Annotated in this window: 52 protein-coding genes, 1 tRNA gene, 2 pseudogenes and 1 riboswitch (1 of these 56 cut by a window edge); of the genes and pseudogenes, 22 read left to right on the top strand and 33 right to left on the bottom strand. The window is 55.6% G+C overall.

The genetic code is table 11. From position 1 onward, the window contains the following. The coding region (locus O2N63_RS06170; RefSeq protein ID WP_408629787.1) for a calcium-binding protein at positions 1–640 on the top strand (640 nt) is incomplete at its 5' end. Positions 641–841: 201 nt separating this feature from the next. Here O2N63_RS06170 and O2N63_RS06165 read toward each other — a convergent pair. From O2N63_RS06165 to O2N63_RS06140, 6 genes and pseudogenes are all read right to left on the bottom strand, one after another. Continuing rightward, a pseudogene (locus O2N63_RS06165) lies at positions 842–1531 on the bottom strand (IS6 family transposase); the annotation flags it as partial. Positions 1532–1616: 85 nt separating this feature from the next. Continuing rightward, positions 1617–2690 carry a response regulator gene (locus O2N63_RS06160; protein WP_271053350.1) on the bottom strand — a complete coding sequence of 358 codons (1074 nt, stop codon included), beginning with the start codon at positions 2688–2690 and terminating at the stop codon, positions 1617–1619. A 513-nt stretch (positions 2691–3203) separates the two neighbouring features. Continuing rightward, positions 3204–3878, bottom strand: coding sequence for a hypothetical protein (locus O2N63_RS06155; RefSeq protein WP_271053349.1), 675 nt, complete (start codon positions 3876–3878; stop codon positions 3204–3206). Between the two features lie 32 nt (positions 3879–3910). Beyond that, on the bottom strand, positions 3911–4381 hold the full coding sequence (locus O2N63_RS06150; protein WP_271053348.1) for a hypothetical protein: 471 nt from the start codon (positions 4379–4381) through the stop codon (positions 3911–3913). Between the two features lie 613 nt (positions 4382–4994). Further along, positions 4995–5117: pseudogene (locus O2N63_RS06145) on the bottom strand (IS6 family transposase); the annotation flags it as partial. 118 nt (positions 5118–5235) lie between these two features. Next, the gene (locus O2N63_RS06140) at positions 5236–6639 is read right to left on the bottom strand and encodes a calcium-binding protein (protein ID WP_271053347.1); all 1404 of its coding nucleotides are present in this window, start codon (positions 6637–6639) and stop codon (positions 5236–5238) included. An 808-nt stretch (positions 6640–7447) separates the two neighbouring features. On the opposite strand from O2N63_RS06140, the gene O2N63_RS06130 reads away from it, so the two are divergent. Further along, on the top strand, positions 7448–8200 hold the full coding sequence (locus O2N63_RS06130; RefSeq protein WP_271053346.1) for a helix-turn-helix domain-containing protein: 753 nt from the start codon (positions 7448–7450) through the stop codon (positions 8198–8200). A 2-nt stretch (positions 8201–8202) separates the two neighbouring features. On the opposite strand, the gene O2N63_RS06125 is transcribed toward O2N63_RS06130, so the two are convergent. The 8 genes from O2N63_RS06125 to O2N63_RS06090 all read right to left on the bottom strand — a co-directional run bounded on the left by O2N63_RS06125 (position 8203) and on the right by O2N63_RS06090 (position 16129). Next, complete coding sequence (locus O2N63_RS06125; RefSeq protein ID WP_271053345.1) at positions 8203–9300, bottom strand: polyamine ABC transporter substrate-binding protein; 1098 nt, start codon at positions 9298–9300, stop codon at positions 8203–8205. Between the two features lie 298 nt (positions 9301–9598). Beyond that, positions 9599–9673 (bottom strand) — tRNA-Gln (locus tag O2N63_RS06120). A 222-nt stretch (positions 9674–9895) separates the two neighbouring features. Next, positions 9896–10729, bottom strand: coding sequence for a 3-deoxy-8-phosphooctulonate synthase (gene kdsA / locus O2N63_RS06115; RefSeq protein WP_271053344.1), 834 nt, complete (start codon positions 10727–10729; stop codon positions 9896–9898). A 1-nt stretch (position 10730) separates the two neighbouring features. Next, the gene (locus O2N63_RS06110) at positions 10731–12407 is read right to left on the bottom strand and encodes a capsule biosynthesis protein (protein WP_271053343.1); all 1677 of its coding nucleotides are present in this window, start codon (positions 12405–12407) and stop codon (positions 10731–10733) included. Beyond that, positions 12385–13044: an ABC transporter ATP-binding protein gene (locus O2N63_RS06105; protein ID WP_271053342.1), complete on the bottom strand. Its 660-nt coding sequence runs from the start codon at positions 13042–13044 to the stop codon at positions 12385–12387. The genes O2N63_RS06110 and O2N63_RS06105 overlap by 23 nt, the downstream gene beginning before the upstream one ends. A 229-nt stretch (positions 13045–13273) precedes the next feature. Further along, complete coding sequence (locus tag O2N63_RS06100; protein WP_271053341.1) at positions 13274–14593, bottom strand: Na+/H+ antiporter NhaA; 1320 nt, start codon at positions 14591–14593, stop codon at positions 13274–13276. 148 nt (positions 14594–14741) lie between these two features. Then, positions 14742–15788 (bottom strand): permease, encoded by a 1047-nt coding sequence (locus tag O2N63_RS06095; protein WP_271053340.1) that lies wholly within the window; start codon positions 15786–15788, stop codon positions 14742–14744. A gap of 2 nt (positions 15789–15790) precedes the next feature. Continuing rightward, positions 15791–16129, bottom strand: coding sequence for an ArsR/SmtB family transcription factor (locus O2N63_RS06090; RefSeq protein ID WP_408629786.1), 339 nt, complete (start codon positions 16127–16129; stop codon positions 15791–15793). 118 nt (positions 16130–16247) lie between these two features. Here O2N63_RS06090 and O2N63_RS06085 point away from each other — a divergent pair, with 118 nt between their 5' ends. Together O2N63_RS06085 and O2N63_RS06080 are read left to right on the top strand one after the other, a co-directional pair. Beyond that, complete coding sequence (locus tag O2N63_RS06085) at positions 16248–16835, top strand: uracil-DNA glycosylase family protein (RefSeq protein ID WP_271053338.1); 588 nt, start codon at positions 16248–16250, stop codon at positions 16833–16835. A 16-nt stretch (positions 16836–16851) separates the two neighbouring features. Beyond that, positions 16852–17661, top strand: a complete 810-nt coding sequence (locus O2N63_RS06080) for an SseB family protein (protein WP_271053337.1) — start codon at positions 16852–16854, stop codon at positions 17659–17661. A gap of 256 nt (positions 17662–17917) precedes the next feature. On the opposite strand, the gene O2N63_RS06075 is transcribed toward O2N63_RS06080, so the two are convergent. Then, positions 17918–18157, bottom strand: a complete 240-nt coding sequence (locus tag O2N63_RS06075) for an accessory factor UbiK family protein (protein WP_271053336.1) — start codon at positions 18155–18157, stop codon at positions 17918–17920. A gap of 161 nt (positions 18158–18318) precedes the next feature. Between O2N63_RS06075 and lgt the strand changes: the two genes are divergently transcribed. The 4 genes from lgt to O2N63_RS06055 all read left to right on the top strand — a co-directional run bounded on the left by lgt (position 18319) and on the right by O2N63_RS06055 (position 21520). After that, positions 18319–19224, top strand: a complete 906-nt coding sequence (gene lgt, locus O2N63_RS06070; RefSeq protein WP_271053370.1) for a prolipoprotein diacylglyceryl transferase — start codon at positions 18319–18321, stop codon at positions 19222–19224. After that, entirely contained in the window at positions 19221–20318 is a 1098-nt protein-coding gene (locus O2N63_RS06065; RefSeq protein ID WP_271053335.1) for a class I SAM-dependent methyltransferase, read from the top strand. Before lgt ends, O2N63_RS06065 begins: the two co-directional genes overlap by 4 nt. 45 nt (positions 20319–20363) lie before the next feature. Continuing rightward, positions 20364–21122, top strand: a complete 759-nt coding sequence (pgeF, locus tag O2N63_RS06060; protein WP_271053334.1) for a peptidoglycan editing factor PgeF — start codon at positions 20364–20366, stop codon at positions 21120–21122. A gap of 254 nt (positions 21123–21376) precedes the next feature. Next, positions 21377–21520: a hypothetical protein gene (locus O2N63_RS06055; RefSeq protein ID WP_271053333.1), complete on the top strand. Its 144-nt coding sequence runs from the start codon at positions 21377–21379 to the stop codon at positions 21518–21520. A 95-nt stretch (positions 21521–21615) separates the two neighbouring features. Here the strand turns inward: O2N63_RS06055 and O2N63_RS06050 are convergent, their stop codons facing one another. Next, positions 21616–22116, bottom strand: a complete 501-nt coding sequence (locus tag O2N63_RS06050; protein ID WP_271053332.1) for an Lrp/AsnC family transcriptional regulator — start codon at positions 22114–22116, stop codon at positions 21616–21618. A 220-nt stretch (positions 22117–22336) separates the two neighbouring features. Between O2N63_RS06050 and trxB the strand changes: the two genes are divergently transcribed. From trxB to O2N63_RS06035, 3 genes are all read left to right on the top strand, one after another. Beyond that, positions 22337–23278: a thioredoxin-disulfide reductase gene (gene trxB, locus O2N63_RS06045; RefSeq protein ID WP_271053331.1), complete on the top strand. Its 942-nt coding sequence runs from the start codon at positions 22337–22339 to the stop codon at positions 23276–23278. Next, entirely contained in the window at positions 23275–23775 is a 501-nt protein-coding gene (locus O2N63_RS06040) for an RES family NAD+ phosphorylase (protein WP_271053330.1), read from the top strand. Before trxB ends, O2N63_RS06040 begins: the two co-directional genes overlap by 4 nt. 242 nt (positions 23776–24017) lie before the next feature. Further along, entirely contained in the window at positions 24018–26090 is a 2073-nt protein-coding gene (locus O2N63_RS06035; protein WP_271053329.1) for a bifunctional sulfate adenylyltransferase/adenylylsulfate kinase, read from the top strand. Positions 26091–26189: 99 nt separating this feature from the next. Here the strand turns inward: O2N63_RS06035 and O2N63_RS06030 are convergent, their stop codons facing one another. Both O2N63_RS06030 and O2N63_RS06025 read right to left on the bottom strand, forming a co-directional pair. Then, positions 26190–26417 (bottom strand): DUF1150 family protein, encoded by a 228-nt coding sequence (locus tag O2N63_RS06030; RefSeq protein WP_271053328.1) that lies wholly within the window; start codon positions 26415–26417, stop codon positions 26190–26192. Between the two features lie 87 nt (positions 26418–26504). Then, positions 26505–26915: an Hsp20 family protein gene (locus tag O2N63_RS06025; RefSeq protein ID WP_271053327.1), complete on the bottom strand. Its 411-nt coding sequence runs from the start codon at positions 26913–26915 to the stop codon at positions 26505–26507. A gap of 174 nt (positions 26916–27089) precedes the next feature. Between O2N63_RS06025 and O2N63_RS06020 the strand changes: the two genes are divergently transcribed. The 3 genes from O2N63_RS06020 to O2N63_RS06010 all read left to right on the top strand — a co-directional run bounded on the left by O2N63_RS06020 (position 27090) and on the right by O2N63_RS06010 (position 28971). After that, on the top strand, positions 27090–27308 hold the full coding sequence (locus O2N63_RS06020) for a YdcH family protein (protein ID WP_271053326.1): 219 nt from the start codon (positions 27090–27092) through the stop codon (positions 27306–27308). Between the two features lie 105 nt (positions 27309–27413). After that, complete coding sequence (gene purE / locus O2N63_RS06015; protein ID WP_271053325.1) at positions 27414–27902, top strand: 5-(carboxyamino)imidazole ribonucleotide mutase; 489 nt, start codon at positions 27414–27416, stop codon at positions 27900–27902. Then, positions 27895–28971: a 5-(carboxyamino)imidazole ribonucleotide synthase gene (locus O2N63_RS06010; protein WP_271053324.1), complete on the top strand. Its 1077-nt coding sequence runs from the start codon at positions 27895–27897 to the stop codon at positions 28969–28971. The genes purE and O2N63_RS06010 overlap by 8 nt, the downstream gene beginning before the upstream one ends. Before the next feature lie 192 nt (positions 28972–29163). Here O2N63_RS06010 and O2N63_RS06005 read toward each other — a convergent pair whose 3' ends face one another. Both O2N63_RS06005 and proS read right to left on the bottom strand, forming a co-directional pair. Beyond that, entirely contained in the window at positions 29164–29649 is a 486-nt protein-coding gene (locus tag O2N63_RS06005) for a DUF2937 family protein (RefSeq protein ID WP_271053323.1), read from the bottom strand. A gap of 141 nt (positions 29650–29790) precedes the next feature. After that, positions 29791–31143: a proline--tRNA ligase gene (gene proS / locus O2N63_RS06000; RefSeq protein ID WP_271053322.1), complete on the bottom strand. Its 1353-nt coding sequence runs from the start codon at positions 31141–31143 to the stop codon at positions 29791–29793. A 192-nt stretch (positions 31144–31335) separates the two neighbouring features. On the opposite strand from proS, the gene O2N63_RS05995 reads away from it, so the two are divergent. Then, positions 31336–32700 (top strand): FAD-dependent oxidoreductase, encoded by a 1365-nt coding sequence (locus O2N63_RS05995; protein ID WP_271053321.1) that lies wholly within the window; start codon positions 31336–31338, stop codon positions 32698–32700. Between the two features lie 31 nt (positions 32701–32731). Here the strand turns inward: O2N63_RS05995 and O2N63_RS05990 are convergent, their stop codons facing one another. Next, positions 32732–32923: a hypothetical protein gene (locus O2N63_RS05990; protein WP_271053320.1), complete on the bottom strand. Its 192-nt coding sequence runs from the start codon at positions 32921–32923 to the stop codon at positions 32732–32734. Positions 32924–33142: 219 nt separating this feature from the next. On the opposite strand from O2N63_RS05990, the gene O2N63_RS05985 reads away from it, so the two are divergent. The 5 genes from O2N63_RS05985 to O2N63_RS05965 all read left to right on the top strand — a co-directional run bounded on the left by O2N63_RS05985 (position 33143) and on the right by O2N63_RS05965 (position 40159). Further along, positions 33143–34237, top strand: coding sequence for an AI-2E family transporter (locus O2N63_RS05985; protein ID WP_271053319.1), 1095 nt, complete (start codon positions 33143–33145; stop codon positions 34235–34237). After that, positions 34237–34905 carry an HdaA/DnaA family protein gene (locus tag O2N63_RS05980; protein ID WP_271053318.1) on the top strand — a complete coding sequence of 223 codons (669 nt, stop codon included), beginning with the start codon at positions 34237–34239 and terminating at the stop codon, positions 34903–34905. The genes O2N63_RS05985 and O2N63_RS05980 overlap by 1 nt, the downstream gene beginning before the upstream one ends. Before the next feature lie 165 nt (positions 34906–35070). After that, a complete protein-coding gene (locus O2N63_RS05975; RefSeq protein WP_271053317.1) occupies positions 35071–37287 on the top strand; it encodes an RNA degradosome polyphosphate kinase in 2217 nt (738 codons plus the stop codon). Between the two features lie 497 nt (positions 37288–37784). Further along, positions 37785–39323 (top strand): Ppx/GppA family phosphatase, encoded by a 1539-nt coding sequence (locus O2N63_RS05970; protein ID WP_271053316.1) that lies wholly within the window; start codon positions 37785–37787, stop codon positions 39321–39323. A gap of 105 nt (positions 39324–39428) precedes the next feature. After that, positions 39429–39625: riboswitch (cobalamin riboswitch) on the top strand. A 102-nt stretch (positions 39626–39727) separates the two neighbouring features. Then, the gene (locus O2N63_RS05965) at positions 39728–40159 is read left to right on the top strand and encodes a DUF1636 family protein (RefSeq protein ID WP_271053315.1); all 432 of its coding nucleotides are present in this window, start codon (positions 39728–39730) and stop codon (positions 40157–40159) included. Positions 40160–40178: 19 nt separating this feature from the next. On the opposite strand, the gene O2N63_RS05960 is transcribed toward O2N63_RS05965, so the two are convergent. The 3 genes from O2N63_RS05960 to O2N63_RS05950 are packed head-to-tail and all read right to left on the bottom strand — an operon-like array spanning position 40179 to position 42277. Next, a complete protein-coding gene (locus tag O2N63_RS05960; protein WP_271053314.1) occupies positions 40179–40505 on the bottom strand; it encodes a hypothetical protein in 327 nt (108 codons plus the stop codon). A gap of 46 nt (positions 40506–40551) precedes the next feature. Beyond that, positions 40552–41571 carry an endonuclease/exonuclease/phosphatase family protein gene (locus tag O2N63_RS05955; RefSeq protein WP_271053313.1) on the bottom strand — a complete coding sequence of 340 codons (1020 nt, stop codon included), beginning with the start codon at positions 41569–41571 and terminating at the stop codon, positions 40552–40554. Between the two features lie 4 nt (positions 41572–41575). After that, positions 41576–42277, bottom strand: coding sequence for a molecular chaperone DjiA (locus tag O2N63_RS05950; RefSeq protein WP_271053312.1), 702 nt, complete (start codon positions 42275–42277; stop codon positions 41576–41578). A 179-nt stretch (positions 42278–42456) separates the two neighbouring features. On the opposite strand from O2N63_RS05950, the gene nhaA reads away from it, so the two are divergent. Beyond that, positions 42457–43632: a Na+/H+ antiporter NhaA gene (gene nhaA / locus O2N63_RS05945; RefSeq protein ID WP_271053311.1), complete on the top strand. Its 1176-nt coding sequence runs from the start codon at positions 42457–42459 to the stop codon at positions 43630–43632. 31 nt (positions 43633–43663) lie between these two features. Here nhaA and O2N63_RS05940 read toward each other — a convergent pair whose 3' ends face one another. From O2N63_RS05940 to O2N63_RS05900, 9 genes are all read right to left on the bottom strand, one after another. Continuing rightward, positions 43664–44137: a GNAT family N-acetyltransferase gene (locus O2N63_RS05940; RefSeq protein WP_271053310.1), complete on the bottom strand. Its 474-nt coding sequence runs from the start codon at positions 44135–44137 to the stop codon at positions 43664–43666. Continuing rightward, positions 44134–44748 carry a VOC family protein gene (locus tag O2N63_RS05935; protein WP_271053309.1) on the bottom strand — a complete coding sequence of 205 codons (615 nt, stop codon included), beginning with the start codon at positions 44746–44748 and terminating at the stop codon, positions 44134–44136. Before O2N63_RS05935 ends, O2N63_RS05940 begins: the two co-directional genes overlap by 4 nt. Before the next feature lie 182 nt (positions 44749–44930). Beyond that, a complete protein-coding gene (scpA, locus tag O2N63_RS05930) occupies positions 44931–47057 on the bottom strand; it encodes a methylmalonyl-CoA mutase (protein ID WP_271053308.1) in 2127 nt (708 codons plus the stop codon). A 61-nt stretch (positions 47058–47118) separates the two neighbouring features. Further along, complete coding sequence (locus O2N63_RS05925) at positions 47119–47649, bottom strand: hypothetical protein (RefSeq protein WP_271053307.1); 531 nt, start codon at positions 47647–47649, stop codon at positions 47119–47121. 3 nt (positions 47650–47652) lie between these two features. Next, positions 47653–49698: an acetyl-CoA carboxylase biotin carboxylase subunit gene (locus tag O2N63_RS05920; RefSeq protein WP_271053306.1), complete on the bottom strand. Its 2046-nt coding sequence runs from the start codon at positions 49696–49698 to the stop codon at positions 47653–47655. After that, positions 49688–50365: a hypothetical protein gene (locus tag O2N63_RS05915; RefSeq protein ID WP_271053305.1), complete on the bottom strand. Its 678-nt coding sequence runs from the start codon at positions 50363–50365 to the stop codon at positions 49688–49690. The genes O2N63_RS05920 and O2N63_RS05915 overlap by 11 nt, the downstream gene beginning before the upstream one ends. 2 nt (positions 50366–50367) lie before the next feature. Then, complete coding sequence (locus O2N63_RS05910; RefSeq protein WP_271053369.1) at positions 50368–50718, bottom strand: hypothetical protein; 351 nt, start codon at positions 50716–50718, stop codon at positions 50368–50370. 14 nt (positions 50719–50732) lie between these two features. Continuing rightward, positions 50733–51206, bottom strand: coding sequence for a DUF6497 family protein (locus O2N63_RS05905; protein ID WP_271053304.1), 474 nt, complete (start codon positions 51204–51206; stop codon positions 50733–50735). A gap of 26 nt (positions 51207–51232) precedes the next feature. Beyond that, positions 51233–52765 carry an acyl-CoA carboxylase subunit beta gene (locus O2N63_RS05900; protein WP_271053303.1) on the bottom strand — a complete coding sequence of 511 codons (1533 nt, stop codon included), beginning with the start codon at positions 52763–52765 and terminating at the stop codon, positions 51233–51235. Between the two features lie 198 nt (positions 52766–52963). On the opposite strand from O2N63_RS05900, the gene O2N63_RS05895 reads away from it, so the two are divergent. Then, positions 52964–53103: the 5' end (the start) of a multidrug effflux MFS transporter gene (locus O2N63_RS05895; protein WP_271053302.1), read on the top strand. 1093 nt of this gene lie beyond the right edge of the window; the window shows 140 of its 1233 coding nt (coding positions 1–140); its start codon is at positions 52964–52966; its stop codon lies beyond the right edge, outside the window.

Raw genomic sequence — 53103 nt, 5'->3', positions numbered from 1 at the left:
CGCAGACTACGTGACGGGCGGAGATGGCTTTGACCAAGTAAGCTACCGTCAGGAAGCTTCTTACGGAGGAACTGCCGGATTAGTCATGCAATATGACTTCAACGGAGGTGAGCGCATCATCACCGATGGATGGGGCAACACCGACACATTGCTAGACATTGAATGGATCGTTGGCACTGGGGTTGGCGATACCCTACGTGGCAATCCCGATGATGAAAGACTTGAAGGTCGAGGTGGAAACGACTTACTCGCTGGATATAGCGGTAATGACACGCTTATCGGAGGCACAGGAGATGATACGCTCTACGGAGATAGCGGAGATGATGTGATCTTCGGAGACGAAGGGAACGACACTATAGTCGATAATTGGGGTAATGACACGATGTCTGGCGGGCTCGATGCAGACGAGTTCGTCTTCCAAGGAACCCCAGGCAATGATGTGGTTGTAGACTTCTCACTAGGTGAGGACGCCGTCAGGCTAGACCCAGGGCTGTCAGCTACATCTGCAACGCAAATCGACCATGACGGCGATGGGCTGGACGACACCGCAGTTGTTTTGACATCAGCAACATCTTCGCAAACCGTGGTCTTCCTCGACACAGACTCCGATGCCATTTCAGCTTATTTTGACCTACTGTAACGTCAACTCACCTCGCTTACTCGCGGAAATGTCTCGCCTTTTTGAGAGACGGGACATTTCTCCACCACCAACCAGGTACCCCGACTGGGGCATCGGCTCCCAAAGATCGCCCTAGCGGTTCTTAGTATCATGCATTCATGAAAGTGGCTGTGCTGTCAGACTAATTCGAACGAGTCTCTGCTAGGCCAGCACGACTGTCCTTTATGCAGCGCAAAGACCGCGCCACTCGGTGAGAGCGACGGTTCGGTTGAGCTTGAAATGTTCTCGCTTTGAAAGACTGCGATCCTGATTGAAGTGGTTGAAGACTGAGGCGTGGACGGCGACGAATTTCTGCAAACTTCGGATCCTTCGAAACCGTGACATGGCACGTTCTCGTCGTCGAAAAGGAAGATGCGAGTTCTCAATTCGATTGTTCAAATAGCGGCCAGTTGTCTGCTTTTCCGCATTGCCGATCTCTCGCATTGCGGCCCCATAAGACCTGAGACGATCTGTAACGATAAGCTCAGGCTGACCATGTCGCTTCATCGTTTTCCTCAAGAATTCAAGGGCTGCGCGCTTGTTCCGTCGCTTGGTGACATAGCTTTCCAGAACTTCACCTTCATGATCAATCGCGCGCCAAAGGTAATGTCGTTCACCGTTGATCTTCACGAAGACCTCGTCCAGGTGCCACTGCCAGTTTGAATATGAGCGCAGCCGACTGACCCTGTTTCTCCGGATCTCAGCGGCAAACAATGGGCCGAACCTGTTCCACCAAAATCGAACCGATTCATGGTTGATTTCTATCCCGCGTTCGTGCAAAAGATCTTCAACATTCCGAAGCGACAGTGGAAACCGCACATACATCATCACCGCGAGGCGAATGATCTCGGGGCTGGTTTTAAAATAGCGAAAGGAGGAATGGTTGAACTGGCGGGACGCGAGTTCAGCACCCTGCCCGTCTCTAGCTGTCTTCTTCTGACAGTACCTCTCAAATCATTTAGTTATACCGCTTCGAGAAGGGTGCTCCGTCCATTTCCGAAAGAGCTTCGTTTAGCAACACTTCATATCCACGCTGCTCCAGTCGTTTCTCCTCTTGGCTAACTCGCCTGACGTTCGGCAAACGATGACCACGGGTAAAGAAGTTCGGAAGTAAAACCGCCTTTTTCTCGACATTTTCGACAGCCTCCGAAAGAGACGCGATGGCGTCGAAGTCAGACACCGATTTTAAGGGCACCTGCTTGCCAACTAGGATCATGATCCGCGCTCCCCGTTCCTTAGGGGCCAGTTCAACAAAATTCCGGTTGATGGCATTTTCTATACCCGCTTGTGTAGCCAGGAACCGTTTTGGCCCGACACACAGGAATGTGCCTTTTCCACGATATGACAGCACTCCACCGCTCTTACACAGAACATTGTGAATTGATTGCGCGACCTGCCCGACCACCAAGCAGAACTCTTCGGACGATAGCTCATCGTAGACACCCTCGACGCCTTCGATAGTCATTGCTGATACAATCGCCCCGGCCAGATGACGGTTTGAAAGTTGCAGCACGTAGTTTTCGAATTCGCGGCAGTCCACCGCTGACGGCACACCTTGAATTTTGAATGCATAATCTAAACGCAACTTCTTGGGTTTTACCCCAAGTCTCTTCAACTCACCTTCGGCATAAGTCCCTGTCTGAGAGCGTTTTTTTTCAAACGCGACCCGTTGCGCTTCCTGAATATGCGACTTGAGTGCAGCGAGATTGAAAGGCTTGGTCACAAAGTCCGTTGCCCCAGCTTTAAACGCAGCATCCAGATAACTCTTCTGATGCATGGCAGTAATGATAACGATGGGCTGGAGTTCATATCCTGGGGTTTGACGAATGAGTTGGGTCAGCGTGATACCGTTAATGCTCGGCATCTGGATATCTATCAGACAGCAATCAAAAGGAATTTCGGTCTCTGCTATCCGGGCCAAAGCCTCTTTGGCAGACAGTGCTGTAATAACCTCGTGCAATCCTGACGCAGTCAGAGCTTGCACCAAGATATCAAGAATGTCTTGTTCATCGTCTACTGCAAGAATTTTCATATTGCAGGTCTCCCTTCAGTCTAATTCACGAACTAAAGCTCTTAAAATGGAACCTCCAACTGCAGGTATAACTCCCGAATGTGGCATCTTTCCGGTACAATGCTGCCACTTGTAAGGTCGGAGTATGCGGAAGACAGACGTTTGCGAACACTCTGCATTGAGCTGTTAGACCAATCCCAACCCGCCTCAACTAGGCCAGGATGACTGCCCTTTATCCAGCGCAGAGGCCGCGCCACTCGGTAGGAGCAGCAGTACTTCTGAGTTTGGAGACTAGGTTCTCAGATGGAGCCCTTTAGAATGAAACGACACCCGCTCGCCGTTCAACTGTAGCCCATCAGCACCCATGGAACAGATTGCATTGATTGCGTAGCGGAGGATATCAGGCTGATTTTGAGGAGAGCGTTTAGACATGACAGGACGCTAGTTCAGCACCTTACCTGCCTCAAGTCGGTTTCTTCTGGCAGGGCCCCTCTGACACTGCCGCAGGCGGTTTTGCGGTCACCTTAGGCGATGTCACTGTCCGGGAAAGTAATTCTTGAACCAGTAGTCCATATTGGCGAATTGACCGCGCATCATGACAACCTGACGAGTCGCGCGCACGCCGTTGACCCCAATCCAATTGAGCCGCCCCAACATAAGAGTCGATTCCTTGGAATGAGAAAGTACCGCCAGCCCATATGAAAACTTGACCGATGCAGTTTCCCCGCCAGCGAAGATCGTCGTCGGGCCCGGCGGATAGCACGCGAGGCGATAGTCTTCACCGGTGGTCACAGATTGGTACCCGTCGTGTGCCGGGTCATCCGCGTGGAGAAGCCCCTTTGCGGCCCGCAACCTGTTCTCTTCGACAGCAAGATCCCTAAAGAAATCCTTAACGTTCTGGGTGAGGTAGATGTCGTTTTCATAGCGGATGGTGAGCGGTGCGTCTTGATACCCATCACCCAGAAAAAGCTGTCCGCCTGATCCCTGAATGATCCGGACGTCCATAATTTCGGTGGTCAGCGGCAACCGGATCGCACCCTTGTTAGCACCCGCGAAGAACGCCCAAGAATTGAGGGCTGCCGAACTGTGAGACTCCTCGATGGACATATCGCCAAGGGCAAGCTTGTATTCGCCAAGGAAACTCGCGGCATCGACTTCTATCGGGCAGAGATCCTCTGCGGAAACAACTTTAGCCAACAGGGTCGACATCAACAGAATGGCAACAGTTTTATGCCACCTCATCAAACGGGCCCGATCGTGGCCTCGAAGGAGCCTTCGAGTGTGTGGCTGTTCGACGGGTCGCGTGTCCTGCCAAAGTCTTTGGAGTGATCAGCAATGAACCGAAGTCGGCCCTTCACGGTCAAAAACTCTCCGGACTTGCTGGCTCCGTCGATTTCGAGGAGGAAATCTTCATCTTCGCGTGGGAAATACATCGATCTGTCATCGGCAACTATGCGAATATCCGGTACCGCGGCGCTGCCGTCTCGCCACTCGAAGCCGATAAATAGCATTTTCAGGCCCGCTGCTCCGTCGGCTGAAAACACCATGGATACACTGCCGAAATTCTCATCGCCACGGTGGTCGGATTGCGAGGCAATCAGGTCAAGAACGGTGTTTTCGTTGTCCAGCGACCCCGTCAGTGTCCCAGTCTCTTCTGCATAGACTGGTGTCACTAAGACCAGAACCAATATTAGCGAAAGCCACTTTAGCATATCTTTCCTCTCTGATGTTTACCAATCAGGTTGTCCGCGTAATCGAATAAACTCCTTAGTGAATACTCTAACACGGGCGCCGCGCTGGCAACAACTTGGCAGAGATTTCTTCTCGTCCCCACCTTGCAAGCTTCGAGAAGTTTTCGGCTTTCGCAGTATCTTGTTGAGCTATTCCAAGAGGTTGGTTATTAGCCAGTGTGAACGACTGAACCGCAACCTGTTCTCAGATGCCAGCTTCGTCCACGCACGCCGGACGCCGGTCCGATCCGCTGTGAAGGACCGGATTCCACCCTTAGTGACCTCCCATTTCCCTGTTTCTGCCCGGTGAGCAGCTTGAACCTAACGGTTGTCGCCTCATGCTTCGGCTTGTCATGCCAGTCTAGGAACCGAGAGAGAAGTGCCATCAGACCATTTCCAACCAGTCATAGCTAGAACAGCATGACCTTCATGATCAGCACACCAACGCCACTTTGAGGCCCCATCTGGGGCAACGACGTCCAGAGATCACCTTAGCAATCTTTAGTTTCAAGTCTTCATGAAAGTGGCTGGGGTGGTAGGATTCGAACTCGTTTCAACCCATCCAGCATCACCTCCCACATTCTGCACGGCGAACTTGTTCACTTAGCAGCTCCTCCACATTCCGAAGCGACAGTGGAAACCGCACATACATCATCACTGCCAGCTTGATGATCTCTGGGCTGGTTTTGAAATACTTGAATGGGGAGCGTTTGGACATGACGGAACGCTATGTCAGCGCCATGCCCGTCTCAAGCCGGTTTCTTCTGACACTGCCTGGCAGCACGTTTGTTTAGCCCCCTGCCCGCCTCAAGATGATTTTCTCCGACAATCCCCTGCTAAAGCACAAAGACGTCGTCGATGTAGAATTCACCCCCAGCATTCGCTTCGATCGAAAACTGCCCGACGTCCGCCTCATTCAGTAAGTAGGTCCCGTTTGCATCTAGATCTGCCTCGGTCACCATCAATTGCGCATAGATGGCACCGCTGGTATCCGCGAGCGAGATAGTCGCCGTTTCACCGACATCCAATTCCGAGAAATCCACACTGACAAAATCGAATACGTCCAGATCCCGGTGATGGATGTTCATCTCGTGGGTTGTACCATTTGGATCAGTCCAGACCTTGAACTCATCGTCGCCATCTCCGTCATAATCATAATCGGTGGTGCTGGTATCGCGCTCTTCAAAGTACTGTGTCGCGGAGTTAAGTTGCGACACGGTGTAGCTTCCATCTGGCCCATCAGCATATTGATAAATGCCCAACACGAGTGCGTGGTATGGATCAATAAGCTCCATGTTTTCGAAGGATATTGTGCCTGATGGTGCGGGATAGGTCACTTGAATAGTCACATCACCATAGTCTGCGCCACCTGCTCCGTCGGAGGCTTCATACCAGAAATGAACGACAGGAGGGCTATCCCCCTGAGCCGGCTGAGTGTCGTATTGACCATTCGGGTCCCATGTCAACGTGCCATCAGGGTTAAGCGTTAATATCGAACCGTCATTGAGGATGCCGCCATCCGCATCATTGAAGTAGTTCAAGTCGGCACCATCCGGAATCAGGTCAACATCGTTAATCCCATCACCATCCAGGTCAATTTGAACATCGGTGATTGCAGTAATTGAGAGGCCGGTTCCAGGCGTAGACCCTTCGATATAATCATTGGCCAATACGTCAATTGAAACAGACTGGTCGAACTGGGTAAAATCCGCGTCCCCTTGGGTGATGACCGTGCCGGGCGCTGGCGTTTCCACAAAGAGAATTGTCTCGACATTTGTTAGCGTGTCAATATCACCAGAACCGTCAAGAGATGTAACGGTATATCCAATAACAGTGGAGCGTCCGTTAGGTTTGGTTTCGGTAATCTCTTCAACGGAATAGTCAACACCTTCGATCCCATAATAGATCACGGTGTCGAATTTGCCTCCACCTCCGTCGATCACATCACTGCCGGGGCCACCCCAGATCAGATCGCCGCCAGCGCCGCCATTGATGATATCGTCACCTTCCCCACCGTAGAGCGTGTCATTTCCGTCTCCACCCTCGATGGTGTCATTCCCGGGGCCACCATCGATAAAGTCGTCGCCTCCGAGTCCCCAAATTTCATCGTCACCTGTTGTTGCAGGACCGAGAAGAGAGAGCACGTCAATCGTGTCATTGCCATCAGTACCGACGATGGCACCAGCAGGAGGGGTGCTATTGGAATTCTTCCCGCCACCACTTGAGTTTTTGCGAGGCATCGTTTTTATCCGTTCAAATTTATGCCCTCACCCAGACAAAATCCGCGGATCCAAGGCAATAAGAGTACCAGAATATGGCAAAAATTTGTCAAAAGGTAAATTTCAGGAAGCAGAAACATTCTGTTTCACCATTTCTTCCTGAAATCTAGTCAAGGTAAGTGATGTTGGCTGCCTGCCCTCAATATGCACACCCAGACCAATCCCAACCCGCCGCAGCCAGACCCGCGAAACAACCCCACACCCCTCAAACCGGGCCCCCAACTGGGGCAGCGGCAACCAGATACAGCCCTAGCATGCCTTAGCATCATGGTTATTTGAAAGTGGCTGTGGTGTCAGACAAATTCGAACCAGTCTCAGCTTGGCCAGCATGACTGTCCCTTATCCCGCGCAGAGACTGCGCCACTCGGTAAGAGCGACGGTTCGATCGAGCTTGAATTGATCTCTATTTGACAGGCTACGATCCTGATTGAAGTGGTTAAAGACGGAAGCGTGGACCCTGCCCGCTCGAAGTTTGTTTCCTCCGACTATGCCCTACCACACCATCAAAAATTGACGGCCATCACCTGCCGTAGCAATGCGATGACCGTCAGAAGTTTTAAAAGCCATTTTCGTGAAAACTCGTGAAACCCTTTACGATCACGGGAATTGATCGAAGACTCCCACGCCACTCACTCACAGTTATTAAGTTTAGCCGAAGGTTTCATCTGGGTCGCACTCATCCTATGATCACCCAATACTGTAGATTGAAGTTATTGATCATTAATAATACAATGATAATCACTAATTACTCAGTTGGGGCTCGACTCGCATGTCAGAAACCGCCAGTGTCCACCCATCAGTTCTTGTCAACGGAGCTCTACTCAAGGCTGACAGAAAAGCGGCAGGATATACTCAATCCTCATTCAGTGCGGCCTGTGCTTCGGTTTCCTTGGTTACCGTGCGTCGTGCGGAACAGGGTCACAGGATTATCAAAACCTCATTGCAGCGCATGGCGGCAGTGCTTGAGCAGCCAATTGAACGGTATTTCGCCTCAGAGCTATCGGAAAAAAAGAACGATTATGTGATTTCTGTTGAAGGAAAATGGACATCATATTTTGTGGAGACTGACCATGGGAAACCACCCTATTTGGTGGAAGAGGCAGTGGAGTTTTTCCAACATGGAAGTCAAGTCACTGGTAAAGCCGTGGTCGAAACTACGGACGAAGAACGCACCGAAGCGTTTGATACTACGAAAGTATTTAGAAACGTTGTAATCGGCACCATTTTCACACAGGAGTGGGAACCGCCGCTTGGAATGGGCACCCTTATTTTAGCTTCATCGAGGAATAACGACTGGCTAGAAGGATTCACGAGTTGGTATGATACTGACACCGACCGGATCGAGATCTCCCGGAATATTTATGTGCGAAGTGGCTGCCCAAGTTTTGAGAAATATTGTGAAGACGCCAAGCACGCGATGAACCGTGAAATCCAGATGTTTCGGCTGCGCAAACTCGTAGAAGCAGGATATGAGATGGAGGAGGCCTTCTCTATGCTCTCTTCAATTCCGCGAAAAGACTGACCCTACTCGCCATACTTGAATTCTGTCCAGGCCCGCTGCCGCATCCTCAGGAAGTCTGATGTATGCGGTGACAGTGTGAACAGTTTTCCAACCGTAGCATCCGCCGGATAGATTTGCGGATCCGTCTTGATTTCATCCGAGACGAAAGGAAGTGAAGCGCTGATCGCATTTGCGTAATAGACGTTGTTGGTCACATCTGCGATGACGTCAGGGCGCATCAGGAAGTTGATGAACTTATGAGCGTTATCCGGATGAGGCGCATCTGCAGGGATTGCCATCACGTCAAACCAGATCTCCGCCCCTTCACGTGGTATCGAATACGCGAGATCAGTTTCCAATCCTGCCTCTTCGGCGCGCCACGCAGCGGTGGCGGCGTCCCCGCTATAGGTTAGAGCCACGCAGATCTCACTCTTTGCCAGTTCGTCGATAATATGGCTGTTATTGAAATGACGAACGTAAGGCCTGACCGCAGCCAGCATGTCCATCGCCTCGTTCAGATCATCCTCATTTTTGCTGTTTGGATCTTTGCCGATATAGTTGAGCGCTGCCGATACCACCTCACCGGGCGCATCCATAAAAAAGACACCACAATCGGCGAGTTTCGAAGCTACATCAGGATTGAAAACCATATCCCAGCTGTCAATCGGGGCATCAGGTATCCGCTTGGCAACGGCTCCTTTACTATAGACCACTCCTGACGTACCACGCATGTATGGCGCGGCAAAGGTGTTGCCGGGATCAACCTTTCTCAGGATACGCAGGAATTCATCGTCTAGGTTTTCCCAGTTGGACAGGGAGCTGTGAACCAATTGCTGAAACACTCCGATTGGATGCAAGCGGGCCAGCATATATGATGAAGGAAACACCACATCATACTGGCTGCCTCCGGCAAGCAGCTTTGTCTCAAGCGTTTCAGCAGCATCAAAGGGACTGTAGTTGACCGCAATCCCCGTCTCCGCAGTAAAATCCGCCAGCGTGGTTTCGCCGAAATACCCATCCCAATTAGAAACGTTCAGAACCTGCTCTTCGGCCACTAGAACTTGAGATGAAAGCGTAGTTGCGATCACTGCAATGATGCGCCCGAGATTGACAATTCTCATTCGAATATCCTGCCCTGCCCCCACATCTGGAGGTGTTTATCCTAAGTGCCTAAATTGGGGCGGTTTATACACTGATATGTTCGATCCATCCTATGTTTTAAACTAACAGAAGATACATCTTCGTTTCAAAATATTCCGTCGTCCAAGTCGCGGATATTGAATGAAGACCGCAGTGTGCCTTCAAACCAACCCCAGCCACCCCAGTATGACCTTCCTGATCAGACACCTGTGGCCCCATCTGGGGCAACGACGTCCAGAGATCACCTTAGCAATCTTTAGTTTCAAGTCTTCATGAAAGTGGCTGGGGTGGTAGGATTCGAACCTACGGTACACTGTACCAAAAACAGTTGCCTTACCACTTGGCTACACCCCAGCAGTGGGCGTGTAAGTAACCAAAGCACGAATAGGGCGCAACCCCAAAATAACGCAAAAATCGGAAAAATTGACTTTCCTATCGCACCCGCGCGCGCGCCATAAAATCAAACGGAAGTGTCGATAGAGATTAGCTATCGGATTTGATAAGCCCATGTAGAATAGGCAACAACCCAGGCCCATTATGAGCCGCTTTGCTTAATGGGAAATCGGGATTATCCGATCAGACCGAGATCCGGAATTTCTTGGCGAGGCGGTCAAATTCGGAAAGCTCTTCGATCAGTTGAGCCATCTCCTGCAGCGGAATCATATTTGGACCATCAGAGAGAGCGGCATCAGGGTCGGGGTGGGTTTCGATGAAGATACCGGCAATGCCAAGCGCCACGGCTGCGCGGGCCAGAACAGGAGCATACTCGCGCTGGCCACCGCTTGCCTCACCCTGCCCGCCCGGCATCTGTACCGCATGTGTTGCATCCATGATCACCGGATATCCCAAGCGCGCCATCGCGGGCAGGCTGCGCATGTCGGCCACCAGGGTGTTATATCCAAATGACGTGCCGCGTTCGGTGAGCATGATCTGATTGTGGCCAGACCTGGACAGTTTTCCAACCACATGCTCCATATCCCAAGGAGCAAGAAACTGGCCCTTTTTCACATTCACCACCCGTCCGGTTTGCGCCGCAGCAATCAGGAGATCGGTCTGGCGGCACAGAAAGGCCGGGATTTGCAGGACATCCGCCACCTCGGCCACGGTGGCGCATTGGGCAGGCTCATGTACATCGGTCAGGATCGGAACACCCAGCTGCGTCTTGACCTCTGACAGGAGGTGCAACCCTTCCTCGAGCCCCGGCCCTCGCGGACCGGTCAGCGAGGTGCGGTTGGCCTTGTCAAATGACGCTTTGAACACATAGCCCAGCCCATGCCTTGCACAGATCTCAGCCATATGTTCACCAATCATCAGCGCTTGGTCTAGCCCTTCAAGCTGGCAAGGCCCGGCAATGACCGTCAACGGCAGAGTATTGCTGATCTGCACCGCGCCAAGGTCCACAACGCGCATATCAGGCAGAGACCTGCTCGCGCAGCACCGAGAACGTCAGTGACAGGACCAGGTAGATCCCGGAAAAGATCAGGAACGCCAGAACAGTGTTTTCAAACTTTCTCGGGTAGGTCGGTTCGTCTGGTGCAACCGGGTTAACACCAAGTTCCAGATAGCGGGTTTGTTTGTTGGCCTCGATCCGGGCGGTCTCCAATTGTTGCAAAGACTGCTGCATCAACATCACGCGGGTTTCCAGATTGGTCTGGGCCACACGCAGCCTGGCACTGACGGACGCAAGTGACCCTTCGGCCCCACCTACCGTCAACTCATCCCGCAATTCGGCGATCAGAGTTTCCAATCGCTTGATATCGCCACGTATACCATCCACCCGCGCCTTGTTCGGGCGGGGGTTGTCGAGCAGCTGTTGCAAACTCAGCGTCTTTTCCCGCACTTGGGCTTCAAACCCGTTGATCTGCCCCATCAAAGCCGAAGCATCCGTAGTGGCATCAAACACGCCAAGCTCTTCTTGCAGACGCAGCACTTCATCCTGAGCCGCCAGCATATCGCGTTCAGCCTCTTCATAGGTTTCGTGCGATCCTTTCATCTGGTCATTGCGCAAACGTTGAGAGAGATTATCAACCCGCGCTTCCGCATATCCGATCAGCGCCTGAGAAAACTTCTGACTAAGTGAAGCTGTCGGCGCGACAACCTCCATTCGTATGATGCCTTCTGTCGGATCATAGCCAATCAATATGTTTTTCTTGTAAGTTTTATAGGCTTCTTCATTGCTGGCATTTTCTGGCATGCGTTGGATGGAATCTATGCCATCGGCGGTGAAGGCCTGCTTAAACCCAAAATCCTGATCCAATCTCAGCATTGCATCGCGGGAACTGAGATAGCTTTGGACAGTGATGGAATCTTGCGAGGTGGCCAGCCCGGATCCGGCGAAAAGCCCACCCAGCCCGCTCCCGCCGGCCCCATCAGCTTGCTGGATGATGAATTCCGACTTGGTCGCATACATCGGTGACGCGATATTGTGGTAATAATATCCAACCAGAATTGTGGGCAGCAGCACGAAAAAGGCCAAACGCGTGACCAACATCAGGAGCTTTCTGCGGCGACGCTGGACGATTCCCATCTGGATATCCATGATCGCCTGGGCCCGATCAGCTGCGTCAAAAACCTGTGGACCCGGCAATTTCGGCTTGTCTACAGTCTGCGGAAGCTTGACCTCTTCCTCATTCTTGTCCCCGCCATCAGGTGCAACCAGGTCCAGCATTGCCGCACGCTGAAACGGATCAATCCCCGCTTTGCGCAACTGGCGAACCGCATCGTAGTCCGAGTTCGCGGAAATGCCATGTTTCTGGGCGACACGTCGGGCCATGCGAAGTTGCCGACCGGTCAGCCCCTCATTGCGGATCGCCAAAATATCTTCTTCGGCAGAGGCATTGCTGCCAACATCGGTTGCGGTGGCAAATTTGCGATCAGGAAACCCGTCTTCATGCGGCTCCAATGCGGCCTCTTCCATCGGGTTGAGCTTGCGTGGCGTTACATGATCCTGCGCCGGTTGTGGGCGCACCGAGGCAGCGGGCCGTGGCGTATTTGCCGCGGGCGCGCCTTCGGTGAGATCCGTCTGGATCTCAGAGGCCGCAGATGAGCGACGAATGCGGAATTTCTTAGCCTTGGGTTTCGTAGTCATAAAGTTGCTTCGCCTCTTCCAAGGTATCAAACATGTAAAACTTGCCATCCCGTAGAACGGCAGCCGACCTGCAAAACTTTTCAATCGTCTTGGCCTGATGCGAGACGATGATCACGGTTGAGTTTTGCAGGCGTTCATTTAGCACATCACCGGCTTTGCGATTAAACTCGGCATCGGTGGTTTGCGGCATCCCTTCGTCAATCAGATAGATGTCGAAATCCAGCGCCAGCAGCAGTGAAAAGGTAAACCGCGATTTCATCCCCGAGGAATAGGTGCCCACCGGGAAATCATAGTATTCCTCAAGCCCGCAAAGCCAACGGGTGAAGGCTTCGATATAATCAGGATCAAGCCCGTAGAGCTGCGCCACATAACGCGCATTATCCTTGGCGGTGAGCTTGCTGCTGACTCCTCCCATGAACCCCAGAGGAAAGGACACCCGACATTCCCGACGAACTTCTCCTTCATCCGGTTTTTCAAGACCGGCCATCATATTGACCAAGGTGGTTTTACCGGTACCGTTCTGCGCCAGAATTCCCAGCGAATTGCCCACATCCACACGAAACGACGCATTGTCTAGGATGACCTTACGCCTTTCGCCTGTCCAAAAGGACTTGCTGACATTCATGAATTCGAGCATGCACACGCTCCGACACTGCTTTGCCTCTATGCCCATCCCAAACTCGGAACACGGGTGGGCTTTTTTGCTCATAACACGAGCTTGGTTAACGAGGCGCTTTAATCCGCCATTTTGGCGCTATTATGTCTGATACCCTTCCAAAATGAAACGCCCAAACCGGGGGCATAACCGGTTTGGGCGTATTTTTTTGGCAAAAATCCGGTGAATTTACACCGGCATCCATCAACAATCAGTGGTGATCCATGCCAATTTCGCCGTTTTGTTTCTCAACTCGCAACAGTTTGCCTGCGATGAACGATAGGAATACAGCCGAGAAACTGAAGAGAGCACCCATTTTTGCCGCGTCCTGAACCGCCCCTGACGGGAAGGCAACCGAGGCCACGAACAGCGAAACCGTAAAGCCGATGGCCGCGACAAATCCGATCACAATCAGATCCATCGTTCGCATCCCGGCGGGCAGGCCCAGCTTCATCGGATAGGCCGCGAACCAGCCAAAGAGCAGGATGCCTATGGGTTTCCCGATAATCAGGCCAGCAAGCACCAACCAGGTGGCCGCGGAAATCGCGCTAAACTCGACCCCCGCATTCAGAAGGCCAAAGAAGAACAAGGTGATTTCCACCGGAATAGCAAGCGCATGTTCCATCTGGTTTAGCGTATCCTTGAGGTATTGCTCGGCCTCGGCAAAGATCCCGAAGGCCCGATCCGCATGGGGAATGGCAGGGACGACCGGCAACAGACCAAGGGCTGGGTGGATGCCAGCCTCGGCAAAGCCAAACCAGCTCAGCGCACCGGCAACGGCATAGGGCATCCAGCCGAGGCGCTTGCGAACAAATGTTGAGCGGCGACGTAACTGGTCTCCTACATCCATCTTGCGAGGCAACCAGTTGAACAAGAAGAATACGGCAACCGAAGCAAAGACCGACAGAAGCAACCATTCCGGGGCCAGCTCCTTAGACGGATAGAAAATCGCCAGAATGATCAGGCCTGCCGCGTCATCTGCAATTGCCAAGAGCAGAAGGAAACGCACCGCCGGGTGGCCCGCCCCAAAGACCAGACGCCCCACAAGATATGAAAACGCGATATCCGTTGCCGTGGGAATGGCCCAGCCACGCGCCACAGCATCAAAAGTGGACGACCCCAGAAGAGCCGCAATTCCAAGATAGACCGCAATGGGACCGAACATTCCGCCAGCGGTCGCAAACAGAGGTGTCGCTGCTTTCTTGCCGCGCAGCGAGCCATTTTTCAGGATCACCGCTTCCCACACCTCTTTACCAGCGATGGCAAAGAACAGCGCCATCAGCATGTCATTCACGAGATAGTGAAGCGTCAGCACCTTCTCCACATCACCATACTCAAAATGTTGCGCGCCTTCGCCGTAGGCTTTTTCCCAATAGCCAATGTCAATTCCGAAGGTGGAGTTGAACAGAAGCGGATATTCGACAAAGTGATGATAGGAATGGGCGTCGATATTGGCCCAAACCAATGCAATAAGGGCGCCGCCGATCAGCAGCACCGAATAGGTGGCGACAAAATTCCACACACGATACATGATTTACCCCGTTCTTATTAGCACAGACTGGCCCCCTTTTGCCGGGTGGCCAATCTGCATTTTTTTCTTCCTTATCACCCGAAATAATACAACGAGGGGATTTCGACAATGGGCCTGCCAGCTAAAGCTCTTTCGTGTCAAACGGAAGTTATACCGGGGCCAGCATATTCCAGCCGAGACCGGCAAGGACTGCGCCTACGACAGCCAGACCCAAATATGCAACAAAGACACGGGGTTTCACCAAAGCCCAAACCGCGACAGCTGCGGGGATACAGCTTACGCCTCCGGCAATGACAAAGGACATGGCGGCCCCCTGGCTCATACCCTGAGCCAAAAGCGCCTCGACCATCGGCACGGCCGCATAGCCATTGAGGTAAGCCGGCGCACCGACAAACGCGCCCAGTAGGATTGGCCTGATGCCGTCGCCACCAAGAACCTGAGCCACCCACTCCGCCGGAATATATTCCAGCATCAGGGCTTCGAGGAGATAGGCCAGAAGCAACCACTTCCCGAGGAAAATCGCGTTCTCCCAAGCCGTTGCGCGGAACGTATCGCGACGATCGGCCTCTTGCCAAAAGCGCCAGTTTACCTGACCGGACAGAGGGGACACGTCCTCACTGGTGCCACAGCTTGATGAGCAGCAGCTTTTCACCGGGGTGTTTTTCAGCGGATCCGCGAACAGAAAGGAACCGGCAAGGGTCTTGACCACAAAGCCCCCCATCAAGCCGATCAGCACCGCCGACACGCCTTTGGCAAGGGCAAAATCCACTCCCAAGGTGCCCGCCGTGATGGCAAACATCGCCGGATCCATCAGAGGCGACGCCAGCCAGAACGCCATGACAGCAGACAAGGGTGCGCCCACCGCCAGCATTGCGGCAATAAAGGGGATCACCTCGCAAGAGCAAAATGGCGACAATCCGCCAAACAGGGCCGCCAGCATGATCATCCGCGCTTCCCGCCCCTCAAATGCCTTGGCCAACAGCGTCTCGGCATTGGTCGCCTTCAGATAGCCAACCGCAAAAATCGCGAACAGGATGAACGGGGCTGTATTTCCCATGGCCGAGAGAGCAAAGGAAATGGTGGGCCAGACCTGCTCTGGGGCAAAGAGTGCCAGCAGCACAGGGATCAACGCTGAGATCAGCCAGGCCGGATCAAGTTTGAATTTTCTGCTCGAAGGCGCAGTAATATCGGTCATGGTCACTCTTTCTCATCTGCGCAGTCGGCGCAGCATTCTGACAACAGGTAATTCGACAAAGCACGCATCACGTCATAATCCGCAGCGGCACATATGATCGAACGCCCTTGCTTTTGCTGCGTTACCAACCCAGCCGCAGCCAGGATCTTCATGTGATGTGTCAGCGTCGATCCGGTCACGCCCGAGCGTTCGCCCAGCGTGCCGATGGTCAGTCCCTCTTCCCCTGCGCGGACCAGAATGCGCAAGACGGCGAGACGTTGTTCAGACCCCAATGCGGCAAATTGCGACGCAGCGACTGGGGCATCAAGTGGACAGGCGGTGTGGTTTGATTCCATTTTCATATTTTCAGAAATATCGAAATATTACCTCGACGCAAGCTTTATTTCGACAATCATCGAAATTTCAAATCCGGCACGACCAACCATTTTCACCACTTTCGCCAACAGCTAGAGTGACAATATGAATGCACTTCAAAAGGATATATCGCGCTGCGCGCTCTGCTCAGAACGGTTTTCCACAACACATACGGCCCACGCCCCCCGCCCGGTTGTCTGGTTCCAGCCCGGGGTGCGGATCCGCATTATCGGTCAGGCACCGGGGATGCGTGTGCATAAGTCGGGCGTGCCGTTTGATGATCCGTCCGGCGACCGGCTGCGGGGCTGGATGGGATTTGACCGCGCCACGTTTTACGACAAGTCCCGCGTGGCCATCACGCCGATGGCCTTCTGCTTTCCCGGATACACGGCCAAGGGCGCCGACCTGCCTCCACCACCAGTCTGCGCCAGAACATGGGCGGGCAAGGTGGACAAAGCGCTTGAGAGCGTCCCGCTGACGCTGCTGGTGGGTGGATATGCTCAGAAATGGCATCTGGACGTCAAAACTGGTGTGACTGAGACCGTTCGGGACTGGCGCGCGCACGCGCCGCAGCTCTTTCCCTTGCCACATCCGTCCTGGCGCAATACGGGTTGGTTGAAGAAAAATCCATGGTTCGAGGACGAGCTGCTTCCTGCATTGCGTGCCCGGATCACCGCCGTGATGACGGATTGAACAACAGGCAGACCAGATGACCGACACCGATCTTCCCCTCGAAACACCACTTGATCATGCTCATGCCGCGATGCAGGCCGATCTGGAAAACGAAGCGTCGCGGCTGCGCTTTTATGAACGGCTCGCGGATGGCGAGTTATTTGTGCTTCTGGCCAAGGAGGCCACCGGGCAGGACGAAGACATTGAACCCGAAGTGTTTGAACTTGATAATGACAAGTATTTACTTGTTTTTGACAAGGAAGAGCGATTGAGCGGTTTTGTCGGACATCCTGCCCCCTATGCAGCGCTCCCCGGTCGGGTGATTGCAGGGATGCTGGCGGGGCAAGGGATTGGGCTTGGGGTCAACCTGTCGGTTGCACCGTCCTCCATTCTGATCCCTGCTGAAGCGATGGAATGGCTGTCGGACACGCTCAAGTCTGGCCCGGAAGCGATTGAGGCCCGAGTTGTTGAAATCCACGCGCCCGCCGCGCCGGAGGCGTTGATCTCAGCTCTCGATGCCAAACTTGCATCTGCCGGTGGGCTGGCTGCCGCGGCCTGTCTTGCGGGCGTGACCTATGCTGACGGACGAAAAGGCCATGTGCTTGGGTTTATTGATGCCGCGGAAGGTGCAGAAAATGCGCTGGCGGGGGCGGCCAATGAGGCGCTGACGTTTTCAGGTATCGAAGCGGGACAGATGGATGTGGGATTCTTCACGGGGAATGATGTGATGGCCCGCAAACTGGCTGCGTACGGATTGCGGTTTGACCTCCCGGCGCCGGAAAAGCCGGAGCCGTTGAAACCCGTGGCCCCAGGGTCTGATCCGGAGAAACCGCCGATCCTGAAATAATGCCTGCGGTGTAACACGTGCGCTTTCGCTTATGCTCAAGCGCGCATTTGGTGGCCTCGCTGTGCTCGGCAGGGGCGCTGCCCCTCGCGGCTTCGCCGCTCACCCCGAGGTATTTATGGCAAGAAAAAATACACCATGTGTCAGCTTTATCCGGCGATATCGGGGCACGATGCTAATGATGCCACTGATGGCAGGCATGGATTACCCCCCCAAGCAATGGGGCATTGTTCCGTACAAACCATAAATTCCGGGAGGATTACTTGCCTTCCAGCGCTTCGATGCGGGCTTTGAGCGCTTCGTTTTCTTCACGTGCTTTCTGGGCCATTGCGCGCACGGCATCAAACTCTTCACGGGTGACGAGGTCACGATCCGCGAGCCAGCGATCCATCCAGGATTTCATTGCAGTCTCGGCCTCATCTTTTGCACCTTGCGCCACGCCCAGCGCATTGGTCATGATCTGCGACAGGTCATCAAACATCTTGTTGCGGGTCTGCATTTTGGTCTCCTAACGATCTCGGCAAAGTCTCGATGCGAAATTACCATTTATATGGGGGCATTTGCCGGATGAGACAAGGCGAAGCTGTCTGGAAATGCCAGTTTTCACCCGCACGCCTCCACCCCATTGACACCCCCTGAATGGACCGGCAGGAAAGGGGCATGTTGATGGCCATTCCCTTCCCGCCCCTGTCGCCCGAGATCTTTACACTCGAGCTCGGACCTATTTCCTTTGCGCTGCGTTGGTATGCGCTTGGTTATCTTGTTGGAATTGGAATTGGCTGGTGGATCATCCTGCAAGCCCTGAAACGCCCGTTTCTTTGGCGCGGTGAACCGCCGATGGACAAGGCGCAGCTTGAAGATCTGGCGACCTGGATTGTGCTGGGGATCATTGCCGGTGGTCGGCTTGGGTTCGTTTTCTTTTATCAACCCGAATATTACCTTTCCAATCCGATTGAGATCCTGAAGGTCTGGGAAGGCGGCATGTCATTCCATGGTGGATTTCTCGGTGTCATTGCAGCGGTCTTTTTCTGGTCAAAGCGCCACAAACTGCCGGTGGCTTCGATTGCCGATTGCCTGGCGATTGCTGCGCCCATCGGTATTGGTCTTGTGCGGATTGCCAATTTCATCAATGCCGAGCTTTGGGGCCGCCCCACAGATCTGCCCTGGGGTGTGATCTTTCCCGGTGAGGCTGCTCAAGCCTGCGCCGGCGTTCTCGGCCCCTGTGCGCGCCATCCAAGCCAGCTATACGAAGCCGCACTTGAAGGTGCCGTGCTGGCAACAATCCTGTTGTATCTTGCATTCCGGTCCGGTTGGTTGAAACGGCCCGGCGCCCTGACGGGCGGTTTTTTTCTCGGCTACGGGCTTGCGCGCTTCACCGTCGAGTTCTTCCGGCTGGCGGACGCACAATTCATCACCCCAGACAATCCGTGGGGACATGTGATCAGGGTTGGGGATTTGGGCATCACCATGGGGCAAAGCCTGACCCTGCCGATGATTGCAATTGGGATCATAACGCTGGTCTGGGCGTTCCGTCGCGGCCCCGCCCCCGAGGACCAAAACGCATGAGCCTGCCGGACGCCTCAACACCCCTGGCGGACCTGCTGATCCGTCGTATTGCCAAGACCGGACCAATTACCCTGTCAGACTATATGGGCGAATGTCTGATGCACCCTGAGTACGGCTACTATGCCACGCGCGACCCGTTTGGGCAGGCGGGTGATTTCATCACGGCGCCTGAGATAAGCCAGATGTTTGGCGAGATGCTTGGGCTTTTCATGGCGCAGGTCTGGATCGATCAGGGGCGCCCTGCCCCCTTTACGCTTGCCGAACTTGGCCCCGGACGGGGAACGCTGATGGCGGACATGCTGCGCGCCACCAAAGGCGTTCCTGGATTCCATTCTGCTCTTGAGCTGCATCTTGTGGAGGCCTCGCCCGTGCTGCGCAATGCACAGGCCGAGCGGTTGGCCCCCCTGGCCGTGATACATCACGACGTGGTCCAGACCCTGCCGGATCAACCGCTTTTCCTTGTCGCTAACGAATTCTTCGACGCATTACCGATCCGCCAGTTTATCCGCGAAGGGGATATGTGGCGCGAGCATCAGGTTGGAGAAACGGATGGAAAGCTCTCTATGGGGTTGACTGCCCCCCTGCCGCAGCCTCTGCTGGATCATCGTTCTGACGACACGCGGGACGGTGATCTTGTGGAAGTCTGCCCGGCGCTCGGTCCGATCACTGAAGAATTCGCCACGCGTATCAACACACATGGCGGCGTAGCGTTGATCATTGACTATGGGGACTGGCGTTCGCTGGGGGACACATTTCAGGCGCTGTCGGCCCACAAAAAGACCGACCCGTTGGCCTCACCCGGTTTGGCTGACCTGACGGCCCATGTCGATTTTGAACGTATCGCGCATTTTGCAGCACCGCTCGCCCATTCGCTCCTCACCCCTCAAGGTGTGTTTCTGGAGCGCCTTGGCATCACCAATCGCGCGCAGACGCTGGCCAAAAATATGCGCGGTGATACGCTGGATGAGCATATCTCTGCACATCGCCGCTTGACCCACCCCGACGAAATGGGGACGCTCTTTAAAGTGGTGGGGCTGACTCGCCCCGGTGCGTCTGGGCTGCCGGGACTGGAAATGGCCCGCCCCGACGCATAACCGTTCCAATACCCAACCACCACACCGAAACCCAATGGTGATCACATGATGCTGGAGATGCTGAATTCCGATGCGCTGAGCCCTGTTCGTCATGGGTTCTTCACACGCAAAGGTGGGGCGTCTTCCGGTGTCTATACGGGGCTGAATTGCGGGTCGGGCAGTCAGGATCAAGCCGAGCTGGTCAAGATCAACCGGGATCGCGTGGCCGCGGCGATGGACGTTTCGCCGGATGCGCTTTGCGGCGTGTATCAGGTGCATTCGCCACACGTCGTGGTAATTGATGAAACCGTTGCGGGTGACAAACAAGAGGCCGACGCAATTGTGACCAACACGCCGGGTCTTGCGCTCTCTATCCTGACCGCCGATTGCCAACCCGTTTTGTTTGCAGATCGCGCCGCTGGCGTGATTGGAGCAGCCCACGCGGGCTGGAAGGGCGCGTTGGATGGCGTTCTTGAAAACACCATCGAGGCAATGTTGACGCTTGGCGCAACACGCGAGGGGATCGTTGCTGTGATCGGTCCCTGTATCAGCCAACGCAATTATGAAGTCGGACCCGAGTTTCTAGACACCTTCATGACTGCAAATCCCGACTATGGCCGGTTCTTCATTGATGGGGAAGGTGATCGCGTCTTGTTTGATCTACCCTCCTTCGGCCTTCATCGCCTGCATGAAGCGGGGGTAGGCAAAGCAGATTGGGTCCGTCACTGCACCTATGATGACGAAGCGCGATTCTTTTCTTATCGCCGGTCTTGCCACCGCAAAGAGGCAGATTACGGGCGTCTGATCTCAGCAATCCGGCTTTAACCCCTCGCCGCGCCTCGTTTTTGCCTCAATTTCCGACGTCTGCACCTCGGACAATCGCGAACAAACGACCGGATTATCCACGAAAGCACAAGAAAATCCCTGTTTTTGTGGCTGCTCGCGTCGATTGACCTCAAATTCGAAACAATACTGCGAATTCCTCATCTTTGCCCAAGATGCGCCCGAATCCGACTTTAGGGTGGTCTTAACGAAAGAAAACTCCCGCCAAGACGGGACATAAGGTCAAGAGGCAGTTCATGAAGACAGAGGCCAAAACCCGTCCCAAAAACCGGCGCTGGATGAAATGGATCATCCAAGCCGAGGCGGACACCAGCGCGCTCCCTTTCACCCGTGAAAACCGGCAGGGGAAGACAGAACAGAAGACACAAAACGCAGCGTGAAGTAAGTACACCTGCAAGACAAAAGCCGCCTTCCTCCCGGGCGGCTTTTGTTTTTTCTACTTTTTCTTATTCAGCACTGAAGTCTTCAGGTTGCATCAGGGCGTTTCTGCCATCCGCGCTTCCAGCACGTCAAAGGGCACACCCGGGTCGTCTTTGGCCCCGCGAATGACCAGAGAGGTCTTCACTGATCCCACATTGGGTGTGGTCAGCAGGTCTTCGGTCAGAAAGCTTTGGAAGGTCGACAGATCAGGCGCCACGCATTTCAGGATGAAATCCACCTCGCCGTTCAGCATGTGGCATTCACGGACCAGAGACCATTCGCGGCACTTCTCTTCAAACGCTGACAGATCTGCCTCGGCCTGGCTGACCAGCCCAACCATGGCAAAAACCTGCACCTCAAATCCGAGCGCACGGGCGTCCACATCGGCGTGATAACCCTTGATCAGCCCCATTTCCTCCAGCGTGCGTACGCGGCGCAGGCAAGGTGGTGCGGAAATTCCCACCCGTTTGGCCAGCTCGACGTTCGTCATGCGCCCATCTGCCTGCAATTCGGCGAGAATCATGCGGTCGATCGGGTCTAGTTTATGTCCGGCCATGCGAGATCCTTCTGGCACCAAAGGGGTGAAATTGCGCAAACACTACCCGCCCTAGGTTGCTTGCGCAACAATCTTTCGCGAAAACGCAACATTCTTTCAGGCCGACCATTTCGCTCATGAAGGCGGCACCTGCGCGCGCCCATTTTGCAAGGGGGTTTCCACCGGCAGCGCGGCCCCCTATATCCAGTAGCATTGAAAGATTCAAAGCAGGAATGCCACTATGTCCGACCCCCGCCACACCAAAGTCCTCATCATCGGTTCCGGCCCCGCAGGCTATACCGCAGGCGTCTATGCAGCCCGTGCGATGCTGGACCCCATTCTGGTGCAGGGGATAGAGCCGGGGGGGCAGTTGACCACCACAACCGAAGTGGAGAACTACCCGTCGTTTATCGACATTCAGGGTCCCGAGCTGATGATGAAGATGGAAGAACACGCCCGCGCAATGGGCACCGAGGTCATCGGCGACATCATTGTGGATCTTAATCTGTCCGAACGCCCCTTCATCGCAAAAGGCGACAGCGGCACAATCTACACAGCCGACGCTGTGATTCTCGCCACAGGCGCACGCGCCAAATGGCTGGGCTTGCCGTCAGAAGAAAAATTCAAGGGCTTTGGTGTGTCAGCCTGTGCCACCTGTGACGGGTTCTTCTATCGCGGCGAAGAGATTGTCGTGGTCGGCGGCGGCAACACCGCAGTTGAGGAAGCGCTGTTCCTCACCAAGTTCGCATCGAAAGTCACGCTGATTCACCGTCGCGACGAACTGCGCGCGGAAAAGATCCTGATTGATCGACTGATGAAAAACGAAAAAATCGAACCGCTGTGGGATCACACGTTGGAAGAAGTGGTGGGCGACGAATCCCCGCTGGGCGTGACTGGCGTGCGCGCCAAACATGTGAAAACCGGCGAGATCACCGAGATCCCAGCCAAGGGCGTTTTCATCGCCATCGGCCACGCCCCAGCAAACGAATTGGTGAAAGACACGCTGGAAACCCACATGGGCGGCTATGTCGTGACCAAGCCGGACAGCACAGCCACCTCAATCCCTGGTGTTTTCGCTGCGGGCGACCTGACTGATCACAAGTACCGTCAGGCCGTGACCTCTGCCGGTATGGGCTGCATGGCAGCCCTTGAGGCTGAACAGTTCCTCGCCGAGCAGGAGTGACCTTTCAGAGGCATATCAAAAGCCTACAGGGGCGTTTCTGGCGCTCAATATTTCTGGGGCAGGAAGAGAACCTTCTTGCCCCGGCAAAAGCCCCGCACGGACGCTGGCACTATGGCGGACAAAAGGCTCTTTATCTTTCCGGGTCGCCTGAAGGGTGCCGTGTCGCCGTAAAAGCCTATCAGCGGTCTGAAGATCCGCCGCGCGGGATCTTCCCAATTGACGTTGAGGCTGATCGGATCGTTGATCTGCGCCTTCCGGAAATACGCAATGCCCTCGGGATCTCTCTGGATGATCTGCACGTCTTTTGGGCAACGCTTCACTCTGAGGGGATCCACCCCTCTACGTGGAGGATCAGCGACGCGTTGCGTGACGAAGGAGCAGATGGGGTGCTTACCCCGTCTCGCTCACGTCCAGACTTAACCCATCTGACCCTCTTTCGTTGGAATGGAGTGTCCGAACCGCGTGTTGCCCGTGGAGGTTCACCACAAACCTTCTGAACCCGCGAGACACCTTTCTCTGCACTGGATCGAGCCAATCCAATTGTTCCGATTTCGGTGGCATTCACCGGCGTAGGATCACTTCACGTTCCTCAATCAACAGGAAATATGGAATGGTGTTCCCCATTCCCCACAATCCCCGCCATATTCGCCGTGTTTGGAAATATAGCTGAATAATTTCTTTGCCAAACGCCAGATTTATGCGATGCGTTCACGCGTGAACATACTTTGAGTCGCATGAAATGTCGTCGGAAACAAAGCCAAATTCGGATGAGGAAGACCAGCTCTTCCGCCTGCTGCGTCAGCTTGATGCCGCAGCCGAAGCGTCACAGCGGGAAACCGCAGCGGCCATCGGTATTTCGCTTGGGCGGCTGAATGCGCTGATGCGCATGGCGGTTGAACGCGGCCTCATCAAGATCAGCGAGCGCGATGGCCCGGACAAGCGGCAACGCTTTGCCTATGCGCTGACCCCACGCGGGGGCGCTGAGAAACATCGGCTCACAGATAAATTTCTTGCCCGCAAACTGGCGGAATACAACGCCTTGCATGCGGAGCTTACCGGAACCACCAGCGGTTTTTCACCGCTCAAACACAGGACTATTCCCATGGACACCCATCTCGCCCCGATCCCGGAGCTTTTCGTTTCCTACGACAGTGCGCAGAAACTGAAAGTTGAAGCCGCTGACCTGACCAGCCACGACCTAAGCCCGCGCCAGATCTGCGATCTGGAGTTGCTGATGAATGGTGGCTTCAACCCGCTCAAGGGGTTCCTCGGCGAAGAAGATTACAATGGCGTCGTTGAAAACATGCGTCTGGCCGACGGCTCACTGTGGCCAATGCCGATCACCCTCGATGTGTCGGAAGATTTCGCTGAAACCGTCACACTGGGTCAGGACATTGCGCTGCGCGATCAGGAAGGCGTGATCCTTGCCACGATGACTGTGACCGACAAATATGAGCCGAACAAATCGCGCGAGGCCGAGAAGGTTTTTGGTGCTGATGACGACGCCCACCCTGCCGTCAACTACCTGCACAACGAAGCTGGCAAGATCTATCTCGGCGGTCCCGTCGTGGGCATCCAGCAGCCGGTTCATTATGATTTCCGCGCCCGTCGCGACACGCCGAACGAGCTGCGCGCCTATTTCCGCAAGCTGGGCTGGCGCAAGATCGTTGCGTTCCAGACCCGCAACCCGCTGCACCGCGCCCACCAGGAACTGACCTTCCGCGCCGCACGCGAAGTACAGGCCAACCTGCTGATCCACCCGGTTGTCGGCATGACCAAACCGGGTGACGTGGACCACTTCACCCGCGTACGTTGCTATGAGGCCGTGCTGGACAAATACCCGGCAGCCACCACCTCGATGTCGCTTCTGAACCTGGCAATGCGTATGGCTGGCCCGCGTGAAGCTGTCTGGCACGGGATCATCCGTCGCAACCACGGCTGCACCCACATGATCGTTGGCCGCGACCACGCTGGCCCCGGCAAGAACTCGGCCGGTGAAGATTTCTACGGTCCTTATGACGCACAGGACCTGTTCCGCGCGCATCAGGAAGAAATCGGCATCGAAATGGTCGATTTCAAACACATGGTCTATGTTCAGGAACGCGCCCAGTACGAGCCTGCTGACGAGATCGAAGACAAGGATGACGTAACCATCCTGAACATCTCGGGCACCGAACTGCGCCGCCGCCTGCGGGAAGGTCTGGAAATCCCGGAATGGTTCTCGTTCCCAGAAGTGGTTACGGAACTGCGTCACCGCTATCCGCCACGTTCGCAACAGGGTTTCACCGTGTTCTTCACCGGCTTCTCGGGGTCGGGTAAATCCACCATCGCCAACGCGCTACTGACCAAGCTGATGGAAATGGGTGGCCGCCCGGTCACGCTCCTGGATGGTGACATTGTGCGCAAGAACCTCAGCTCCGAGCTGGGTTTCTCGAAAGAGCACCGCGACCTGAACATTCGTCGCATCGGCTACGTGGCCTCTGAAATCACCAAAAATGGTGGCATCGCAATCTGCGCACCGATTGCGCCATATGCCACCACCCGCCGCGCCGTGCGTGAGGATGTTGAGCAGTTTGGCGCCTTTATCGAAGTTCATGTGGCCACCACGATCGAAGAATGCGAACGCCGTGACCGCAAAGGTCTCTACAAACTGGCCCGCGAAGGCAAGATCAAGGAATTTACCGGGATCTCCGATCCCTATGACGTTCCGACCAACCCGGAACTGAGTGTTGAGACCGAGAATGTGGAAGTGGACAACTGCGCCCACCAGGTCCTGCTCACGCTTGAAAGCATGGGATTGATCAAAGGGTAAGCCCTGCCCTGCCTATCAAATATACAAAAGGCCGGAGTGTTTCTCCGGCCTTTTTCATTCTGGGAGATGCCTCACCAATCAGAGGATATCCATTTCTGATCAATGCACGTTCACGGGGGTTAGATCATGTTGGCGCGCCAATGCAAATGCTGTGCGGCGCCCCTGAACAATCGCAAGCTGCTCGCCATCAACGTTATGAACGGCGTACAGGCGCTCCATCCCCTCTGTCTGTTCCCGTATCTCTGCAGGCAGATCTTCCGGGTTCACTTTCCGCACATAAACGATGCGATTTTCTGCTTCTGGCAGAACGTCGAATTTTATATCCATGACACCACTCCTTCCTCTTCTTTCAGACATAGGCACGGCCCAGACGGTTTGCCCGTCAGGTAACGCCGGTTTGATCTGACTGAGAGCTTAGCGCTTGTTTATTTGAATGGTTTGCACAACCTGTTCGGGTTCAGCCCGCTCCAGATCGACATGCAACAAACCATTTTCTGTCGTGGCCCCAACCACTTCGACGCCGTCAGCCAATACAAAACTTTTCTGGAATTGGCGCCCGGCGATCCCACGATGCAAAAACACACGTTCTTCGCTGGTGTCTTCCTGTGCCCCTCGCACCACCAGCTTGGCATTTTCCACGGTGATCGACAGATCGTTGTCGGCAAACCCGGCCACCGCCAGCGTAATGCGATACGCACGCTCGCTTACCTGTTCGATATTGAATGGGGGATAGCCATCTTTTGACTTGGCAGCCTGTTCAACCATCCGCTCAAGCTGTTCAAAGCCCAGCAGGAACGGGTGCGCGCCCAGGGTCATTTTGGTCATCTGTCGGGTCCTTTTTGTTGGCAAAGCGACACGGATCTTTCAAGGCCCCATGAAGGCGACCCCTGATTGGAATATGGGGCGCGAAGAAGGTCGGTGCAAGGGGTGGCTTTTTCTTGGCGTTAACACCTTTGCGAGATAAACTCTTCACATCACTGGGGAAACGACTCGCCGACCATGAGCAACGCCAAAGAAATGAAAACCAACGACGTGCTTCGTGTGGAGCTGGAGGTTTTCAAAGCAGAACACCGAGACCTCGACGAAGCCATCCACGCGCTTGAAGAAAGCGGGCGGGCCGATCAACTGCGCCTGAGACGGTTGAAAAAGCAGAAATTGGCGCTGAAAGACAGGATTGCGCGGATCGAGGACATGATAACACCCGATATTATTGCCTGAATTTGCGCACCTGAAGCATTGCCCGATTGCATCAAATCGCGCGGTGCCTATAAGGAAGGCCAAGTTTTATTCGCATGACACCTGCAGGATACTTGGGGGAAATACATGAGCGATGTGAAGGTCGGGATCATCATGGGCAGCCAGTCGGACTGGCCCACCATGAAAGAAGCCGCAAATGTGCTGGACGAATTGGGCGTGCCCTATGAAACTCGGATCGTCTCGGCCCACCGCACCCCGGATCGTTTGTGGGAATATGGCAAGACCGCAGCTGACCGCGGTCTGCATGTGATCATTGCGGGCGCAGGCGGCGCCGCTCACTTGCCCGGCATGATGGCCTCAAAAACCCGTGTTCCGGTGGTCGGTGTCCCAGTGCAGACCCGTGCGCTCTCTGGTGTCGACAGCCTTTATTCAATTGTGCAAATGCCAAAAGGCTTCCCGGTCGCCACCATGGCGATCGGCGCGGCGGGTGCCGCCAATGCCGGCCTGATGGCCGCTGGCATCCTCGCCACCTCTGATACAGATCTAGCTGAACGCCTGGACGCCTGGCGCGAGGCGCTGGCGGCTTCGATCCCGGAGGTGCCGGTTGATGAGTGAGATGCTAGCCACTGGCGCAACCATCGGCATACTTGGCGGCGGACAACTGGGGCGGATGCTCTCGGTCGCGGCCAGCCGATTGGGATTCAAAACCCATATCTTTGAGCCCGGTGCAAACCCGCCCGCAGGGCACGTCGCGGATCAGGTGACCACAGCTGGCTACGACGATGTGACAGCTCTGGAAGCTTTCGCCAAATCGGTCAATGTGATCACCTATGAGTTTGAAAACATCCCAACCGAAGCGCTCGACGCGCTGGAAGCCCTCGCGCCGATCCGCCCAGGCCGCGAAGCCTTACGCGTAAGCCAAGACCGCCTCATCGAAAAAGACTTCCTGTCCAACCTCGGCCTGACCACCGCCCCCTACGCCAACGTGGAGAGCGTCGAGGATATGGTCGCAGCGGTCGCCTCCATCGGCGCCCCCTCGATCCTGAAAACCCGCCGGTTTGGTTACGACGGCAAAGGTCAGGCTCGGTTAAAATCTTCAGAAGATGCTGACACCGCATTTGCTGACATGCAGGGCGCACCATCTGTGCTCGAAGGGTTTGTCGATTTCAGCCATGAAGTCAGCGTGATCGCCGCGCGTGGCGTGACCGGAGAAGTCGCCTGCTTCGACCCCGGTGAAAATGTGCATAAAGACGGGATCCTCGACACAACCACCGTTCCTGCCCGCCTGACCGGCGCCCAGCGCACCGATGCTATCCTTCTTGCGGGCCGTATCTTGAATGCGCTCGACTATGTTGGCGTGATGGGAGTGGAATTGTTTGTCACGCCCAAAGGTCTCATCGTGAACGAGATCGCTCCGCGCGTTCATAACTCAGGCCACTGGACCCAGCAGGGTTGCTCCATCGACCAGTTTGAGCAACACATCCGGGCCGTGTCAGGTTGGCCGCTCGGCGACGGATCGCGCTATGCAGACGTGGTGATGGAAAACCTCATTGGCGACGACATGGATCGCGTGCCGGAGATTGCCCGTGAACCGGGAGCAACCCTCCACCTTTATGGCAAGGCCGATGTGAAACCGGGCCGCAAGATGGGCCATGTGAACCGGATCACACCCGCCACCAAATAATCCAAAAGAAACAAGGGGCCTTCCGCTCACGCATCAGGCCGCTGGCAGTGGCCTAGCTGCGCTCGGTATTTTTCTTGCCTCCGGCGGGGATATTTTCAAGTCAGAAGAAAAGCGCACACTGTCTTCTTCTGACTTGAAAATATCCCGGGGTGAGGCTCGAAGAGCCGAGGGGCAGCGCCCCTAATTTCCACCTTACGCAAAACGGCGAAACGGCATCAGGATCAGCCCCAGCAAAAATGAAACCAGCGACCAGCCGCCAACGAATCCGATTGCAGCGCAAATCAGCCCATCTGCGGTGACGGGCAGCGCGGGGCGGAACTCTTCCCATGTGTCCTGCACCAGGTCGGTATCGCGAAAATGCCAAAGCTTGGTCAGTCGCATCAGTGGATCACTTTGTTTGAGAGAGGCATAAGCCGCGTCCAAGCGGTCATATCGGGTGAGATTTCCCGCCATCTGGTCGCGCAAACCGTTCTGGAACTCGGACCCACCCATCGCCGCAAGCGCTTCATCGCGCGTGTATCCAGCTGTCTGTGCAGTGAAGTCGAACCCTTTGGCTATCACCATGAGTTCGGCGCGCGCACCCGATAATCGCTGCAGATATTGTTGGGAAAATTCGGGAAATTGCGACATGCCAACCGCCCCGGTCAGCCCAGCTACCATTGTCAATGCACGGATCATGGCCCTGCCCTTTCTGCTCGTTATCGTCAGGATGACGGCCGATTGGGGTTTGGGTCAAGGGAAAGCGGGCCTATCTGCAAAGCTCCGCGCATCAAAAAAGGGGGCCGACAGCCCCCTTTTCCCAGGTTCATTCGAACGAGATTACAGTCCGCGTACGAGGTGATTTGCGTAGATCTCAACAATTTTGGCCACCGCTGCTTCCGGTGCCATTTCTTCGCTTTCACCGGTGCGGCGTGACGTGACCTCAACCACACCGTTTTTCAGGCCGCGCGGCCCCACGGTGATGCGCCAGGGAAGACCGATCAGATCCATCGTGGCGAACTTGCCGCCTGCACGTTCCTTGCGGTCATCGTAAAGGGGCTCAAGCCCGGACTTGGTCAGCTTTTTGTAAAGCGCCTCACAAGCGGCGTCAGCTTCATCGTCCCCCTGTTTCAGGTTCACGATACCCACATGGAACGGGGTCACGCCCTCGGGCCAGATGATGCCCTTGTCGTCATGTGACGCTTCGATGATGGCCCCCAAAAGGCGGGACACGCCAATGCCATGAGATCCCATATGCACCGGGATCTGCTTTTGCTCGTTGTTGATCACGCTGGCGTTCATCGCTTCGGAATATTTGGTGCCGAAATAGAAGATCTGCCCCACTTCGATCCCGCGCGCCACGCAGCGGCGCTCTTCCGGAACCTCGTTGAACTTAGCCTCATCGTGGGTCTCATCGGTGCGGGCGTATTTCGAAGTAAACTCTTCCAGGACACCTTGGCATTGCGCGACGTCGTCATAGTCGATTTCGCGGTCCCCGAAGGTCAGATCGGTCACGGCGCTGTCATAGAAGACTTCGCTTTCGCCAGTATCGGCCAGAACGAGGAACTCGTGCGTATAATCCCCACCGATCGGGCCACCATCGGCACGCATCGGAATGGCCTGCAGGCCCATGCGCTCATAAGTCCGCAGGTAACTCACCAGATGCCGGTTATAAGCGTGCAGCGCGTCCTCTTTGGTGAGGTCAAAATTGTAGCCGTCTTTCATATAGAATTCGCGGCCACGCATCACGCCAAAACGGGGGCGAATCTCGTCGCGGAATTTCCACTGGATCTGGTACAGTGTCAGCGGCAAGTCTTTGTAGCTGTTCACATGGCTGCGGAAGACATCGGTGATGACCTCTTCGTTGGTGGGACCATAAAGCATATCACGGCCATGACGGTCCTCAATACGCAGCATCTCTTCACCGTAATCCTCATAGCGCCCACTTTCGCGCCACAGGTCAGCTGGCTGGATCGTGGCCATCTGCATCGGGATGTGACCGGCGCGGATCTGCTCTTCATGCACGATGTTTTCAATCTTGCGCAGCACCTTGAAGCCCAGCGGCAGCCAGGTGTAGATCCCGGCGGCTTGTTGCTTGATCATACCAGCGCGCAGCATGTAGCGGTGCGAGACGATCTGGGCGTCTGCGGGGGTCTCTTTCAGGACCGGCAGGAAATAGCGGGAAAGACGCATGTTGTCCTCATAAATTCCATGTTCCAAAGCGGTCTACGCGATCAGGCGAGCAAGAGCAATGGGGCGCAATCTGGCGGGGCCTGTGGATCGTTAACATTGCAGGATTGCCCGTTTCCGACCTATCTTTTGTCGCCACTGTGTTTGCGATATCAGTCACCACCATCACCATGGGTCCGACGACCCGGAGGACACATGACCCAAACCATTCTTGAACCCGCCCGCGAAATCCCCGTGATCCACAAAACCGAGCTGTTGGTGGTGGGTTCCGGCCCCGGAGGGCTGGCGGCGGCACTGGCAGCGGCCCGTGCAGGCGTCGAAGTGACCCTACTGGATCGGTTCGGCTGTTTCGGCGGCAATATCACCACGGTCGGCGTGGAAGGCTTTGCCTGGTATCGCCATGAAAAAACTGTGGAAGCAGGTGGTATTGGTTGGGAGTTCGAGGAGCGCGCCAAGACCATGGGCGCCGCGATGCCCGAAAGCCAATCCCTTTCGTATGAGCTCGACAGCGAAGGATTCAAACTCACCGCTGACGCCTTGGTGGAGGAAGCGGGCATTCATCCGATGCTGCACCGTCAGTTTGTTGCCCCCATTCGCGAGGGCAACAAAATCACCGGAGTGATTGTTGAAAGCAAAGCCGGCCGTGAGGCTATTCTGGCCGCGCGTGTGATTGATGCCACGGGGGACGCAGATATTGCGCAGATGATGGGGGCGCCGACACTAAAAACGCCCGTGGAAGAGATGCAGGCGGCATCGGTCATGTTCCACATCGCAGGCGTCGACAAGAAAAAATTCATGGAGGGCGTAAAGGCCGACCCGCAGACCTATGCCAATTGGTCAACCGGCGAATGGGAGGTTGAGACTGACGGGAAAGAGGACGAGATGTTCTCTCCGTTTCTGGCCAAACCCTTTGCGCAGGCCATTCGTGACGGCCATATGCCCGCGCATCTCAACACCATAGGCGGCACATGGGGCGCGGTGCATGACAGTGGCGAGATGACCTATATGAACCTTGTACATTTGGCAGGGATCGACGGGATCGACCCCGACAGCATGACCAAAGGCGAGATTGAGGGACGTAAGCAAGCAATGATGGCCATTGATGCACTGCGCCGTTACACACCGGGCTGTGACGGCGCGCGGCTGCGCAACTTCGGCATGACCATCGGCATTCGGGATACGCGCAAAATCGACGCGGCTTACAACCTGACCGAAGATGACATGCGCCATCAGGGAAGGTTTGAGGACACTATCGGTATCTATCCTGAGTTTATTGATGGTTACGGCATCCTGATCCTGCCGACCACCGGGCGGTACATGCAGGTACCTTACAGGGCGATGTTGCCGAAAGGCGTTGAGAACCTGCTGGTCACGGGCCGCGCCATTGGGGGGGACAAGGTGGCCCATGCAGGGACACGAAACATGGCCTGTTGTGCGGTGGCTGGTCAGGGTGCAGGTGTTGCAGCGGCACTTTCGATCAAGGCAGGAGCAAGCCCGCATAGCGTGGACATATCCGCAGTGCAAACCGAACTGAGGCGACAAGGCGTGCGCATCCACTGAAACGCGCAGTTTTATACGGATTAATACGGGATCAGATCGAGGCTCCTAGAGTGATCTTCAACTCGCTATCGGACACGGTACTGGTGCCTTGCCCCTCTTCGTATACCACCCCGGCCTTGGCTTCGCCTGATAGTGAGACACCCGGCGGCGCTGGTTCATACTGATGACCGCCGCATCCAGCGACAAGGGCGGCGACTGCGCCTAGAGCAACCAAATTTCGCATTTCGCTCTGCCTTTCTCTTGATTTTGCAAAAACTTGTCCCCTATCCGGTGCTAGGAAAAGCAACATTGGACATTCCGCTTCCGTTCAGCGCTTTTTTGCCACCGAACTCAGGACGCAACATATAGCATTTTGAAGGCTTTCCAATTGGACCGGCTGAAAGCCCCACTTGAAAATATGTGGGTGTTGCGCGACATAAGGACAGGTTCACGAGGATTTTGCATGCCCCTTCCGGTTCAGACCCAAGCCAAATACTGGTCCATCGCCACAGTCATATTGGCACTTGCACTATGGTATCTAGGCGATGTGATCCTGCCATTTGTGCTGGGCGGCGCAATTGCCTATTTTCTTGATCCCGTCGCGGATCGGCTTGAAGCGATGGGGCTCAGCAGGGTCATGGCCACGGTGGTCATCTCGCTGTTTACCCTGCTGATTTTCGTGATCGGGATACTGTTGGTGGTGCCCACATTGGTCAGCCAGTCCCTGGCTTTGGTCAACACGGCCCCGCAACTTTTCACCCAGCTGCATGATTTCGTAAACACGCAGTTTCCGACGTTGCTGGAAGAAAATGGCACTATCCGTCAATCGCTTGAAAGCATTGGTCAAACCATCCAGTCGCGCGGTGGCGAACTGGTTGGAACCCTGGTTTCATCTGCGATGAGTGTATTGAACATCGTAATCCTGCTGGTGATCACACCTGTCGTAGCGTTTTATCTGCTGCTCGACTGGGATCACATGGTGGCACGTGTTGACGCGTTATTGCCACTGGATCACGCCCCTGCAATCCGCCAGATCGCGCGCGACATCGACAAGACATTGGCCAGCTTCATTCGCGGACAAGGCTCGGTCTGTCTGGTGATGGGGACCTATTACGCGGTCGGACTGATGATCGTCGGGCTGCAATTCGGTCTTGTGATTGGCTTCATCGCGGGCCTGATCACATTCATCCCATATGTCGGCGCCATTGTCGGAGGCGCGATGGCCATTGGCCTTGCCCTGTTTCAGTTCTGGGGCGTGTGGTGGTCACTGGGCGCGGTTGTGGCGATCTTTTTTCTGGGTCAGTTCCTTGAAGGCAACATCATCACCCCAAAACTGGTCGGCAGTTCCGTCGGCCTCCATCCGGTCTGGTTGATGCTGGCGCTTGCGGTCTTTGGATCGCTCTTTGGATTTGTCGGGATGTTGGTTGCTGTGCCTGTGGCCGCCTCAATTGGCGTTGTGGCACGGTTTTTCGTGGGGCAATACACCACCGGGCGCCTTTATCAGGGTGTGACCGGACAGCAGGTCGCCCTGTCAGAAGACGAGGCAGAGGACCTCTGATGCAGGAACAGCTGACTTTTGACCTGCCTGTGCATGCGGCTCAGGGGGTGACGGATTTCCTTGTCACACCCTCAAACCAGGCAGCGATGGCATTGGTCGATGGCTGGGAACTCTGGCCAAATCAGAAGCTGGTTCTGGCGGGTGCAAAGGGCACCGGCAAAACCCACATGTCCCATGTCTGGGCCGAACAATCCGGTGCCGAGATCATTGATGCGTCCCGACTTGGCACAACAGTCATCGAAGCGTTGGCCGGTGGATCGGTTGTTGTTGAAGATGTAGAGCGAATTGCGGGGGATCGCGCTGCAGAAACGGCGCTTTTCCATTTGCACAATCTGGTGCTGGCTGAAGGCGGCTGGCTGATGCTCACCGCCAATGACGCACCGTCGCGCTGGGGCCTGACCCTGCCGGATTTGCGCTCTCGTATGGAAGGCACCACGCTCGCGCGTCTGGAGCCCCCGGACGACATGCTGCTTTCTGCGGTGCTTGTGAAGCTGTTTGACGACCGCCAGATCAGCGTGAACGCCAATCTAGTCGACTATCTTCTGCCGCGCATGGAACGTTCGTTGGCAGCTGCCGCTCAAATGGTTGACATGCTTGATCGAATGGCCCTGGCCGAGCAGCGCCCGGTCACACGGGCCCTTGCACAACGACTGTTTGGCAATGAGTGAAACGTGAAGGGGCGCTGCCCCTCGGCCTGACGGCCTCACCCCGGGATATTTTTGGCAAGAGGAAATGGGGCGCGTTTTTTGAATGCGACGTCGCACCTTCTGGACAAGGAGGCAGCGCAGGCGTAACGTCATCACTCCGTTACAGATATTCCCGATAGAGCGATTATGACCAAAGCCGACGCCCCCAAAACCCCGCTCTCTGATTTCCTGCACTCGGGCTTCCCGCCAGCCACCAAACTGTCGGAAGAGGCCATCGCAGGCCCAAAACGCTTCTTCAATCGCGAACTGAGCTGGCTGGGATTCAACTGGCGCGTTCTGGAAGAGGCTGAAAACCCGCGTGTGCCACTGTTGGAACGTCTGCGTTTCCTGTCAATTTCCGCCACCAATCTGGATGAATTCTATACGGTGCGTGTCGCGGGTTTGCGCGAGTTGGTGCGCGAAGATGTGACGACCCCTGCGGCCGATGGGCTACTTCCCGCAGAGCAGCTTAAGCTGATCAATCAGAATGCCCGTGCGCTGATGGCGCGCCAGCAATCTACCTTTAATTCTCTTATGGGATTGATGCGCGAAAAGGGCATCACCATCGCGCGGCGAAGCGATTTGACCGATGAAGACAAGGCCCACTTGGATCATGTCTTTCTGACCCAGGTCTTCCCGGTATTGTCCCCCTTGGCCATCGACCCGGCCCACCCGTTCCCTTTCATTCCGAACACTGGGTTCTCATTGGCGCTGCAATTGGAGCGTGCGTCAGATGGTCAAAAGCTCAAGGCGCTATTGCCGATCCCGCATCAGATCAACCGCTTTGTCCGCCTGCCAGCCCCGGAAGGTCAGGCGCGGTTCCTCACGCTTGAGGATCTTCTGCTTGAGCATCTCACCAGCCTCTTCCCGGGATACATCGAAAAAGGCAATTGCGCGTTTCGCATCCTGCGCGACAGTGATCTTGAAGTTGAGGATGAGGCCGAAGATCTCGTGCGCGAATTCGAAACCGCCCTGAAACGCCGCAAACGCGGTGAGGTGGTGCGGATGAAAATCACCGCCGGCGCCCCCGGTGTCCTGATGCAAATGATCAAGCGCGAGCTGCGCGTGACCGATGACGAGATCGTTGAGGTCGAAGGGATGATCGGCATGGCTGACCTGAGAGAGCTGGTCTTGAAGGATCGCCATGACCTTCTGTGGCCCAATTTCTCTCCACGCGTGCCGGAGCGTGTACAAGATCATGAAGGCGACATGTTTGCGGCGATCCGGCAAAAGGACATGCTGCTGCACCACCCCTATGAAACCTTCGACATGGTGGTGCGCTTCCTCCATCAGGCGGCGCGCGACCCAAATGTGGTGGCGATCAAACAGACGCTTTACCGGACCTCACATGACAGTCCGATCGTAAAAGCACTGTGCGAGGCCGCAGAAGATGGCAAATCTGTCACCGCGCTTGTCGAGCTGAAAGCGCGGTTTGATGAAGCGGCCAATATTCGTCAATCCCGACGTCTGGAACGCGCAGGTGCCCATGTGACCTATGGGTTCATCAACTATAAAACCCACGCAAAAATCTCGACCGTGGTGCGGCGCGAAGGCGACGAACTGGTGACCTATACGCACTATGGCACCGGCAATTACCACCACATCACCGCGCGGATATACACCGATCTCAGCTTTTTCACCTGCGATGCGGCACTGGGGCGGGATGCAACCAAGGTCTTCAACTACCTCTCAGGCTATGCCGAGCCACAGGGCCTTGAAAACCTTGCGATTTCTCCCCTCAATCAAAAATCCACCCTGATCAAAAGGATCATGCGCGAAGCGGAAATGGCCAGGGAGGGCAAACCCGCTGAGATCTGGGCAAAAATGAATTCTCTGGTCGAGCCCGACGTCATCGATGCGTTGTATAAAGCATCACAGGACGGAGTAAAAATCAGCCTGGTGGTGCGCGGCATTTGCGGATTGCGCCCCGGCATCAAAGGGCTTTCGGAAAACATCCGGGTCAAATCAATCGTAGGGCGCTTTCTTGAGCATTCCCGCATTGTCTGTTTTGGCAATGGCCACGGACTGCCATCCAAAAAAGCCAAAGTGTTCATGTCGTCGGCAGATTGGATGGGGCGAAATCTGAACCGTCGCGTGGAAACCTTGGTTGAGATCAAAAACGCAACGGTCAAGGCGCAGATCGTCAATCAGATCATGGCCGCCAACCTCGCGGATGTTGCCCAAAGCTGGGTGATGGGTCCGGATGGCGGCTTTGCCCGAGCAGATCTTTCGACGTTGGATCACCCGTTTAACTGTCACCGCTTCTTCATGGAAAACCCGTCATTGTCAGGCCGCGGATCAGCGGGTGCGTCGGACGTGCCAAAACTGGCGCATAGCCCTGAAGAACGCACAGATCTGGATTGACGCGGGAGAAGCGCACCCTATCGAGGCGCTGCCATTAAGGGAGCTGCCATGTTTCCGCTTGCGATTGCCGCAGTCAAGCTGCTGATTAAGAACGCCGTATTTACCCTTATATGCCTGCTGGCTCCCGCGGTGATCACAACAGCCCAGCTTTTGTCAATTCGCCCTGTCCATTCGTTTCCCAAAGCCTGCCAATAAAAATTGACATTGGATTGCCGGGACACTGCCATTTTTGATCGCCTACACTCAGACGCCCAATGTCAGTGATCTGTCGACCTTGTTTGACCCCACTTTAAATCTCTGGGCCGCTGTCGCCACGGGTTTCATCGGACATATACCCTCTTGGTTGGGACTCGCTGCCGTCGTCAGCCAGTTTGCGCAATTGAGATCGGAAGAAACGGAGTTGAACCCTCATCTCCCCCCTTCCACCGATTGACCAAATGCCCCGTTTCACGGCATAGTCGGGCCGAAGACAGGAAACACGGGCGGGGATTTCCAGCATGAATACAGAGACTTCCACCGATGAGTGGGGCCCGTTTGGTCGCCCGATCTTCGAAGACCCGTCCGCGCGCGCATTAAGTCGCGTGGGTGTTGTGGATGTGGGATCAAACTCTGTCCGGATGGTGGTGTTTGACGGGGCTGCACGGTCGCCTGCGTATTTCTTCAACGAAAAAATACTCTGCGGCCTTGGGAGCGGACTTGCACAAACCGGACATTTGAACCGCAAAGGGCGGGCCCGAGCCCTGTCTGCAATCAAACGTTTTCAACTTTTGGCCAAAGGAATGCATTTGCCGCCCCTGACCGCAGTGGCCACCGCAGCAGTGCGCGAGGCCTCGGACGGTCCTGACTTTCGTGACGAGGTGTTGCGTGAAACGGGCCTCAATCTCTATGTCATTGATGGTGAGGAAGAAGCGCGACTGTCGGCACAGGGGGTACTGCTCGGCTGGCCGGATGCCAAGGGTTTGATGTGTGACATTGGTGGCAGCTCGTTGGAATTGGCCGAAATCAACGAGGGACAGGTGGGCAAACGGATCACCTCTCCGCTAGGCCCCCTGAAACTGGCTGACGTGCCGGGCGGCAAGAAGGGGCTGAAGGCCGAGATCAAACGAGTGGTTGAGGATTTGGCCAACGAAATGGGAACGGACCACAAGCGGCTGTTTCTGGTGGGAGGCAGCTGGCGTGCCATTGCCCGGCTTGACATGGAACGGCGAGGCTACCCGCTGACCGTTCTGCATGAATACCGTATGTCTTCAAAGTCGCTGCAGAAAACGCTGAAGTGGATCGAAGAGGTTGACCTGGATGAGGTTCGGCAACGTACCTCCACCTCAGCAACACGAATGGCTTTGGTGCCAATTGCCGCGCAGGTCCTGAAACGTCTCGTACGAACATTTCGCCCGAAGGAAATTGCTGTCAGTTCCTACGGCATTCGTGAGGGTATGCTATATGAACAGATGCCCGATCGGATCCGCCGCCGTGATCCGCTCATTGAAGCTTGCCGATTTGCTGAACAGAAAGATGCTCGCGTGCCGGGTTTTGGCAAGGCGCTGTATGATTTTCTGATGCCGCTGTATAAATCCGCCAAGCAAAACCAGAAGCGTCTCGTGAAGGCGGCATGTCTTTTGCATGATGTCAGCTGGCGCGCCCACCCCGACTATCGCCATGAGGTGTGTTTCGATAATGCCACCCGGGCCAATCTGGGTGGCCTCACCCATCAAGAACGGGTATTTTTGGGACTTGCTCTCCTGCATCGCTATAAAAACAACCGTCAGGGATCGCGTTTCGAAAATCTCTTTGAAATTCTGGAAGAGAAAGACATATCCCGCGCAGAAGTCCTTGGCAAAGCCATGCGTTTCGGGGCGATGTTTGCGATGGACGGACCGCAGAACAAGGCAGAGCTGAGATATTTCCCGAAAAAGCGCGAGCTGCATCTGCGTCTGGCCCGTGATGCTCAGGACCTTTTTGGCGAAGTTGCCGCCAACCGGTTCGACACCCTCGCATCCGCCCTCGATGCAACGCCCATCGTCAAGAAACGGCGCTAGGAGCAATCGCCTCTTTCCTTGTCTCAATTATCCCGGTGTGAGCCTAGAAGAGGCGAGGGGCAGAGCCCCTGGCCACCTTGCGGCTTGACAGAATCTGCGCGCTCCGGCACCCATATCTCAGATGGTTCCCGGATATGTCCGGGTGAAAAGGGAATGTGGTGCGGTCTGATCAGACCAAATCCACGACTGCCCCCGCAACTGTAGGCGGCGAGTTCTTCTGACAGGCCACTGGGGACACCCGGGAAGGATCAGAGGCGCAGCGACCCGTAAGTCAGGAGACCTGCCATCTGAAGAAACTCAACCCGGGCGGGGTGCCCCGGCAGGAGGATCGCGCAGATGACCGGCCTCAAACCGCCCCTGCCTTCCATCCCGCCATACCCCGCACCTAACGCGCGGAGGGCGTCATGAACCGGACCTCAGATCAAACGGTTGGACCAACCACATCACAAGGCACGCCACGGGCCACACAACACCTGCTGCTATGCACCACCTGCCCGCATAAAGGCATCGCCTGTCAAGCAGGGTTTGCCATGATGGCGCAGTTGCAAAGGTCCATTACCGATGCGGGCAGCAGCATTCAGGATGAATTCGAAATCTCGGGCTACGTGGAACTGGGGGATTGTGACCGCAAATGCCTGCTGGCCTATCACGCCACCCCAAACAGCACCTATCTTTTTGGCGACGTGGAAGAAGATGAGGATATTGGCGCACTTGTTGCTTATGCAGACACAAACAAGGCTGCGCTCAATCGGGGGGACCACCCCAGCGCCCCTGCCCCATTGCTGCGCGCGCCTGGATCAGTGATGGCGATGGGAACCGGGTCCGCTTTGGCCTGAATACAAGTACGGCCGGGTTTCAAAGTTCGGTCTCACCATCGGGTGTCACTTCGGGTACCAGCGGATACTTGCGCCGGATGATGATATCACCGTTCGGCAGCACTTCGGGCGGATGATAGGCCGACAGGTCTTCCATCTCCTGCATGAGCTGGGACCATCCTTCTGCCAGCTCTTCCGCCATCGGAGACATCTCTTGCGCCAGCCCTTCCAAAAGCATCTGAAAACCGCGCGACATCAGTTCACCGCCTTCTTTCAAGTCGGAGCTTTCCGTTTCTGCGCTGACGGTCGGAGAAAAGCTGAGGGCCGTCAGCCCGGCAATTACGGTCAGTTTGGCGATCTGTTTCATATTCGGAATATGGGTATGGAAACGACAGTTTCCAACCTTCTGCGGATCAAAGGTCGATATCCAAAGTGACCGGGAAATGATCCGAGGCCGTCAACAACGCCTCTCGCAGCGCATCCGCCCGATAGCATTGCGGGTCGTCAAACGGATGCCAGATCCGCCATTTCGGATTCATCTGGCACAGGTCGGGCGAAATCATGATGTAGTCCAGAAGTGCCTGCAAATATCGTTTCTGTTCTGAAATGTAGAACCGTGATGAACTGGGCCGCGCACCCGTCTTGCGGGACAGCGCCTGATGAGCATGAGGATCAAACATGCTGGGCGCTTCGTCCTCTTCTCCCATCACAATCTCGATCCCGGAGCGACCAAACAGTTTTTCGTACTCATCGAGACCAGGGCCATCATTGAAATCACCGAGAACAATCAACGGGTTATCTGCATCAAGATGCTGCTCAATCCGCTGCCGGATCCAGATACATTGCGCCATCTGCTTGCGGCGGTTCTCAATGGCAATGCGCGTGGCTTCTTCGGCGTTGCGTGCCCCATGCGGGGCTTTGGATTTCACATGCACGCCAATCAAGCGCAGTTTTTGCCCATTCTTTTTCATCGTCAACGCCACTTCAAGCGGCGGCTTGGAAAACCGAACTTTATCCGGGGCGGCATCGATATCGAGATCAAGCTGGAACTCGGCATCAAACCGCGGCGCATATTGTCCCTGTGCAGCCCCCCATGGATCATGTTTCGCTTCGAACTGATCGGGATCATATAAAAGCGCAATTTCCTGTTGTGTGTCATTGGCAAATCCAATGAGAGCGCGTCGGGCACGCAAGCCAAAGATGCGGGCAAATGTTTCAAGCGCTTTTACAGTCGAGCGCCGTCGGTTCTGGTCTGGCGCCTCCACCACCATGACCAGATCGGCCTCCAATAATTTGAAAACGATGCCTGCAGCTTTGAGTTGCGCCCGACGTGTCACACCCCTGCGGGTGGCAAGCTCCTGATCTGCAAGCGGGTTCCCCTCATCATCAAACAGCGTATTGAACCATTCGACGTTATATGTGGCTATACGCATGGGATCAGTCCCCGTTCTTCTTGGACGTCGCCTGTCGCGCATTGATCTCTTCCCAGGCGCGGTTCACGGCGATCAGGCGCTTTTCAGCCAGCTTAATCGCCTCTTCCGGAACCCCACGCGCCAGCATCACGTCAGGGTGGCTGTCGCGCACTTCTTGACGCCAGACTTTGCGGATCTCTTCGAGGGTCATGTCTTTTGCCACGCCCAGCACCGTGTAGGGGCATGGTTCGGCGTCCGGCACGAAACGGGCGCGCAGGGCGTGAAACTTCTCATCAGGCATGCCGAAAATGCCGGCCACATGGGTCAGGAATTCATCTTCGTTGGGGTGATATTCCCCGTCTGCCAAAGCAATGAAGAACAGCCCTTCCATCAGGTCACAAAGCGCAGGGTCTTCTGGGCCGAACATGTCGGCAATGCGTTTTGCATAAAGCTCAAAACCCGCCACGTCAGTGCGGGCGAGGTTGAACACTTTCGCCGCCTGCTTTTCCTCGTCGCGCGGAATGGTGAACACTTCACGGAAGGCGGAAACCTCATCTCGGGTCACAAGCCCATCGGCCTTGGCCATCTTCGCCCCGAGGGCGATCACAGCAATGGCAAAGCCGGCAGAGCGTTCTGGCGGCGTACGCAGATGCGCAAACACATCAGACAGGCTTTCACCTTGGGCCAGCGCGGACAGCGCATCGGATATGCGGGACCAGATTGACATGTGTTCTTCCTACACGCTTCGCAGCGCAATAACGAGCGTAAAGGCCGCTGGCACAAGAGAAATACGGGCGCGGGAAGGGTACGACAAGGTTATGCGGCAATAAAAGGGATTGTTGACTTGAACCGCCCCGGATGTTTCTTAAATACAACCAAACTCAACACAAATAATCGGGATTTTCAGTGCTTACTCGTTTCATCGACACCTTCTTCCGCCATGACGCGGCCGGAGGCATCATTCTGATGCTCTCGGCGGTTGCCGCACTTATCGCAGCAAACTCACCTGTTGCGGAGGTATTCACAGCCCTTTTTGATGCCAAACTGTCTGTTCTCATCAACGGTGACGGTCTTTCGAAACCTATTCTTCTGTGGGTGAATGACGGATTGATGGCCGTGTTTTTCTTTCTGATCGGGCTGGAGTTGAAGCGCGAAATGCTGGAAGGGAAGCTGAAAAATCCGAGGGATGTGGTTCTTCCGGGCATGGCTGCAGTCGGTGGCATGGCGTTGCCTGCTCTGATCTATGCAGCGATCAACTGGTCAAATCCCTCCACCTTGGGTGGCTGGGCCATTCCTGCAGCCACCGACATTGCCTTTGCGCTTGGGGTCCTCGCGCTTCTGGGCAAACGTGCGCCCACTGCGCTTAAAGTGTTTCTGCTTACGCTGGCAATTCTAGATGACTTGGGTGCAATTGTGGTTATTGCACTATTCTACACGGCCGAATTGAAGATCTCGTATCTACTCTATGCCTTGGTGCCTTTGGCATTGATGGGCTGGTTGAACATGAAAAAAGTACACCGCGTAGCCCCTATCCTGATGCTGGGTGTGGTGCTGTGGGTTCTGGTTTTGAAATCAGGCGTACACGCCACGCTGGCAGGCGTTGCCACCGCCTTTTTCGTGCCGCTTACGGACAAGTGGGGCAAGTCGCCTTTGCATGCTCTGGAACATGCCTTAATGCCCTACGTCTTCTTTCTGATTGTACCAATTTTTGCTTTCGCCAATGCGGGGGTAAGCTTCGAAGGCATGTCACTCGCGGCTTTGATGGCTCCCGTTCCGCTGGGCATCGCGGCGGGTTTGATCCTTGGCAAACAGGTTGGCGTCTTCGGTCTGACCTGGCTGACGGTAAAATCAGGTCGAGCACATCTACCGCATGGGGTGAACTGGCGTCATATCTATGGAGTATCGGCGCTGGCGGGGATCGGATTTACCATGTCGCTCTTCATTGGTGGTCTGAGCTTCTCTGACCCAACCCTGATGAATGATGTGCGTCTGGGGGTTCTTCTGGCCTCTGGTCTGTCCGCCGTTATCGGGTTTGCCGTGCTTTACCTAGCCGGCAATCCGGACGCAGAAGAGAAGGTTTAATCCTGCCGCAGATCAGCAGAGGTGCCCGCCTTCAAAGGCGCTTCTGCATCAACACCAGGTCATGCCAGGTGTTAAATTTTTGTCCGGCCTCGGGGATCACCCCCACCTTTACAAACCCAAGGGCCGCATGAAACGGCTCGCCCATTGGATTAGCGGCGGAGATCCCAGCAATAAGGGAATGCACCTTATTGGCGCGGGCATGGGCCTCGATGGCCCGCATGAGCGCACGTCCAACCCCTCTTCCCCGGGCCGCTTCCGCCAACATGACCGAATGTTCCTTGGTATGTGCATATCCAACCCCGCCCCGAAACGGAGCATATGAGGCATAGCCAATCACCTCTCCAGCCTCTTCTGCAACAAAAGTGACGTCGTTGATTTCAATAGTGGCCCGCACGTCTTCGAGCGTCTTTTCGGTGCTGTTGAAGGTGATCAGGGTCTCGCGGATGGCGATGTTCCAAAGGGACCGGATGGCCGTTGCATCATCGGCAGTGGCCACACGGATCACAGTTTCACCATTCCATTAGGAGTATCGATCCAGGCCGCAATCCCTGGCTCTCCCGAATGCAGCGTGAGGCGCGTGTCGATCACCAGCGGCATGAGCGCTACAGACAGCGCCTCGGCCTCTGGATGAGTGATTTCCAACGCAACAAGGCGCAAACCTTGATCCGGCAAGCCCGGAGCAGGATCTTCAGACTGCCATGACAACACCCCTGGGGCACATCCACCAAACGGAAGGCGCCCATCCTCCGGCACCGCCATCTGCCAGCGATAATCGCCTCGTTCCAACTGCAAGATATCTCCTGTTCCTTCGGGGGCGCGATGCAAGGCCTCTTCGATATTCGGAACCCGGACCGCCCAGTTGGTTAGGCGTGCGTCCCCTCTGAAATAGTCCAGATCGAACCAGCGCGCATGATCTGGGCGCGATGCAGCGGGATTGACGGAAATGACTTCGAGATAGGTGTCCGGCCCAAGCGAGAGCAGCCTGTTATGGGTTCCCATACGAGGATGTTCACCGCCCCCTGCCATTGGCATGCCCAATGTCTCTTCAACATAGGCCACGCCTTCAGCAAGCGTCGCAGAGGAAACAACAAGGTGGTCGATGGCTCCCAACGCCATGGAAATCCTCCATTCGGTCCGAGATAAAGGCTGGCGGGAAATTGTAATGATCGCAAGTGGTTTATGTGTTTATCTCAGTAGCCACTTTGAACCAAATACGTCCACCCCCGGGGGACGGGAGTGGACGCCAGGCAGACCACGAAAGGTCTGTAGGACACTTGAAAAGTGGCCTTATTCTTGGATCAGCTGCGCACGTCGCGCACGATCTGAAGCACTTTTTCAGCTGCTTCCGGAATGTTCGTGCCCGGACCAAAAATGGCTTTGACACCATTTTCATAAAGGTAGTCGTAGTCTTGCTGCGGGATCACTCCGCCACAAATCACGATGATATCCTCGGCGCCCTGCTCTTTCAGAGCTTGAACCAGCTGCGGTGCGAGCGTCTTGTGACCGGCGGCCTGTGACGAAATCCCAACGATATGCACATCGTTGTCGATGGCGTCCTGAGCGGCCTCATCCGGGGTTTGGAAAAGCGGGCCTACGTCCACATCAAAGCCGATGTCGGCAAAGGCGGTGGCAATCACCTTGGCACCGCGGTCATGGCCGTCCTGGCCCATTTTCACAACGAGCATCCGGGGGCGACGGCCTTCGGCCTCGGCAAAGGCTTCGACGGATTTCTGGATCTGAGCAAAGCCCTCATCACCTTCGTAAGCGGCACCGTAAACACCAGCCAATGTCTTCACTTCGGCGCGGTGACGACCAAATTCCTTTTCCATTGCCATGCTGATTTCTCCGACTGAGGCGCGGGTGCGGGCAGCTTCAACAGCCGCCTCGAGCAGGTTACCGCCTTCTTTCGAACGGCGGGACAGTTCGTCAAGGGCAGCCTGACATGCAGCCTCGTCACGGGTTGCGCGGATATTTTCAAGGCGGGCAATCTGGCTGTCACGCACGGCCATATTGTCCACGTCAAGAATGTCGATGGGATCTTCTTTTTCGAGTTTGTGCTTATTCACGCCAACAATGACTTCGTCACCCTTGTCGATCATCGCCTGACGTTTGGCAGCACTTTCTTCGATGCGCAGCTTGGGCATCCCCGAGGCCACGGCCTTGGTCATGCCACCCATTTCCTCGACCTCTTCCATCAAAGCCCAGGCTTTGTTGATCAGCTCGTCGGTCAGACTTTCCACGTAGTAAGAACCTGCCAGCGGGTCGACCACATTTGTCACGCCGGTTTCTTCTTGCAGGATGATCTGGGTGTTGCGCGCAATCCGGGCCGAGAAATCGGTAGGCAGCGCAATCGCTTCATCCAACGCATTGGTGTGCAGCGATTGGGTGCCGCCGAGAGCGGCCGACATGGCTTCGTAAGCTGTGCGGATCACGTTGTTATAGGGGTCCTGTTCCTGCAAAGACACGCCCGAGGTCTGGCAGTGGGTGCGCAGCATTTTTGAACGTTCGGATTTCGCGCCAAACTCACTCATCACGCGGTGCCATAGGGTGCGGGCCGCGCGCAGTTTGGCGGCTTCCATGAAGAAGTTCATGCCGATGGCAAAGAAGAACGACAGACGCCCTGCAAACTTGTCTACGTCCATGCCGGCTTCGATGGCCGCACGCACATATTCACGGCCGTCAGCGAGTGTGTAGGCCAGCTCCTGTACAAGGTTCGCGCCCGCTTCCTGCATGTGGTAGCCAGAAATCGAGATCGAGTTGAACTTCGGCATTTCATTCGAGGTGTATTCGATGATGTCCGAGATTATCCGCATCGAGGGTTCGGGCGGATAGATATAGGTGTTGCGCACCATGAACTCTTTCAGAATGTCATTCTGAATGGTGCCGGCAAGCAAGCCCTTGTCATGACCCTGTTCCTGACCAGCCACGATGAAGCTCGCGAGGATCGGAATCACCGCGCCGTTCATGGTCATCGAAACCGAAACCTTATCCAACGGGATGCCATCGAAAAGGATCTTCATGTCCTCAACGCTGTCGATCGCCACACCGGCCTTCCCCACGTCACCGACAACGCGGGGGTGATCGCTGTCATAGCCCCGGTGGGTGGCAAGGTCGAAAGCAACGGACACGCCTTGCTGACCGGCGGCCAGATTGCGGCGGTAGAACGCGTTGCTTTCCTCAGCGGTTGAGAAACCGGCATATTGGCGGATGGTCCAGGGACGGCCCGCATACATGGTGGCCTTCACGCCACGGGTGAAGGGACCAAAGCCAGGCAACGTGCCCATATGGTCCAGATCCTTGGTGTCATCCGCCGTATAAAGCGGTTTTACATCAATGCCTTCCAAGGTTTCCCAGTTGAGATCGTCGAGCGCGCGACCGCGCAGCTCCTTCTCGGCCAGCTCTTTCCACTTCGCTGTATCGCTCATGGCGTCATCCTTTTTCTCAACCCGGTCTGGCGGGCATATTCAGTTCATTGTTGCCACGGGATCAGTAGGTATCCCCTGCGGCGAAAAACAGTTTGCGATCGACCGGGTCGAGCACCATGACCCCATCAAGTTCGGCCGAGTAGGCCAGAAGCGCACCGGGGCGCGTCATGGCCGCATGGAACCCGGCCTCGATGTCCCTATTGATACAAGGGCCAACTTGAGCCACTGCGGCCAACGCGTGTTTGCCGAACCAACCATCATTGGCCCTCAACATCGTTTCGGTCATCTGATGTGGCGAGACCCCCTCCATCTGGATCCCGGCCCGCCCCTTCAAACCATAAATGCGTTGGGCATCGGACGGGCTTTTGCCCAGTGGAAGTTCCAATCCGGCCTTATTGCTGTGTGCCCGAAAGACCGCGGCGGTACAGCGCGGTCCGCTTGCAAAGGCGAGCGTGTCCCCCAGTTGGAACCATGCCGAAAGACTGGCCCGAAGTTTGCTCTCTTGGTGCAGATCACAGCCGCCCAGCAGCGTCACGGCAGCAAACGCTAAAAGCGTTCCTCCGTTTGGCATATGCCGGGCGGCGGCCAACATGGGTTATTCGAACTCCATGATCACTTCGTCGACGGCAAGGCTGTCGCCCGCGCCTGCATTGATCTTGGACACTTTGCCCTTTTTCTCGGCGCGCAGGATGTTTTCCATCTTCATCGCCTCGATGGTGCAAAGGGCTTGGCCTTCCTGAACGTCCTGCCCCACTTCCACATCGACTTTCACAACAAGGCCCGGCATCGGACAGAGCAGCATTTTCGATGTATCGGGTGCAATCTTTTCAGGCATCAAGCGGGCAAGCTCGGCTTGGCGCGGGGTGCGCACGCGCACATCAAGATCAGCGCCACGGCTCCGCATACGGAATCCCGAAGTGATCTTGTCCACCTTCAGAACCAATTTTTCACCACTCACTTCAAGCTTGGCCAGACTGTCACCCGGGGTCCACTTGCTTTCGACACGCAGTTTGCTGCCATCATCAAACTTGACAGTACAGCCTTCTTTGTCTGCTTTGGTTTTCACTGCAAATTCCAAGCCTTGCAGGGTTACAACCCAATTCTTGCCAATCTTGCGTTCGTGGTTATCCATCCGGCCCGAGATGCGGGTACGGCGGATTTCGGTAACGCGATACATAGCGGCAGCCGAGGCCGCGATACGCTTCAAAGCGTCTTCGCCGAGTTCAACCCCTTCAAATCCATCCGGGTATTGCTCTTCGATGAAAGCAGTCGTCATGTCACCGGATATGAAGATCGGGTGATCCATCACAGCTGAGAGGAATGGCAGGTTGTGACCAATGCCTTCAACCTCAAAACTGTCCAGAGCAACGCGCATGGCTTCGATTGCTTCGTCACGGGTCGGGGCCCATGTGCAAAGCTTTGCGATCATCGGGTCATAATACATGCTGATCTCGCCGCCTTCATAGACGCCGGTATCGTTGCGCACGGCATATTTGCCGGTCTTGGCGTCACCCTGCCACTTGTCATTGTCCAGAAGCGGACCAGCGGCGCGCTCTGCCGGAGGACGATAGGCGGTCAGACGACCAATTGATGGCAGGAAGCCGCGATACGGGTCTTCAGCATATAGACGGTTTTCAATGGCCCAGCCGTTCAGCTTCACATCATCCTGAGTGATGGACAGCTCTTCACCTGCAGCAACGCGAACCATCTGTTCCACAAGGTCAACACCGGTGATCAATTCGGTCACGGGGTGTTCCACCTGCAGACGGGTGTTCATTTCGAGGAAGTAGAAGTTCTTGTCGCCATCAACGATGAATTCCACGGTACCAGCCGATGAATATCCCACGGCTTTCGCCAGTGCGACAGCCTGTTCGCCCATCGCTCGACGCGTCTCTTCGTCAAGGAACGGCGACGGGGCCTCTTCCACCACTTTCTGGTTGCGACGCTGGATCGAGCATTCGCGTTCGCCCAGATACACGCCATTCCCATGATTGTCGCAGAGCACCTGAATTTCGATGTGACGTGGCTGGGTGACAAATTTCTCGATGAAGATCCGGTCGTCACCAAAGCTGTTGGCCGCTTCGTTCTTGGAGGACTGGAAGCCTTCCCGCGCTTCGTCATCATTCCATGCGATCCGCATACCCTTACCGCCGCCGCCAGCGGAGGCCTTGATCATCACCGGATAGCCGACCTGGTTCGAGATCTTCACGGCTTCCTCAGCGTCCTCAATCAACCCCATATAGCCGGGAACGGTGGACACATCCGCGTCCTGTGCGATCTTCTTTGAAGTAATCTTGTCGCCCATCGCCTCAATGGCACCTTTCGGCGGGCCAACAAAGGTCACGCCTTCAGCTTCAAGCGCCTCGGCAAACTTGGAGTTTTCAGATAGGAATCCGTAACCCGGGTGCACGGCCTGTGCACCGGTCTGTCGGACCGCATCCATCACCTTGTCGATGACAATGTATGACTGGTTGGCCGGTGGCGGGCCGATGTGTACGGCTTCATCGGCCATTTCCACATGAAGCGCATTCTTGTCCGCATCCGAGTAAATCGCAACGGTCCCAATGCCCATTTTACGGGCGGTCTTGATCACGCGGCAGGCAATCTCGCCCCGGTTCGCAATCAGGATCTTATTGAACATATCCTGTCCCTTCTTCATGTGTGTGCAGGGCGCATCCCCGCAGATTGGCAACAAAAAACCCACCAGAGGACGAACCTCTGGTGGGCATGTACGATGGGCGTGCTGCACTGTGCACGACCTTGGTATCAGTGTGGATCAGACGATCAGCATGCGCCCACGTCGTCGCAAAGTGCCCCTGCACCGGCGCCGATGGCTGCTCCGGTAAGGACATTTCCGTCTGAGACGCCAGCAATGACGGCGCCTGCCGCTGCGCCAGCGCCGGCGCGTTCGAGATCATTCCACTGGCATCCTGCCAGCGCAGCCGCGAAGCATAATCCTGCAACAAGTTTTCCGATTTGCATGTTTTTCTGCCCTGATTGTTTGTGCGAGTAACGCAAATAGAGCGTTTAACCCGACGCAATACAAGGTGCGCGCCGCGCAATGGGCGAGGGTTTGCGCAACCGAATTCCGGGCGGAAAAAGAAACCCGGCTCAAGCCCGAAGGCCCGAGACCGGGGAGAAGAAGGGGAAGGGTTGTGGTTTCGACGAACCACGGCAAAACGCGGGGATAATGCGCTTGCCTGAGTAGAAGATTGGCACGCAACAACGCCATTGCAAGAGGCCGATGGCAACGCATTTGCCATTTGGGCCAGTTCTTGCCGGTTTTGTTTGCGACCAAGCGAAATCATGCCTACACCCCTTCAAACGCTTCAGGGAACGAGGCGCGGGCACGATCGGCATCAATGACCAACATCGCTTCGTAACTGGCCGGATCAAACGGATCTTCCGCCGGGATCACTTCCCGTCCGAAAAGCCAGCTCAGACGGCCAGCGTCCAGATTTCCGCGCTCGAACGGCTGGTCGCCGAAATTTTCCCACAGCGCCTGCATAAAGCCAGCATCTGCCCGTCGATCTGCGGGTTTGCGGTCAGCGTATCGCTCACGCGGCTTCAGTTCAGTCGCACCAGATTTACTGGCGCGGCGCAGGGTGAATTGGAAATCGGTGCCGGGCAGACGACCCGGGAACCCACGATGTTTCAACATATATGGCAATGCCATCAGAAGCCCTCCCAGAAACAGGCCCCATCCTCGGGGCGGTAGGCTTCGAAATACTGTGTCGCGGCGGGATCCGCCACGCCGAACTCAACCTCACGGTCGGTCAGGACAATGATTATTTGGTCAGGAAGGTCGACCGCATCGGCGACAAGCTGGGGCAGCACATAGTTCTGGCACAGCGCGACCATGTCCTCTTCTGTCTGAGAAAAGGCAATATTTCCGCCATCGCGGGCAATCTGCGGGGCAACAAAGCGATAGCGGATGGCGGTACCGAGGGCACTGTCCATTCCGCTGATCACGTCCAACAACTCTACTGGCTGGCCCGAGGGCACGGTGAGCACGCCACCTCCCCCCCATGAAGGTTCTTCTGAACTGGCCTGAGCAGGCGCAGACAGAGGAACGGTCAGGGAAAGGAGCGCGGCAAAAATCGCCCCTCCAACCTGACCGAAACGGCCCTGATATGTCTGCGCCAGCATCATCTCTTCTCAGCTCTCCGAGTTGTTTACAGCGGAATATTGTCGTGCTTTTTCCAGGGATTCTGGAGCTTTTTGCCGCGAAGCGCAGCAAATGCACGAGCAACACGTTTGCGGGTGGAACGCGGCTGAATCACCTCGTCGATAAAGCCACGTTCTGCGGCCACAAACGGGTTGGCGAAACGATCTTCGTAATCCGCGGTGCGCTGTGCGATCTTTTCGGGATCCTCCAGATCCTGACGGTATAGAATCTCAACCGCCCCCTTGGCCCCCATCACCGCGATCTCGGCTTTCGGCCAGGCATAGTTGAAGTCCCCGCGCAGGTGCTTGGATGCCATCACGTCATAAGCGCCACCATAGGCTTTGCGGGTGATCACCGTCACTTTCGGCACGGTCGCTTCACCATAAGCAAAGAGCAGTTTCGCACCATGTTTGATCACGCCACCGTATTCCTGTGAGGTCCCCGGCAGGAAGCCCGGCACATCCACCAGCGTCAGGATCGGAATTTCGAACGCATCACAGAAGCGCACGAAACGGGCGGCCTTGCGCGAACTGTCGATATCCAGACAACCAGCCAGCACCATCGGTTGGTTCGCCACCACACCGACAGTCTGCCCTTCCAGACGGATATAGCCGGTAATTATGTTCTTGGCGTAGTCTTCCTGGATCTCGTAGAAATCACCTTCATCAGCAATCTTGCCGATCAGCTCTTTCATGTCATAAGGCGTGTTCGGATTGTCCGGCACAAGCGTATCAAGGCTTTCGTCAATCCGACCGGGATCGTCAAAGAACGGGCGCACCGGTGCCTTCTCGCGGTTGTTCAGCGGAAGGAAATCAACCAGGCGGCGCACTTCAGTCAGCGCTTCCACGTCGTTTTCAAACGCCCCGTCAGCAACCGACGATTTCTTGGTGTGGGTCGAGGCGCCGCCAAGCTCCTCGGCTGTCACCACTTCGTTGGTCACGGTTTTCACAACATCCGGTCCGGTCACGAACATGTATGAGGTGTCTTTCACCATGAAGATGAAGTCAGTCATGGCAGGCGAATAGACCGCACCACCAGCACATGGCCCCATGATCACCGAGATCTGCGGCACCACACCCGACGCCATGATGTTGCGTTGGAACACTTCGGCGTAACCAGCAAGCGAGTCGACGCCTTCCTGAATGCGAGCACCACCCGAGTCGTTCAACCCAATGATTGGTGCTCCATTCTGCACGGCCATGTCCTGGATCTTGCAGATCTTCTGCGCATGGGTTTCTGACAGAGAGCCACCAAACACGGTGAAATCCTGCGAGAACACATAGACCATACGGCCATTGATCGTTCCCCACCCGGTTATAACACCATCGCCAGAGGGCTTATCGGCCTCCATGCCGAATTCGGTGCAACGGTGAGTCTTGAACATGTCGAACTCTTCGAACGAGCCTTCGTCGAGCAGCAGCTCGATCCGCTCACGTGCGGTCAGCTTGCCTTTTGCATGCTGACTATCGATCCGACGCTGACCACCTCCAAGGCGGGCTTTTTCGCGACGGTTTTCCAGTTCCTCGAGGATATCTTTCATCTGGCGGCACTCCTTGATTTCAGGGCAAACTAGCCCGGATTGCTGCGTTGCGGAAGGGAAAATGGGCGAATTTGCAAAGTAATTGCAATCGCAAATTTGCAAATTGAAAAGTTGCAAATTATTGGTTTTTCCTCTCATGATCCAATCAATCACTGAAAATGATTGGACGGCGCCGCCTGCCCGCTCTAGCGATAACTTATGCAGCCTACAGAAACTGATCACATAACCCGGTCGAATTTTCTCGACCCAAGCACGCCACCCAGCCTGTTTACCCTGACATTTGTTGCGGCGATGGCGGCGGTGTCGATGAATGTGTTTCTGCCTTCATTGCCCGGCAT

This window comes from Aliiroseovarius salicola, assembly GCF_027891095.1.
Lineage (GTDB): Bacteria > Pseudomonadota > Alphaproteobacteria > Rhodobacterales > Rhodobacteraceae > Aliiroseovarius > Aliiroseovarius salicola.
The sequence above is the reverse complement of the archived record's forward strand: the minus strand, read 5'-3'. Positions and strand labels throughout refer to the sequence as shown.

Excerpts from the sequence above, each read along its gene's own strand:
- O2N63_RS06160 (WP_271053350.1), bottom strand. The coding sequence starts at position 2,690 with ATGAAAATTCTTGCAGTAGACGATGAACAAGACATTCTTGATATCTTG.
- O2N63_RS06155 (WP_271053349.1), bottom strand. The coding sequence starts at position 3,878 with ATGTCGACCCTGTTGGCTAAAGTTGTTTCCGCAGAGGATCTCTGCCCG.
- O2N63_RS06150 (WP_271053348.1), bottom strand. The coding sequence starts at position 4,381 with ATGCTAAAGTGGCTTTCGCTAATATTGGTTCTGGTCTTAGTGACACCA.
- O2N63_RS06140 (WP_271053347.1), bottom strand. The coding sequence starts at position 6,639 with ATGCCTCGCAAAAACTCAAGTGGTGGCGGGAAGAATTCCAATAGCACC.
- O2N63_RS06130 (WP_271053346.1), top strand. The coding sequence starts at position 7,448 with ATGTCAGAAACCGCCAGTGTCCACCCATCAGTTCTTGTCAACGGAGCT.
- O2N63_RS06125 (WP_271053345.1), bottom strand. The coding sequence starts at position 9,300 with ATGAGAATTGTCAATCTCGGGCGCATCATTGCAGTGATCGCAACTACG.
- kdsA (WP_271053344.1), bottom strand. The coding sequence starts at position 10,729 with ATGCGCGTTGTGGACCTTGGCGCGGTGCAGATCAGCAATACTCTGCCG.
- O2N63_RS06110 (WP_271053343.1), bottom strand. The coding sequence starts at position 12,407 with ATGACTACGAAACCCAAGGCTAAGAAATTCCGCATTCGTCGCTCATCT.
- O2N63_RS06105 (WP_271053342.1), bottom strand. The coding sequence starts at position 13,044 with ATGCTCGAATTCATGAATGTCAGCAAGTCCTTTTGGACAGGCGAAAGG.
- O2N63_RS06100 (WP_271053341.1), bottom strand. The coding sequence starts at position 14,593 with ATGTATCGTGTGTGGAATTTTGTCGCCACCTATTCGGTGCTGCTGATC.
- O2N63_RS06095 (WP_271053340.1), bottom strand. The coding sequence starts at position 15,788 with ATGACCGATATTACTGCGCCTTCGAGCAGAAAATTCAAACTTGATCCG.
- O2N63_RS06090 (WP_408629786.1), bottom strand. The coding sequence starts at position 16,129 with ATGAAAATGGAATCAAACCACACCGCCTGTCCACTTGATGCCCCAGTC.
- O2N63_RS06085 (WP_271053338.1), top strand. The coding sequence starts at position 16,248 with ATGAATGCACTTCAAAAGGATATATCGCGCTGCGCGCTCTGCTCAGAA.
- O2N63_RS06080 (WP_271053337.1), top strand. The coding sequence starts at position 16,852 with ATGACCGACACCGATCTTCCCCTCGAAACACCACTTGATCATGCTCAT.
- O2N63_RS06075 (WP_271053336.1), bottom strand. The coding sequence starts at position 18,157 with ATGCAGACCCGCAACAAGATGTTTGATGACCTGTCGCAGATCATGACC.
- lgt (WP_271053370.1), top strand. The coding sequence starts at position 18,319 with ATGTTGATGGCCATTCCCTTCCCGCCCCTGTCGCCCGAGATCTTTACA.
- O2N63_RS06065 (WP_271053335.1), top strand. The coding sequence starts at position 19,221 with ATGAGCCTGCCGGACGCCTCAACACCCCTGGCGGACCTGCTGATCCGT.
- pgeF (WP_271053334.1), top strand. The coding sequence starts at position 20,364 with ATGATGCTGGAGATGCTGAATTCCGATGCGCTGAGCCCTGTTCGTCAT.
- O2N63_RS06055 (WP_271053333.1), top strand. The coding sequence starts at position 21,377 with ATGAAGACAGAGGCCAAAACCCGTCCCAAAAACCGGCGCTGGATGAAA.
- O2N63_RS06050 (WP_271053332.1), bottom strand. The coding sequence starts at position 22,116 with ATGGCCGGACATAAACTAGACCCGATCGACCGCATGATTCTCGCCGAA.
- trxB (WP_271053331.1), top strand. The coding sequence starts at position 22,337 with ATGTCCGACCCCCGCCACACCAAAGTCCTCATCATCGGTTCCGGCCCC.
- O2N63_RS06035 (WP_271053329.1), top strand. The coding sequence starts at position 24,018 with ATGTCGTCGGAAACAAAGCCAAATTCGGATGAGGAAGACCAGCTCTTC.
- O2N63_RS06030 (WP_271053328.1), bottom strand. The coding sequence starts at position 26,417 with ATGGATATAAAATTCGACGTTCTGCCAGAAGCAGAAAATCGCATCGTT.
- O2N63_RS06025 (WP_271053327.1), bottom strand. The coding sequence starts at position 26,915 with ATGACCAAAATGACCCTGGGCGCGCACCCGTTCCTGCTGGGCTTTGAA.
- O2N63_RS06020 (WP_271053326.1), top strand. The coding sequence starts at position 27,090 with ATGAGCAACGCCAAAGAAATGAAAACCAACGACGTGCTTCGTGTGGAG.
- purE (WP_271053325.1), top strand. The coding sequence starts at position 27,414 with ATGAGCGATGTGAAGGTCGGGATCATCATGGGCAGCCAGTCGGACTGG.
- O2N63_RS06010 (WP_271053324.1), top strand. The coding sequence starts at position 27,895 with ATGAGTGAGATGCTAGCCACTGGCGCAACCATCGGCATACTTGGCGGC.
- O2N63_RS06005 (WP_271053323.1), bottom strand. The coding sequence starts at position 29,649 with ATGATCCGTGCATTGACAATGGTAGCTGGGCTGACCGGGGCGGTTGGC.
- proS (WP_271053322.1), bottom strand. The coding sequence starts at position 31,143 with ATGCGTCTTTCCCGCTATTTCCTGCCGGTCCTGAAAGAGACCCCCGCA.
- O2N63_RS05995 (WP_271053321.1), top strand. The coding sequence starts at position 31,336 with ATGACCCAAACCATTCTTGAACCCGCCCGCGAAATCCCCGTGATCCAC.
- O2N63_RS05990 (WP_271053320.1), bottom strand. The coding sequence starts at position 32,923 with ATGCGAAATTTGGTTGCTCTAGGCGCAGTCGCCGCCCTTGTCGCTGGA.
- O2N63_RS05985 (WP_271053319.1), top strand. The coding sequence starts at position 33,143 with ATGCCCCTTCCGGTTCAGACCCAAGCCAAATACTGGTCCATCGCCACA.
- O2N63_RS05980 (WP_271053318.1), top strand. The coding sequence starts at position 34,237 with ATGCAGGAACAGCTGACTTTTGACCTGCCTGTGCATGCGGCTCAGGGG.
- O2N63_RS05975 (WP_271053317.1), top strand. The coding sequence starts at position 35,071 with ATGACCAAAGCCGACGCCCCCAAAACCCCGCTCTCTGATTTCCTGCAC.
- O2N63_RS05970 (WP_271053316.1), top strand. The coding sequence starts at position 37,785 with ATGAATACAGAGACTTCCACCGATGAGTGGGGCCCGTTTGGTCGCCCG.
- O2N63_RS05965 (WP_271053315.1), top strand. The coding sequence starts at position 39,728 with ATGAACCGGACCTCAGATCAAACGGTTGGACCAACCACATCACAAGGC.
- O2N63_RS05960 (WP_271053314.1), bottom strand. The coding sequence starts at position 40,505 with ATGAAACAGATCGCCAAACTGACCGTAATTGCCGGGCTGACGGCCCTC.
- O2N63_RS05955 (WP_271053313.1), bottom strand. The coding sequence starts at position 41,571 with ATGCGTATAGCCACATATAACGTCGAATGGTTCAATACGCTGTTTGAT.
- O2N63_RS05950 (WP_271053312.1), bottom strand. The coding sequence starts at position 42,277 with ATGTCAATCTGGTCCCGCATATCCGATGCGCTGTCCGCGCTGGCCCAA.
- O2N63_RS05935 (WP_271053309.1), bottom strand. The coding sequence starts at position 44,748 with ATGGCGTTGGGAGCCATCGACCACCTTGTTGTTTCCTCTGCGACGCTT.
- scpA (WP_271053308.1), bottom strand. The coding sequence starts at position 47,057 with ATGAGCGATACAGCGAAGTGGAAAGAGCTGGCCGAGAAGGAGCTGCGC.
- O2N63_RS05925 (WP_271053307.1), bottom strand. The coding sequence starts at position 47,649 with ATGTTGGCCGCCGCCCGGCATATGCCAAACGGAGGAACGCTTTTAGCG.
- O2N63_RS05920 (WP_271053306.1), bottom strand. The coding sequence starts at position 49,698 with ATGTTCAATAAGATCCTGATTGCGAACCGGGGCGAGATTGCCTGCCGC.
- O2N63_RS05915 (WP_271053305.1), bottom strand. The coding sequence starts at position 50,365 with ATGATTTCGCTTGGTCGCAAACAAAACCGGCAAGAACTGGCCCAAATG.
- O2N63_RS05910 (WP_271053369.1), bottom strand. The coding sequence starts at position 50,718 with ATGTTGAAACATCGTGGGTTCCCGGGTCGTCTGCCCGGCACCGATTTC.
- O2N63_RS05905 (WP_271053304.1), bottom strand. The coding sequence starts at position 51,206 with ATGCTGGCGCAGACATATCAGGGCCGTTTCGGTCAGGTTGGAGGGGCG.
- O2N63_RS05900 (WP_271053303.1), bottom strand. The coding sequence starts at position 52,765 with ATGAAAGATATCCTCGAGGAACTGGAAAACCGTCGCGAAAAAGCCCGC.